Genomic DNA, 43058 nt, shown 5'->3' on the forward strand with positions numbered 1-43058 from the left:
GCTTCACAATTGAGTTCATTCGTCTGGAAAGAGCTACTGCATCCGAAATTTTTGATAAATCATTTTTCATTAAAACAATATCTGCCGTTTCAAGTGCCACATCCGTTCCTTCTCCCATAGCTACTCCAACGTTAGCAGTAGCCAGAGCAGGTGCATCGTTAATCCCATCTCCCACCATTGAAACGGTAGGGAATTTTTCTTTTAACGCTTTAATTTTATCTACTTTCGCTTCAGGCAAGCATTCTGCAATGTATTCATCGACGGCACATTCTTTTGAAATGGCCTCGGCTGTTTTTTCGCTGTCTCCTGTAATCATGACGGTATGAATACCCTGCTCTTTCAGAGATTTAACAGCTTCTACAGCTTCTGTTCGTACAACGTCTTTTAGCGCAAGCAATCCCACAATACCATGCTGGTCTTTTGCGTACACAATCGTTTTTCCTTCACTGGCAAGCGTAGATGAAATCCCATTTTCAAATTCAGCTGCTTCTTCTTTACCTACAAAATCTGCTTTTCCTATCTTCCACGTATCTCCTTGAAGAGACCCAATCACACCGTATCCGGGAACGTCTTCAAGTGAATCTGGCTGAACGAGCGTCAATTCCTGCTTGTTTTTCACAAAGTCAACAATGGATTGAGCAAGCGGATGATTAGACTGACGTTCAATTGATGCTATTTTAATAAGAAATTCCTGTTCGTTTATATCAGAACGTACAATAACATTTGTCACTTCTGGCTTTCCTTTTGTTAACGTGCCTGTTTTGTCAAAAGCAATTGCGCTTAAATGGCTTAACCTTTCCAAATGCACGCCGCCTTTGAACAAAATTCCTTTTTTTGCTCCGTTTGAAATAGCAGACAGCGAAGCAGGGGTGATAGATGCAACTAGGGCGCAAGGAGACGCTACAACTAAGAGAATCATTGCTCGATAAAATGTCTCGGTCCAGCTCCATCCAAGCACATAGTGGGGGAGAAACAGCATAACTGCCACAACCGATAGAACAATTTTTACGTATGTGCCTTCAAATCGTTCGATAAACAATTGAGAAGGAGACTTTTCACTTTGAGCCGTTTGAACAAGTTGAATGATCTTTTGAAACAGTGTCTCAGCACTTGGCTTTGTCATTTTAATGGTAATGGCGCCTTTCACATTCACCGTGCCCGCGAATACTTCATCATCGAGCTGTTTTAGTACAGGAACAGATTCACCCGTAATAGCCGCCTGATCAATCGTTGTTTGACCTGAGACGACAATACCATCGGATGGCACTCGTTCACCCGGCTTAACTAACAGCAAGTCTCCGATTTGTAAATCTGAAATGGAGACAATTTCTTCTTGATCTCCAATCAGCCGCGTTGCTTCTTGCGGCTGCAAATTCATTAAGGCGCTAATTTCTCGGTTGCTTTTATTCATGGTGTACGTTTCTAATGCACCGCTTAGTGCAAAAATGAAAATAAGCATAGCACCTTCTGTCCAGTAGCCAATTACAGCCGCTCCAATGGCCGCAATAATCATTAGCATTTCGACGTTTAATTCTTTATTTTCAATCGTTTCTTCAATGCCTTCTTTTGCCTTAGCAAATCCACCTATCACATAAGCTAATACAAAGAGCGTAATAGATACAGCTGTATCCTGCTGTTTTGAAATCAGCCAGCCGGCTAAAATAAGCACTCCGCTCAACAGTGCAGCAATGAGTTCACCATGTGTTTTTAATACGTTGACAGCAGAAGATGTTTGCGGCGTTTGTTCTTGTTTTTTAGGTAACGCATTTTCCATACAAATCCTCCTTGAACGATAATTGAGAAAAATAATCACAATCATTACCCCTAAAAAAGCACGAAAGCTGCCATCTCAGCGATAGCAGCACACTTTTTCCATTTATTATCTTTTGAATTGGGATATTTAGTATAGTATAGCACGGAACAAGCAAGTAGGTAACAACTAATGCTTAAAAAATAAAAACAGAATGCAGCTGGACGTCTGCATTCTGTAAAAAACGTACTACATATCTAAATGCTCTTCATAATATTTATAAGCGGAAGTGTAAATGTGCTCGATATCGGCATCCGTCATGTACATTAAGGTTTCACGGTCAATCCCCTTCATTGTTTCAATAAATGTAATCATGTTTTTACGTTCTTGTCTGCTCATTTATTATTCTCCTCTCCATCTGTTTTAATACAGTTTATTATATTTAATTGTATTATATAACAGAAAAAGTATTTTGTGTGGATTTTTTTTTAAAATAGGCAAAAAAATTTTGAAAGACGTAAATAATTGACTATAGAGAAAAAGGTATTTTATAATTTATATATGAACATATGCTCATATACTTGCATATAATGAACGGAGAGATGTTATGAAAAAAGATGAACATTCGTTTTTATCACCTCAAACAGTAGAAGAAGCATCAAGAATACTAAAAGCTATTTCAGATCCTACGAGAATGAAGATTCTCTATTTGCTATTTCAAGAAGAGTGTTCAGTCGGTCATATGGTTGAAGTGCTTGGTGTTTCACAATCAGCTATTTCACATCAGTTAACTCACTTGCGTCATTTACGTTTAGTAAAATATCGCCGTGAAGGGAATACGTATTTCTATACGTACGATGATGAACACGTGGTTGGAATACTGCATCAAGTGATTCAGCACGTAGAATGCGCACATAACGATTAGAAGGAGGGGCTTTGCATGAGTCATGATCATCACCACCATCATCATCATGGTCATCATCACCATTTTGATACACAGCGTGAAGGCAACAAAAAAGGTCTGTTAATTGCACTAATTATCACCGCGGGTATTATGGTTCTTGAGTTTGTCGGAGGGCTTTTTACAAATAGTTTAGCGCTATTATCCGATAGCGGACACATGCTGTCTGATACAAGCTCACTTGCTCTTAGCCTCGTAGCCATATGGTTTGCTAACCGAGCTGCGTCGGCTAAAAAAACGTACGGTTATTATCGTTTTGAAATATTAGCGGCTCTTTTTAACGGAGTGGCACTGTTTGTAATAGCAGGGTTTATCATTTATGAAGCCTATCAGCGCGTACTGGAGCCGCAGTCTGTAGCAAGCGGCAGCATGATGCTGATTGCTGCTGTTGGTTTAATCGCTAATTTAATCAGCGCATGGTCACTTATGAGACAAGGCGATGTAAAAGGAAATGTAAATTTGCGCAGCGCTTACTTACACGTATTGGGAGATGCTTTAGGGTCTATTGGAGCTATTGTAGCGGGACTTCTTATGATGCTGTTTGGATGGTATATTGCTGATCCGATTATTTCTGTAGTTGTGTCTGTATTAATTTTAAAAAGCGCTTGGGGCGTGCTTGCTCATAGCGTTCATATTTTGATGGAAGGCTCTCCTGAAGGAGTGGATCACAGTGAAATAAAAAACCTTCTTGAAAACATTGAAGGAGTCAAAGATGTGCATGATTTACACATCTGGACGATTACTTCAGGACTGGACTCATTGAGCTGTCATATGCGCGTAGAAGATGAAAAAGATTGTCAGCAGATTTTGCAAAAAGCCATTGATTTAGTACACGATCACTGTGGTATTGAGCATACGACGATACAAATTGAAAAATCAGCTCTTCAGCACCGGACGCTAAAAGTTTAAAAACAAGCGAGAACTTATAAGTTCTCGCTTGTTTTTTGCTGCATAGGCATTTTTTGTCCGAATACAAAAAGAAGGATAAAAATAAAGCCAAGCATCCCGCTAATAATATTAAAAAAGCTGACATGATGAAAGAACTGAATAAAAGTACCGCCTATGTAAGGACCGGCAAGGCTTCCGATACTAAAAGCAATGCCGCATAGTAAATTACCTGTAGGAAGCAGACGAGTAGGAATCAAATCCGTCATATAGCTGATTCCTAAACTAAACGTAGAACCTACAACCATGCCTGCTATAAATAAACACGCTACTAATGGAATAGCGGTGTCTTCCAAGAGACTTGCTGTAAAAAAAGTCACGGCTCCAATTGATAAAATCCATCCTAATACCAATTTCCGTCCGAATTTATCGCTCAGTATGCCAAGAGGAAGCTGAAACACAATAGCTCCAACTGCAAAGGAAGTCAGCAGCAGTGAAATAAACTCTACTTGCAATCCAATTCGTAAACCGTATACAGGAAAGCTGCCGTTCAGTGATGACTCTAAAAAACCATATCCAAAAGGCGGTAAAAAAGCAATCCAAGCATATTTAGCCGCTTTAGAAAATCGCTTAGCCGTTTCTTTTAATGAATTAACCTCAACTCCCTGAAGGGGAAATTCATTTTTTATCAAAAATAAAAATACCCACGTTAGAAGACATAGAGCAGAAGAAATCATAAAAGGCAGCGCTTGATTAATTTCAATTAACGGCGTCATTAAAGGACCAACAGCAAAACCAATACCAAAAAAGAGCCCATACAGTGAAATGTTTCTACCTCTTTTATCAGCAGGGGAAGACGATGTAATCCACGTTTGAGTTCCAAAGTGCAGCGCGTGATCTCCTATTCCAATAAATAAACGGAGCACAAACCAAAATACAACAGATTTCCACAGGGGAAACAAAGCTAAAGATACAATAACTAAAAGTCCTCCTGCTGCGATAATTGGCTTGTATCCGTATCTGCGAAGCGGCGCTTCCATGAAAGGAGAAATAAATAAGATGCCCAGGTACAATCCAGTTGCGTTTAATCCGTTTATAGTAGAGGAAAGACCATCTTTCTCAAAAATAATAGCAATTAAAGGCAGCAGCATGCCTTGGCTGAATCCAGAAATGGCGACAAGGCTAACTAAAATCCAGAAACGTTGTTGATGAGTAGCACCCATAGCATTTAACCTCTTTTTATCTATATTTTGTCAATCCAACTGTTTAATCGTACAAGGAAAACGCTTTATTGACAAGGATATAAACAGGCCGTGCTGTCCATTTGACATCTTTATGTAAGGGGAGTAGAATAAAACGTGTAAATATTTACATGTTTTTATTTACAATTAAGAGGTGATTGCTATGATAGAACCAGGGCTGAAGAAAATAGCAAAATTCACAATTAATGTTGGTACACCCGTCGTTATTGGTCATACAGGATTAGGAAAAAAACAGTTTATTCCCATTAAGTCAGGTACTGCAGACGGGGAAATAAAAGGCTTAATTCTTCCAAGTGGAGCGGATTCTCAAATTATTCGTTGGGATGGCCGCGTCGATTTATCTGCACGATATGTCATTCAAACAGAAGATGATGAACTTATTTATATTGAAAACAATGGAATACGTCAGGTTAGTGAAGAGTTTAGAGAACAGGCTGCTGAAGGTGAAATTATACCCCCAGAGCACGTTTACTTTCGTACGATTCCTGTCTTTGAAACTGGAAGTGCAAAGTATAAGTGGTTACAGGACCGCATGTTTATAGGCGCTGCTGTAAGAAACCCAGAAAGCGTTGTGCTAGACATATACGAAGTTTTATAAATCAAATCAAAGGAGAGGTATAGACATGGAAAAATTTATTGGAAATCATATGATTTACACATACGAAAACGGATGGGAATATGAAATCTATATTAAAAACGAAAATACAATCGATTATCGTATTCATAGCGGAATGGTGGCAGGACGATGGGTTCGTGACCAAAAAGTAGATATTGTGAAATTAACAGAAGGTGTATATAAAGTATCTTGGACTGAACCAACGGGGACAGATGTATCTTTGAACTTTATGCCTGATGAAAAACGCATGCACGGAATTATTTTCTTCCCAAAATGGGTACATGAACATCCTGAAATTACCGTGTGCTATCAAAATGATTATCTTGATTTAATGCATGAATCCCGTGAAAAATACGAAACATATCCGAAATACGTGGTTCCCGAATTTGCTGACATTACATTCATCACAAATGTCGGAGTAAACAATGAGGAAGTTATCGCTCAAGCGCCTTACGAAGGAATGACGGATGATATTCGCGCTGGAAAATTAATTTAATACGGAGTCATACAAAAGGCTAGGACAAAAGTATATTAGTTGAAGGAAGATCCGAACGAAGTTGATTCTTGATCAAGAATCAACTTCGTTCGGATTTTTTTATTGTGATGGTGCCCGGAAATAAACCGCGGTGTAACAAGTGATCTATAGTGAGAGTAGTTGGTTATATAAAAAACGGTTTATAATGAAGGAAAGGAGTGAAGAAAATGGAATTTAACATGAAAAAAGAGGCGGGGTTTACGACAGATTTTCCTTATGGAGAGCTACATATCGCCGGAGATGAAGAGCATGGCTTTCGTCCGTATCAGCTAATGACATCATCCATTGCCGTGTGCAGCGGAGGCGTGTTAAGAAAGATTCTAGAGAAAAAAAGAATCGCTTTTTCCGATTTACGCATCCAAGCTGATGTAACGCGCAATGATGAAAAAGCGGGGCGAATCGAAAAAATTCATTTGCACTATATCATCACGGGAAAAGACCTGCCATTAGACAAAATTGAAAAATCGATTGAGCTAGCCCGAAAAAATTGTTCAATGCTACAGTCGGTTATTGACAGTATAGAAGTGACAGAAACCTTCGAAATAAAATAAAAGTGGACATTGTCCACTTTTATATTTCTTTTGGTTTGCTTCCGGCTTTATCAAAATAGCGCATGCGTTCAGGAGTCAGCTGAAGAAGCAAAAAATTTGGGTCATCTGGACTTTTAATCCACTCTTTTAACTTTTCATTCCAAAATTTCTTTTTTAACTCTTCGTTTGTTTCTACATTTACTTTGGCTTCTACCTCTACATACGGATCACTCCAACCTTGCCCATCATAGCCTAACAAAATATGAACGTAAGGGTTTTTTTCTAGTTCTTCGACTTTGTGGGTATCTTTATTGGTGGCGGTGTAAAGCACAAGATCTTCATGAAAAAACATCATAAAGCGTGAATAAGGTTTTCCATCTTGAATCGTAGCTAACGTTCCGATTGTATAGTCATCCAGTACCGATAAAATTTGATTTTTTACATCATTACTCATTTTTTCACTCCTCATTCTATCTCATTATCCTTGGTAGTTTGGCTGATTTTTAAATATCTTAATCAAAAATCAATTAGAGGTTTATCATTTATAAAAATAGGTTAAAAATACTAACATTGACGGTGAGTCTATACAAATTCCATTAATTTGATATGATTGATTTTGTTGTAAAAAAATGAATAAGGTAGGTGTACATATCGATGATCAATCGGATTTTTCTGATAGCGGTTATTCTTGGGGTGCCGCTATCTGTTATTGGGCACATGATGCACTGGTCAGATGTTCTTATGTTTATTATTTACTGTTTAACAATCATTGCCCTCGCAGCTTTTATGGGAAGAGCTACAGAGAGCTTAGCTGTTGTAGCTGGTCCTCGAATAGGCGGTCTATTGAATGCTACCTTTGGTAACGCTGTAGAATTAATCATTTCGATTTTTGCTTTAAAAGAAGGCCTTACAGCCGTGGTGCTTGCATCGTTAACCGGTTCTGTATTAGGAAATCTCCTTCTTGTAGGCGGTCTTTCATTCTTTATCGGGGGACTTAAATTTAAGCGTCAAGAATTTAATGTCTATGATGCAAGACATAATTCTGGATTATTGATCTTTGCCGTTATCGTTGCGTTTGTTATTCCTGAAGTGTTTGCTAGCGAAATGGACGAAGCGAAGACCATGTCTCTAAGTGTCGGAATTTCCATTATTCTCATCATCTTATACTTAGCGGCGTTATTCTTTAAGCTGGTCACGCATCGAGGCGTGTATCAGCATAAAAGTGAAGAAGTGGAAGAACATGAGGGGCCAGAGTGGTCAATGTGGAAAGCGATTGCGGTTCTCTTTTTGTCTACGTTAGCGGTGGCTTATGTATCCGAAAGCTTGGTAAGTACAATCGAAATTGTCTCGGAAAGCTTTGGCTGGAGTGAGCTGTTTATCGGGGTCATCATTGTAGCGATTGTTGGGAACGCGGCAGAGCATGCTTCCGCTATTATTATGGCCGTTAAAAATCGCATGGGTGTAGCTGTTGAAATTGCTGTTGGATCAACTTTACAAGTAGCGATGTTTGTAGCACCAATATTAGTACTTGTTTCGCTAATGTTCGAAAGCCAAATGTCTCTTGTTTTTACTTGGCCTGAGTTGATTGCGATGGTAACAGCCGTATTTTTAACGATTGCGATTTCTAATGACGGAGATACAAACTGGTTTGAAGGCGCAACTCTTTTAGGTGCTTATATTATTATGGGAATTGGTTTTTATCTCATTTAAAAAAGAAACGTTCACTTTATGTGGACGTTTCTTTTTTGTGAGTGAATAGAAGAATTTCCCTTTTGGTATTCAGGATAAAACAGGGGATGTTTGAAAAAACTATGGTTGCATTCATTAACGATGTTGAAAGGAGTTTCTAGATGTTACGTAAATTGCTTTTATTTGTGTTTACCATCATTATTTCGTTTTCATGTTCAACGAAGATCGCCATTGCAAAAACAGCTCAGCCTACCATCAACGTGCCTTCTTCAGCTTTAAATATTTCAAAAGAAAATACGTATCCAAATGCTAGTCAAGACACGCCTTATTTGCAGCCGAGTGAGTTCACAAAAGAGCTCATTGAAACGTCAAATGTAAAAATTGAAAACCCTGATTTAATTCGTATATTAAATGAATCAAACATTTCTAAAACTCCATGGGCAATTGGATTCAGAGCAACCATTTTTTTAGGACAGTGGCCGTTAAATTATGAATCAACAGAAACAAACGTTAACTGGCAGCACCAGCGAATCAATACGAATCATTATGATAACAGAGCAGGAAAAACTCAGTACAAAATGATGTACAGTCAGGAAAATCAAAGCCATGTAAAAGGCGGATTAACGGCAAAAGTGCCTCAGCCTGATCATGTTAAACAAATGATGCTAATTGAAGCAGCTAAAAAAACAAAGCTCACTTTATCATTTCAAACGTTTGTAGGTGCCGGAACGAAAAAAGACCAGGTGTATAACGTAGCTCCTAAAAAAGTAGGTTATCTCTATGCGTACACGCCTGCTGTAAGTGAAAAGGGAAAAGTAACGTATGGGGAAGTATATGTAACGGTAAAAGGCAGCAAGCGTTCAATTGTGGTGAGAAATGTAACGTCTCAAGGAATTGGAGCATGGATTCCAGTACAAGATTATGTCTCCTTAAGTTTCGGGGCTTACGATCAGCCGAGATAACAAAAAAAGAGATTCCAGTGGTGGAATCTCTTTTTGTTATTTTGTAATGTTCGCTTGGAGTTTGCTAAAATCAGTATCTTGATAATAGCTGTTTTTTACCAAAATATTAGGTCCCAAACAAGAGACCGCTGAACAATGGCAGCTAAGTTCTTTAGAAATTGTGCTTTGCTGCCACGTATCAAAAGCGTCTGTAAGCTTTGTATCTTGAATGTTGCCAAGAGGAGGCGTATCACCAAAATCAGTTACGATAATATCTCCGTCGAAAATATTTACATTTAGGCGAGAACGTCCGTCAGGATCGTTTCGAACGGTTACATTTTTACTGCTATACAAGCGCTGTAAAAGCGTTAAGTCTTCCTCGTTATTACTGCATGCATAAAACGGCAGCGTGCCGAATAGCATCCACACATTTTCATCTCGAATATCAAGAAGGTGATGAATCGCTTGACGCATTTCAGGAAGAGATAATGTCTCTAAGGTGCTGGCAAAGTCACTTGGATACATAGGGTGTACTTCGTGACGCTGACAAAGCATTTCATCCACAATTTGACGATGAATTTTTTCCATATGAGGAAGCGTACGTTTATTTAACATCGTTTCAGCTGATACCGTTACACCTGCTTTTACAAGCGCGCGGCTGTTTTCAATCATACGGTCGAAATATTTGGCGCGCTGCTCATAAGTAGGCTTTCGCTCCATCATTGCAAAGCCAGCTTCCACAAAATCGTCCATCGTTCCCCAGTTGTGAGAAATATGTAAAACATCTAAATAAGGAATGATTTGTTCGTAACGAGCAAGATCTAATGTTAAATTTGAATTAATCTGTGTACGGACACCTCGTTCGTGTGCATACTTTAATAAAGGCACCACATAATTTTTCACAGAAGATAGAGACATCATAGGCTCTCCGCCCGTGATGCTTAACGCTCGAAGTGTTGGAATTTCATCGAGACGTTTTAAAATTAAATCAAGAGGCAGTGCGTTTGGGTCTTTTGGCTGCAGCGTATATCCAACTGCGCAGTGCTCACATCGCATATTACAAAGCGTCGTTGTTGTAAATTCAACGTTTGTGAGCGTCGGTTTGCCATATTGTTTCATATCTAAATACGCTTCCCACGGATCGAACTCCGGGGTAATTCGTTGTAAAGTGGCCATAAAAAAACTCCTTTTATTTTTCCGTAAAGTGAAATGATGATGAAAACATCTCACGGTCCGTCCTGCTAGACTAAATTATACGTCCCATTCAAAACGGACACCAGTGACTATTATGGATTTTATTGCTTTTAGTTGTCAAATATGAAAGTATTCGTTAGGATATAAGGAAATAAGAATGAAAAGCTACATCAGGAGGGTTTAAAATGGGAAACGCCGTTCGAGATAAAGATTCACAAGTACGTTATTTAAAAGATCGTTTAAATATGTTTGTACACGTATTAGACTCTATGGAGCCTGAAAACACAGATCTAGAAGATATTGACCGTTTGATTACAATGATTGATGACCTAGAAGCAAAATGTGAGCAGTTTAAAAAAGATAAAGAATGAAGAAGAAAAAAGCGCTAGAAAAACTAGCGCTTTTTTGCTTGAAGTGGAAATCCTCCTATAAAGGTCTTTCGAAACAATTTTTGAAGGAGTATAATAAATTTTGAAAGTTGTACGACAGATAGATAAATACATACATTAGCGGGATATGGGAGGAATTAAGTGATGATTGAAGCTTTAAAACAAAGCATGTACGATTTAATTGTTGAAACATCTACAAAATTGCCAAAAGACGTTCGACGTGCTATCGCAAAGGCAAAAGCGCGTGAAAATGCAGGAACGCGTGCAGCAATGTCTTTAGCGACCATTACCAATAATATTAAGATGGCGGATGATAATTTATCGCCAATTTGTCAAGATACAGGTATGCCAACATTTAAAATTAAAACCCCTGTAGGAGTGAATCAGCTTCAAATTAAAGAAGCGATTTATTGGGCAATTGAAGAAGCAACAAAGCACGGAAAGCTTCGCCCTAATTCTGTAGATTCGTTAACGGGAGAAAACAGCGGTAATAATTTAGGCGGAGGCACGCCGGTTATTAAGTTTGAACAGTGGGAAAATGACTATATTGATGCGCGTCTTATTTTAAAAGGCGGCGGCTGTGAAAATAAAAACATTCAGTATAGCCTGCCTTGTGAAGTAGAAGGGTTAGGCCGAGCTGGCCGTGATTTAGACGGTATTCGTAAATGTGTGATGCACTCAGTATACCAAGCGCAAGGCCAAGGCTGTAGCGCCGGCGTCATTGGTGTTGGAATCGGTGGCGACCGTACAACAGGCTATGAATTAGCAAAAGAGCAGCTGTTCCGAAACTTAGATGACGAAAATCCAAACGCTCAGCTGAAAGAATTAGAAGAGTATGTAATGGAAAATGCTAATAAGCTAGGAATCGGTACAATGGGCTTTGGCGGAGAAACGACATTACTTGGCTGTAAAGTCGGCGTAATCAATCGTATTCCTGCTAGCTTCTATGTGTCAGTTGCGTATAACTGCTGGGCTTACCGTCGCTTAGGTATTAAAATCAACGCTGATACAGGAAGCGTTCAAGAGTGGCTGTATCAAGAAGGCGAAGAAGTAGATTTTAATAAAAATGCAGGTGCAGAAGAGAAACAAAATGCGGATGAAACAAAAGAAGTTGTATTACAAGCACCTATTACAGAAGAGCAAATTCGTGAATTAAAAGTTGGTGACGTAGTGCGCATCAACGGTATGATCTACACAGGACGCGACGCTATTCATAAACATTTAACAGACCACGATGCGCCAATTGATTTAAATGGACAAATCATTTATCACTGTGGCCCGGTTATGTTAAAAGATGAAGATGGAAAATGGCACGTAACCGCTGCAGGACCAACAACAAGTATCCGTGAAGAACCTTACCAAGGAGATATTATGAAGAAATTTGGTATCCGCGCGGTTATCGGTAAAGGCGGTATGGGTCCTAAAACGCTTGCTGCTCTTCAAGAGCACGGGGGCGTATACTTAAATGCTATCGGAGGAGCTGCGCAGTACTATGCTGATTGTATCAAGAGCGTAGAAGGCGTTGATTTGATGCAGTTCGGTATTCCTGAAGCAATGTGGCATCTAAAAGTAGAAGGCTTTACAGCTGTAGTGACGATGGATTCACACGGAAACAGCTTGCATGCAGATGTAGACAAGTCTTCATTTGAAAAGCTTGAGCAATTTAAAGAACCGGTATTTAAATAAACATACGTCGGGAACGTATGGTAAAAAGTAACGTTCATGAACGAGAAAATTGAGTGGATACTAAGCGTAAAATGACTTCCGAAAGGAGCTTCTTATGCGCCGGTTCACCTTTTTTCTCGTTTTTTTATTCGTGATGTCAACAGGCATAGCATCTGTTGAAGCACAAATGTATCGAAACACTCCGATCAGCTGGGGATTTCAAAAAAGTAAAAATCACAAGCCTGCATCCGCAGGTACAGCTTATGAACACATTCTTGCTAAGTATGATGCGTTTTACCTCGGCGATACAACTAAAAAAAATATTTATTTAACGTTTGATAACGGTTATGAAAATGGCTATACACCGCAGGTATTAGACGTGCTCAAAAAAAGAAAGGTTCCTGCGACGTTTTTTGTAACAGGACACTATTTAAAAGAAGAGCCTAAGCTAATTAAGCGAATGGTAAAAGAAGGGCATATTGTCGGCAATCATTCATGGCATCACCCTGACTTAACTCAAGTGGATGATGCACGTTTTAAAGAAGAGCTGCAAAAAGTAAAAGATGAATACAAGAATATTACCGGTCGTGATGAAATGAAGTATCTCCGCTCACCTAGAGGTGTATTTAGCGAACGAACGCTAGCTCTTTCAAAGCAAGAAGGCTATACGAACGTATTTTGGTCACTAGCATTCGTTGACTGGAAAGTGAATGAACAAAAAGGCTGGCGCTACTCATACGACAATATGATGACTCAAATACATCCAGGTGCGATCATGCTTCTGCATACCGTTTCAAAGGATAACGCAGATGCGTTAGATCAAGCGATTGTGGATTTAAAAAAGCAGGGCTATACGTTTAAAAGCATTGATGATTTAATGAACGAACGCAAACAAATGAAGAAAAGTCCTTCTAAAACGAAATAAAGATAAAAACCGACGGGAATATTTCTTCTGTCGGTTTTTTGCTGTTGAAGTGTTATAATATGCGTTGATGTCTTTTTTAAAGCGATACGGTCCAATAAGTTTTAAGCAGCTAAAGACCGTTAATAACTATATAAAGAATTTAAACTAATCGGAGTTGGTCTCATGAATAAACCCAAAACTGAAATGAAAGTTCAAAAAGGACAAACGTTTCCGTTGACGATAAAAAGACTCGGTATTAATGGAGAAGGCGTAGGCTATTTTAAGCGCCAAGTCGTCTTTGTACCGGGAGCATTACCGAATGAAGAAGTGGTTGTAGAAGCAACAAATGTTCAGCATAAGTTTGCCGAAGGGAAAATCAAGCGAATTCGCAAAAAATCTCCTCATCGCGTAGAAGCACCCTGTCCGATTTACGACCAGTGCGGAGGCTGCCAGCTTCAGCACTTATCTTATGAAGGTCAGCTAGAATCCAAGCGGGATATTGTTCTGCAAGCGTTCGAACGTCACAGTTCATTAAAAAAAGTAGAGGAAAAAACTCGCCAAACGATTGGTATGGAAGATCCGTGGCGCTACCGTAATAAATCTCAGTTTCAAGTCGGCGTGGACAAACAAAAAGTCATTGCTGGTTTGTATGGACTGAATTCTCACCGCTTGATTGATATTGAAAACTGTCCCATTCAGCATAAAGCTACAAATCACGTGACAAAAGAAATAAAACGAATTTTACAAGACCTTCAAATTCCTATCTACAATGAGCGTAAACGCCGTGGAATTGTGCGTACCATTGTATCTCGAGTAGGGTTTGAAACGGGTGAAGTTCAAATTGTCTTGATTACGGCTAAAAAAGAAATTCCGAAAAAAGAGCTGCTGATGAAAGAAATTCAGCGCCGCCTACCGGAAGTGAAATCACTCGTACAAAACGTAAACGGTCAAAAAACATCGCTTATTTTTGGAGACGAAACGTTTACACTTGCTGGAAAGTCGGTGATTCAAGAAACGTTAGGTGATATCTCATTCGAACTTTCAGCGCGTGCATTTTTCCAACTGAATCCTCTCCAAACGGTGAAGCTATATGAAGAAGTAAAAAAAGCAGCTGCGCTAACAGGCAGTGAAAAAATCGTAGATGCTTACTGCGGAGTAGGGACAATTGGCTTATGGCTTGCTAAAGATGCCAAAGAAATTCGCGGAATGGACACGATTGAAGAATCCATTGTAGACGCGCGAAAAAATGCCAAAGATCATGGATTTGAGCATGCCACGTACGTAACAGGTCCGGCTGAAAAATGGATGCCGCAGTGGGTAAAAGAAGGCTGGAAGCCAGACGTTATCGTCGTTGACCCGCCGCGAACAGGCTGTGATGACAAGCTTCTAAAAACAATTTTACAAGTAAAGCCAAAGAAAGTGGTTTACGTATCTTGTAATCCATCCACATTAGCCAAAGATGTGCAGCAGCTGTCGAAGGCTTATAACGTTGATTACATTCAGCCTGTTGATATGTTCCCTCATACAGCGCACGTGGAGAATGTGGTGAGTTTGACGTTAAAGAAATAAATAGATGAAGAGTAAAGGGCAGATTTGGTTCTGCTCTTTTTTTATTTGAATTGGACTCTTGTTGGAAGAAAAAATATTCTAATATATCTAATTTGAATTATTGGAAAGTTAGGTTTTAGAAAGCATTGGAGCACCGAAAAGAAGTTTTATTAGTACTTATATTTCAGTAAATGAACTGAAATTTCATTTTTTATAGAGATGATAAACGCCAATCTAGTCTTGAAAACCCACACCCTCAACCACTCCAAGAATACTATAGTAATAAAACTGATAAAAAGTATATACAGAGGGGCAGAGGTCAAATGGACTCAATGTTTTTGAAAGGGCTTACGGGTAAAGTGGTAACGCCGAAAGACCCCATTTATGAGGAAGCTCGTCAGGAGTGGAATCGTGCTATTGATAAATTTCCGCTTGTGATTGTGTACTGTGAAAAAAAGCAGGATGTTGTAAATGCAATTCAATGGGCGCGCAAGCATCGTGTAGACATTCGCATTCGATCTGGCGGTCATCATTATGAAGGGTATTCTACGGGTGACTGTGTATTAGTCATTGATATCAGTCGGTTAAACGGGTTGAAATTGGATAGGAAACGGAACATCTTAAAGATGGAGGGAGGAGCAAAGAATACGGAAGTGTATGATTTTATCGGTTCGAACGGATATGTGTTTCCAGGAGGAACGTGTCCGACTGTTGGGGTGTCTGGCTTTACGCTCGGAGGAGGCTGGGGGCTTTCGAGCAGACTTTACGGATTAGGCTGTGACAGCTTGATAGAGCTAGAGTTGGTCAATTATGAAGGAAAGATTATTAAAGCAAACCAATCGTGTAACGCGGATCTTTTTTGGGCATGCCGAGGTTCTGGTGGCGGTAATTTTGGCGTTGTGGCAAGCATGACGTTTCAGCTTCCAAAACCGACGAACAGCTCTGTGACGCTTGTTCGCTTCTTTTATGTAGGTACTACAAGAGAAAAACAGGTACAAGTGATGAATATATGGCAAAGCTGGCTGCCTGAATTGGACAAACGTATGACGCTAGTTGCCAGTTTTTATAATGCAGAAGGAGAAGGATTGGGCATATTTGCGAACGGCTTCTTTTACGGATCTCCAGAAAGAGCTCGAAAGATCTTGCAGCCTTTTGCAGAGGTGGAGGGGTTCCGAGTCGAGCTAGAGTCATTATCTTTTCTTGAAGCGGTACAAAAGATAGAAGCAACCTATCCTCCGTCTGAAAAATTTAAGTCAACGGGAAGATTTGTGCAAAGAAGTTATTCAGTTGGCGAGCTTGAAAATCTTGCAGATCTCATACAGCGTCCAGCAGAAGGTTCCGTTTACGCCGCGATTTCTTTTTATGCACTAGGAGGAGAAATTCGCAGTGTTGGTAACAGAGAAACGGCCTTCTTTTACAGAAACGCTAGATATATCCTGGGCTTTCAATCTGTATGGACAGACGATGCGTTTGCACGAACAAACAGAGAGTGGCTGTATAAGCGATTTCAATATATTAAACGTATTACGAAAGGCTCCTATGTGAATTTCCCTATCAGCAACCTTAGAAACTACGAGTATGAGTATTTTGGAGACAACGCAGAGAGATTAGAAAGAGTAAATAAAAAGTACGATCCATTTAACGTATTTAGGTTTCCGCAGGGACTCAGGTAGCATGTAGAAAAGGATACTAAGTTGACGATTGAACCTGTTTCATTACCTTCTTTCGAAGAAGGTAAATAAATGAAAGTCATCTTTCTTGTTGACAAAGCATCCAACTGGTATTAGAATAAACAACTATTCGACAGTCATTATCTTAATCGAAAAATTTAATACGTAGAAAGCTATGATTGCTATGGATCACACTATAGCAGGAGCAGCTTCTGGAGAGATCGCGATAGTTTCGCGACGCCGAAGGGTTCACAATCTCAGGCAAAAGGACAGAAGAGTACCGGATATTTATTTGGTATGTTACTAATTGGTAGCATGTACCATAATATTTGTTATTCTTATGACCATGAGATTGGAGCGCATCCAATCTCTTTTTTTATTGGACTTTATTTTGTAGTCCGCACGATCGCATCAAAGGTTTTATTGTTAGGAGGAGTTAGAGTTGGAACAACGAGAATTAAAGAGGGATTTATCCAATCGTCATGTTCAGCTAATCGCGATTGGAGGAACCATTGGGACGGGATTATTTTTAGGTTCTGGTAAAGCCATACAGCTTGCAGGTCCCTCTATCATCTTTGCTTATTTAATTGTGGGTATTGCGCTTTTCTTTGTGATGAGAGCGCTAGGAGAACTACTGCTGTCTAAAGCAGGTTATCAATCGTTAACAGATATTGCTGAAGAGTATCTTGGACCATGGGCTTCATTTGTCACAGGGTGGACGTACTGGTTTTGCTGGATCATGACAGCTATGGCTGATGTGATTGCCGTTGGCGTATATGTGAAATATTGGTTCAATATTCCTCAGTGGATTCCTGCACTTATTTGTGTAATCATTTTATTAGGACTTAACTTATTAACCGTAAAATTATTTGGAGAATTAGAGTTTTGGTTTGCTTTAATAAAGGTTATTACGATTCTTGCGTTAATTGTTATTGGCGTTATTTTACTGGTAATCGGATTTAAAACAGATGCAGGATCCGTTACGGTTCAAAATCTTTGGAATCATGGAGGACTGTTTCCAAACGGTGTTTCAGGTTTCTTACTTTCATTCCAAATGGTTATTTTCGCATACGTCGGGGTTGAATTGGTAGGGGTATCGGCAGCGGAAACATCAAATCCCCAAAAAAATATTCCATCGGCCATTAATAAAATTCCGCTGCGAATCTTATTTTTCTATGTTGGAGCGCTTATCGTCCTTTTATTTATTAACCCGTGGATGGAATTGAATGCAGCAGAAAGCCCATTTGTTAAAACCTTTAGTTTAGTCGGAATTCCGCTTGCTGCTGGAATTATTAATTTTGTTGTATTAACTTCAGCCGCTTCTGCTTGTAATAGCGGAATGTTTTCAACAAGCCGTATCTTATATAACTTAAGTAAAAATGACCAAGGGCCATCTACGTTTGCAAAACTGAACAAAAACCACGTACCAAGCAACGGATTGTTTGTATCTACGCTGGTTATCTCGGCGGGAGCTTTGTTAAGCAAACTGATACCAGATCAAGCTTTTGGCATCGTAACAACCATCAGCGCTATTTGTTTCATTTGGGTGTGGAGTATCATTTTGATTTGCCATCTAAGATATAAAAAAACGCGTCCACAGCTGCATGCAGCATCAACATTCAAAGCACCGTTAACACCATTTATAAACTATGTTGTGCTAGCGTTGTTTGCAGTGATTCTTATTATTATGCTGTTTTCTGATGCGACGCGCCCAGCCTTATTGTTGACACCCGTTTGGTTTATTCTCTTATTTGGTTTTTACGGGGCTAGAAGGAAGAAGAAATAGTAAATGGGTGACCTCATCATTTCGTGATGGGGTCTTTTTATTGGAAGATAAATAATTGATTTCTACTGTATGAAGAAAATGCAGTAAGCAAAGTTTATATAAGAACCCTAAAAAAGTTTTAGCAGAAAATACAGTGAAAAAGCTCATAGTTTTCTGATAGTAATGTAGAACCAAATGCTTTTCTTCTATGTCTAAAGGTGGAATTCTATCATTTACATGGAAAAGTTTTCATTTTGCAGTACAATGGAGGTAGACTTCATTGAATTAAGGTGAACAAACATGAAATGGTTTAAATCTCATACGTTTTGGAAAATCTTCACGATTAATGTGCTTCTTATTTGTACCGTACTGACGCTAATGTTTATAGTTTCAAGAGTGATGCTGCCTAATATTTCTCAAGATCAATATCGACAGGTAACTGATAAAACCGTCAAGAGAATGAAAGAGCAAATTAACATCGTTATTAAAGATATTTGGAGCTTGGGCGACGAGGTACAGCAAGATCCTATTTTTTTATCAGATGATGAACAAGAGATAGACAAAGAACTGCAGAAAATAGTTAATATTTCACCGTATATCGATAGCGGAACCATTTTTAATACAAAAGGGTATGTGGAGCATTATTACCCAGATGATTTAAAGAGTATGAAGCACGTGAACTTAAGTAAAAGAAAATATTTTCAAGAAGCGCTGCGAACTAAAAAAATATATTTAAGCGATGTCGTTTCAGCAGACACAAAGCATTACATTGTGGTGATGGCAATTCCTATTTTGGATGAGCAGCAAAATGTAAAAAAAGTTATAAATTTAGCGCTGCGCATTGAAGAAAATAAAAGCTTTCAATCCATTTTTCAAACGTTCGATATAGGAGAGAACGGCTATACGTTTATTGTAGACCGCAATGGTAGAATTATTTCACACCCTGAGAAACAGAGAATCGGTGAAAATGCCAGGGAAAATGAAATCGTTCAGGAAACGATGAATCATAAATCAGGATATCAGCGCGTTGTGAACACCGAAGGTAAGTACTTCTTTGCGTCATTTGAATATATTCCTGTTTTGGATTGGGGAATTGTCGCTGAATTACCCGTTGAAGAAATTTACAGGCCTTATGAAACGTTTGAAAAAACGCTTTGGACCGTTTCAGGTATTACAATTTTACTGCTTTCTTTTTTTACTGCGTTATATGCAAGGCAAATTGTGAATCCTATTCGTAAACTATATGAATTGGCGGGACAAGTAGCGCGCGGGAATTTTAATCAAAAAATTCCGGAACGAGAAATTGAGCGGGGGGAAATCGGTACTTTATCTAAACAGTTTAATGAAATGATTAGCTATATACGCCATTCTAAAGCAAATTTACAGCAAAAAGAAAATCAGCTGCAGGAACAAAAAACGTTTTTAAGACAAGTCATTGACATTAATCCAAGCTATATTTATGCCATTAATCAAAAAAGGGAGTTCATTCTTGTTAATGAATCTTTTGCGATGCTGCTAGGTGAAAAATCTGATGACTTGATTGGACAACCAATTGATAAATATCAATTCAACCTTCAATCAGATCTTTTATATAAAGGGACGTTTTCAAACTGTACGCAAAAAGGGATGGTATTAGAAGAACAGTTTAAAGATTCGAAAGGAAACCGGCGCTGGGTCGAAACAGCAAAACTTCCTATTATGAATGAAAAACAGGAAGTGATTCAAATGCTGTGCGTATCGACAGATATTACGGAGCGTAAAAAAGCAGAAGAGAAGCTTAGAACTTCTGAGAAGCTTGCCGTTGTAGGAGAACTTGCAGCTGGAGTTGCTCACGAGATCAAAAATCCTTTGACTTCTTTAAAAGGTTTTGTTCACTTATTAAAAGAACAAAATCCCAAAGATGCTTTGTATATAGATATCATGGAAACTGAATTAGAACGAATGAATGGAATCGTAGAAGAATTTTTGATGTTAGGAAAACCTCAGGTTATGAATGTTGAACCCTTGAATATGCAAGCGCTTGTTCAAGAAGTGTGCTCGCTTCTTGAACCTGAAGCAGTAGAAAAAAAGGTAGCTTTCATATTTGAAAGGGATGAGCAATTACCGCAGGTATATGGAGATAAAAATCAGTTAAAACAAGTATTTATTAATATTATTAAAAACTCTATCGAAGCAATGCCTGAAGGAGGGGGTATTCATATTACGATTAAAGCAAAAGAAAACCACCTTTGGCTGCAGCTTGCTGATGAAGGGCAAGGTATTCCTCCTGAACGGTTAGCGAAGATAGGTGAGCCTTTTTATAGTACAAAAGAAAAAGGTACAGGTTTAGGGCTGATGGTCAGCTATCGGATTATTAAAGCTCATCATGCGCAGATGACATTTTCTAGTCAGTTAAATCAAGGAACAAGTGTGGATATATTGTTTCCAATCATAAAAAAGTAGGGGAAGTTCCCCTACTTTTTATTATTATACTTATAATATATCAAAAGCTTTCATGTTACTAAAACAAACGAAAGTGCTAAAGAAGATATCCACAGGTTAACAAGAAGTTAACTGCTGAATTGTATAGGATATTCACAACTTTATCCACATTATTCACATTTTTTCAGAAAATTTACATAAAAATTACCCACTGTCATTTCAAGTTATGAAAGCGGTAATATACATATCTGATAAAGTTATGCACATTATCCACATAATTGTGGGTAAACTTTGTGGATATAGTAAAGTATTAAAAAATCGTAAATCATACGCATGAAATCTTCGCGTTATTATCTTTACATAATATAAAACGTCCTTCCGATACACAGTGTACAGAAAGGACGTTGGGATGATCAAGCGTTGGATAGAGATGTTTTGCCTCACTTATTTTTTCGTGTAGCCGCCTGCACGGTCTGCTTTTTTAAACTCGCGGCCGTAATAGATTTCTTGAGCGCTACTTAACGTATTTTTTGCGTTTTCTTTTCGTTTTTTTTCAGACATAAAAAAACCTCCAATTAACGTTTTTCGATCATGCTACTTATTTTTTCCAGAATCTCTCGTTTTTAATCATAAAAAAAGCTCTCCGTGTAACGGAGAGACTCTTACGCTTCTTTAAGCTGGTGATCTTCTTGAACGTCTTGTTCGTGACGCAGGTAGTATAATGTATACAAGTCTTTTGGAATTTCGTATAAATCATATACGTCTTCATGTTGATTAATTTCATCGTATAAAGCTTTGTGTGTTTCATTCGCAAGTACTGCATAAGGCAGTTTTTCGGCAGCCTTAATAGACCTGATGTTGATTTTGCGGATTCGCATAAAAATTCGCTCTATATTTAACTCAAAGAACAGTTCATTAAAGAACGCTTCTTTTGCAATTTGATTATATCCTTTTCCGTGAAACGGTTTGCCAAGCCAAGTGCCTAAAAAACCAGCTTGATCCTGTACATCAAATAAATTAATGGTGCCGATAGGGTTACCCCATTCATCTAAAATCGTGCGAGAAATAATTTCTCCATGATCTTCTGCTTCCATCGTTTGTTTAGTCACAAATAAAAATTCTTCATAGGAATGGGCTTTATGACGAACAAAAGGGAAGACATCAGGATGTACCATGAGTTCGTATAGAGATTGACAGTCATTTAGGTCACGTTTTTTTAACATAACTTTTCCCTCCTGATCGAGGGTATATACAGACTCCAATCAAGTCCCCACCCTCGAAATTTTTTAATAATTAAAAAAATTTCGGGGTGGGAATCGAACCCACTAGAACCAGTTACCTGGTGGCGCACCATTTGCCTTCCCATTACAAGTCAACAAACATAAAAAGTCAACGTGTGATGTTTATGCTTTTGTGAAATTCACATGCTTCTAAACGTATCATACTAAAAAAAATAAAAAAAGAAAATAGGTAAAATGTTAATTTTTTTTAAATAATATTTTACCATCTATCATGGTGAAAATAGGCTTTGCTAAGTAGTGAAAGGGATGATGGCTCCATAGCACTAAATCAGCGTCTTTTCCTGCTTCGATACTGCCGATTCGATGATCAATACGGAGATTCCGAGCAGCAGTAATCGTGATGCCTTCTAATGCTTTTTGCTCTTCGAGTCCTTCACGTACGGCAATGGATGCGCAAATATTTAAATACTGAATAGGCGTATAAGGATGGTCCGTTGTAATGGAAACTTCTACTCCTTCATTGCAAAGAGCTTGATAGGTTTTCCACGTTTTATTCTTAAGTTCAACCTTTGAGCGGCGTGTTAAAGTTGGACCTACGCTCACTTTTAAATTTCTTCCACCCAGCTCTTTAGCAATTAAATGGCCTTCTGTACAGTGCTCAATACGGACGTCTAAATGAAATTCATCTGCTAAGCGAAGAGCTGATAGAATATCATCGGCTCTATGAGCATGAATCCGAACTGGAATTTCTCTATTCAGTGCTTGAGTGAGAGGTTTGATGCGCAAATCATCTTTGTTGTCACTGCTTGCTGCGTGATAAAAGGCTTCTCGCAGCATCCCCATAATACCCATTCGCGTAATCGATTCTTTATTGCCGTGGCTGTGAATTCGTTTTGGATTTTCTCCTAGCGCAATCTTAAGTCCAGCTGTCTCTTGAATTAACATTTGAGAAATGCTTGTTCCAGCTGTTTTAATAACGGAAGTTGTGCCTCCAATCACATTTGCACTTCCTGGCATAATGTGTACAGACGTAATACCCGCTTCAATGGCATCTTTAAACCCAGGATCTAAAGGATGTACACTGTCAAAAGCTCGGATATGTGGAGTCATAGGTTCAATGGTTTCGTTAGCATCATTCCCGGCCCAGCCGGTTCCTTCATCATATAATCCTAGATGTGTATGAACATCAATAAATCCAGGGAATAAATAACGCTGTTTGCAGTCAATGACTTCTACTCGAAGAGGTGGCTGCAAGTTTGGCCCAATTAAAACAATTTTTCCATTTTGAATGAGCACATCACTATTATAAATAGGTTTTGACGTAATAGGATAGAGCGTTGCATTTTTTAAGAGAATGGTTTTCATAAAGTTACTCCTATCTATCGGCAGCTTAGTCACCTGTTTTAGGGAAATAACAGAAAATAACTAGAGTAAATCTCGCAATGCATCTTCTAATACAGTATATGTAAAAATGTAATTCTGTTGAATCAATTTTTCAGGTAAAACGCGCTGTCCCTTTAAAATAATCATACTCATTTCTCCCATCAGCAGTTGAAGGCCAAAGCTAGGTACGGGCATCCAATGAGGACGATTCAACACTTTTCCAATCGTCTTTCCAAACTCTTTCATTTGAACGGGATTTGGGGCAGTGACGTTAACAGCTCCCTCTATTTGTTCGGTATGAATACAGTAATCAATGATCTTCACGACGTCTTGAAGATGCACCCAAGACATCCACTGTTCTCCGGAACCGACTGTTCCTCCTGCAAATAATTTATAAGGAAGGGCCGTAGAAGGAAGTGCTCCGCCATCTTTCCCTAATATAACGCCGAATCTTGTTAAGACAGTACGAATATTGAGTTTCATGGCTTTTAGCGCTTCATTTTCCCACTTTTTTACCGTTTCAGCCAAAAAGTCTGTCCCGATCGATGGAGAAGCTTCTGTGAACGTTTCTTTCGTTGATGTCCCGTAATAACCAACGGCGCTTGCATTTACATAAAGTGACGGTTTTTCGGGTAAAGAAGCCATAATGCGAAGAATTTCTTGAGTAGAAGAAAGGCGACTTTCCACGATGGCTTTTTTGCGTTCGTCCGTCCAGCGGCCACTGTTAAGTGAAACGCCAGCTAAATTGATAAAAACGTCTGCTCCTTCTACATGCTCTTCAGGTTGGCTGTTTTCTTGCATCCACTCTACATATTTAAGTTTCGGATCTCTTGCAGCTTTATCTGCATTGCGTGTTAAAATATATACATAATGTTTTTGTGTTAAAAAATGTTTTGTTAAAGCTTTACCTACGAATCCAGTTCCTCCAGCAATAACAATTTTCATACGAACTTCCTCCTTTATTGAGATAAATAAAAATGTGTATGATACGTTTGGCGGTTCTTCAGCCATCAATTTAATAAGAAATATGAGGTGAAGGTTAATGCCTGTTGTCACAAAGATCACAACGCAAAAGAATAGCGGTGAACGTTATAATGTGTATTTAGATTATGGTAAAGGTGAAGAGTTTGGCTTTGGTGTTGACGAAAATGTCCTCATCAAATATGACTTAAAAAAAGGTCGTGAGCTTGATGAATTTGAATTAACGGAAATTCAGTACGCAGATGATGAGAAAAAAGCTTATAATTTAGCGATCATTTACTTATCTTATCGAATGCGCTCTGAAAAAGAGGTACACGATTATTTAAAGAAAAAAGAAATTAACTCTACTATTATTCAACAAGTTATTCAGAAACTAGTCAGCCACCGTTATTTAAATGATGAAGAGTTTGCCAAAGCATTTGTGTTAACTCAGATGAACACAACACCAAAAGGACCAAATGTGATTCAAAGAGAATTAAAAGAAAAGGGGATTTCTGATTCCATTATTACCCTTAGTTTATGTGAATACCCTGAAGAACAGCAAATTCAAACTGCTGTAAAATTAATTGAAAAGTTAAAAGGGAAATATAAAAAATTATCTCAAGTAATGATGAAACAAAAAATGGAACAAGCATTGGCAGTGAAGGGCTATTCGTTTTCTGTTATTCAAGAAGCATTTCAGCGAACGGATACAGAAAAAGAAAGCGATGAGGTTTGGGAAGCTCTGCAATATCAAGGAATGAAAGCTCATCGTCGTTTTTCAAAGTATGAAGGCTGGGAATATCAGCAAAAAATGAAGCAGGCTCTTTATAGAAAAGGATTCTCCATTGAACAAATTCAATCATTTCTAGATTCTATTGAAGAGGAATAGAGCGGGGAAAAAAGTATGTTAGTTGAAGGAAGATCCGAACGATGAATCGAGATTCTTGATAGAGAATCCAACTCGTTCGGATTTTTTTATTGTGATGCTTCAATCTTTTTAAAACAAAATATCTTCTGAATCATTCTGCTGTTTATAAATAATCTCAGCGATTTCTGAAGCTGAGCGCAAGCGGCTTTTATCTTTAATGTGGTTGTTGTGATCCCAAAAAGGAGTATTCATGCCTCCCATATAAGCTGCCGTCACATGAAGGTTGGTATCTTGGTACTCCACTTTTAAACTTTCTGTAAATCCCCTTACGCCAAATTTACTTGCCACATAGACGCTTTCATTGGCTTTCCCTCGAAGTCCTGCAGTTGAAATGATATTCATAACTTTAGGTTCAGGTCTCGTCAAGAGATGAGGCATAAGCGCTTGTGTTAAAAAAATAGTTCCTTTTACATTTGTATCGATGACTTCATCGATTGCTTGTTTTGTATAATCTGTCAAAGGACCAAAATGTCCAATGCCTGCGTTGTTGATAAGGATATCTACTGAATGCTGCATCAGCAGTTTTTCTACAGATTTTCCTACTTCTTCATACTGTGTAATATCTACAGACATCGTATATACGTTTTCTCCTAGCTCATGCTGGGCCTCAGTTAATTTCTGTTGATTGCGTCCAGCTAGAATGACGTTGCAGTCTTTTGCGTAAAGTTTTGCGAGTTCTTTTCCAAGACCCGTCGCACCGCCTGTGATTAGCACTGTTTTCATTCCCAAAACTCCCTTTTCATAGTCTCCCTTTAGTTATACCTTTTGTTATAATAAAATGAAAGCAAACAAGGGGGAAAGCAGCATGTCTGAAAAACGTTACAGTGATATGACGACGTATGAACTTCAACAAGAAATTGGGTCTCTTCAAGAAAAAGCACGAAAAGCTGAACAGCTTGGCATGGTCAATGAGTATGCAGTATTAGAAAGAAAAGTAACAATGGCTAGATCGTACTTATTGGATCCTGAAACGTTTCAAGCAGGGGAAGTATATGAAATTCAAGGAGATCCGGGTTCATATTTTAAAATTGATTATATGAACGGAGTTTTTGCATGGGGGTTTAGACTTGGCTCACCGCAAAACGAAGAGGCATTGCCTATTTCCATGTTGAAAAAATAAAGGGACGAACAAGCAGCACGAAGTGTGCTGCTTGTTTGATATCTATATTCGCTTTACTTTTAAACAAATAAGCAAAGCAAGCGGTTATTCTTCGCGCTCATTAGAAGCATGCATACGTTCTTGCGGATGCGTATTGATCGTTCCATTTGCACGTTTTGAAGCGTATTCTGCTTTTGCTCGAGGTTCGCCTTCAAACTTAGTATGATGTTGGTTTGTAAAATCTTTTGCTTTATTGCGCATCGATACCTCTCCTTTTACAACAGAAAGCGTTGCGGTTATGATATAGTACATGAGGGAGTGAATAACTCCGCATTTATAGTGTAAGTTAAAAGTGCAAACATACTCATAAAGAATTTTGGTAATCGAGGTGTTCTTATGAACGATATATTCGAAAGATTAACGAATCAGCTATTAAACAAAAATAGTTCGCTTTCATACGCTCAAGCCCGTACATGGGTCGAACTTTTCTGGGAAGATTTTGAGTCATCTTACGCAAAAGCAGGATATGATTATAAAGGGAAAGAAGCGACGGAAAAGGTTGTTACGATGTACATCAACAGCTACGGTGACAAACTTCATGAAATCGCGGTTAAAAACCCTAAATATCAGCATTTATTAAATAACGATGACTATTTAAAACATTAAATAAAAACGAACCGTCTTCTCAAGACGGTTCGTTTTTGGGTTTCATATTTGTTCTTGTTATGATTAGTGCGGGAGGTAATCAAGCTTTTTACGCAATTTTTTCTCACTGAAAATCCAACCAGTGTACGAACAAATAATATTTAAATCGTAATCAAGCTGGACCACGGCTACAAATGGATAGTAGTCTTTGCTGCGGTAGCGTAAATCAATAAAACGCACTTCAATGTGGTCGTTATATTCGTCCAGTTCCCATCTATAAATAGGTGAAAAGGAAAGAAAAGCAGATAAATTTTCATCTTTTTTCGCTACTTCAATTACGGCCGATTCAGGAATTGGAACTTTATCAAACGTATCATAAATAAAAATTTCTTCTCCGATTGCTCTTCCTACATGAAAGTACTTTTCGGTCGTCACGGCTAAGTGCCAGTGAGTGAAACGCAGCGTAGGAGAGATATTGAGCTTGATAACATCAGGAAACTGTTTTCGAAGCTTCTTGGCGATTTGGTGGCGCATATAAAAGCGCAGTCCATAGTAAAACGCCAATAACACATATAGCGTAATGAATGTTGGTCCTGGCTCTGCTCCAATAAACCAGATTAAAATTGCGAGCACGTGGGCTGAGAAAATCACGTAATCAAACGTGTTGATTACGCCAAGCGCAATCCATTTATTTGTGAAAGGCCGTAAAGCCTGCGTGCCATAAGCGTTAAAGATATCAACAAAAACGTGAATAATGACGCCTGCAAAGGTCCACATCCATAGGTGCAGCAAGTTAGCTCCTGGCAGCAGAAGCGAAAGAATGAGCACGATAAGCAAAGGCCATAAAATAACAGCCGGGATAGAATGTGTAATTCCACGGTGATTGCGGATATACTGTGCATTGTTTCGCAGCTTTAAAACAGTGTCTAAATCAGGTGCTAATGACCCGGCCATTACGCCAATCATCACAGCATCCATTGTGGCTGTATTCGCAGATACAGTGGGGTCTAATGTTGCAAGGCCGCCCAGAGCGATTCCCATTGCAATGTGTGTACCAGTATCCAGAGCGAACTCCTCCTTTGTAAGATGATGACGATCTTAGATTATTCTAATTCAGCATGAAAGCTTGATTTAAAGCAAAAAATCTCATTTTATTATTAACGCAGCAAATCGGCTGTTTTTATTCATTATTTGAACAATTCATTTTACTATTCATATTTGTAGTTGTTATAAGGTTATCATAAAGTTACTAAGATTCAAAAAGCAACACATTGTATATGTATAGTTAATACCTCGGAGGCTATGACGTGAAACAAAGTAAAGATATTGTACAAAATTTTGATATTCAAGCATTTCAAAATGACTTAATCTCTTGGTTTGAGCAGGAACAGCGCATTTTACCTTGGCGTCAAGATCAGGACCCTTATAAGGTGTGGGTATCTGAAATTATGCTTCAACAAACGAGAGTAGATACGGTCATTCCTTATTTTAATAATTTTATTAGCAAATTTCCCACTATCAAAGACTTAGCTTATGCGAATGAAGATGATGTGTTAAAAGCGTGGGAAGGATTAGGCTATTATTCCCGTGCCCGTAATTTGCAAACTGCGGTTCGAGAAGTTCACGAACAATACGGGGGAGAAGTTCCAAATACGCCAGCAGAAATCTCCAAACTAAAAGGAGTGGGTCCTTATACAACAGGGGCCATTTTAAGTATTGCATACGGAGTGCCGCAGCCTGCTGTAGATGGAAATGTCATGCGTGTGCTATCGCGCATTTTATCCGTTTGGGATGATATTGCAAAACCGAAAACAAGAAAGTTGTTTGAAGAAATCGTGCATGAAATTATTTCAACAGATAACCCTTCCTATTTCAATCAAGGTATGATGGAACTTGGTGCCATTGTCTGTACACCAACTTCTCCTTCCTGTTTGTTATGTCCAGTTCGCGAACACTGCCGCGCTTTTGAAGAAGGAGTGCAGAATGAGCTTCCCGTTAAATCAAAGAAAAAAGCGCCGCGTGCTCTTCAGCTTGCTGCAGCGGTGATTAAAGACGGTGAAGGAAATTATCTAATTCATAAGCGTCCAAGCAAAGGACTTTTAGCTAATCTATGGGAATTTCCAAATATAGAAGTAGATCTTAGTATAGCGCCAGATCATCAGCAGCTTCAGGCGTTTATTCAAAATGAGTACGGAGCTGATATTAAAATCCATGCGCCTTTTACCACAATTCAGCACGTGTTTTCTCATATCGTCTGGAACATCACAGTATATGAAGCAGAGCTTGCAAGTGATATCAGTGCATTAAAAAATTTGAAAGTAGTTTCTGAAAAAGACTTAGAACAATATGCATTTCCGGTTTCCCATCAAAAAATCTTAAAAGAATATTTGCTTGTTAAATAAAAGAAGCGTGGATAAACTCCGCGCTTCTTTTTATTTAATCATATGATACGTGCGTGCCGTGTGTATAATCTGCTTCGTGGCGCTGTAACCCGCCTCGTGCTTCAATTTCTTTAATAATTTGCTGATGAATACTTTGTCCTTCAGCATTTAAATACGGCGTCATTTGCTGTAAAGAGTGATGGAAAAACGCAAGCTCGCTGTCTTTCCACTCGCTTTTAGAAATCATTGAAAGAGCCGTCATGTCTCTACCTACATACATTCTATTCACCTCGTTCATTTTATCAAGTTTTATCTATTTTCCCTATATTACTTGTTTCTTATGCGATAAAATCAGTACAATGTAAAGATAATATGATACATAAGGGAGATGACATCATGTCACAAAAGGTAGCACTAGTTACGGGAAGCAGCAGAGGTATTGGTAAAGAGATTGCTTTACGTCTTGCTAAAGAAGGATACGATATTGTATTAAACTATGCACGAAGCAAAAGTGCAGCGCAGGAAGTAGCGGAAGAAATCAAAGCATTAGGCAGAGAAGCATTAGTTGTTAAAGCAAACGTAGGAAAAGTAGAAAAAATTAAAGAAATGTTTGAGCAAATTGATGACGCATTCGGTCGCTTAGACGTATTTGTAAGTAATGCAGCTTCAGGAGTTTTACGTCCTATTATGGAATTAGAAGAAACTCACTGGAATTGGACAATGGACATCAATAGCAAAGGATATTTATTCTGTGCACAAGAAGCGGCTAAACGTATGGAAAAAGTAGGCGGAGGAAAGATTGTTACCATCAGTTCGCTCGGTTCTATTCGCTATTTGGAAAATTATACAACAGTAGGCGTGTCAAAAGCTGCTGTAGAAGCATTGACCCGCTATTTAGCAGTGGAGCTTGCTCCAAAAAATATTGTGGTAAATGCTGTATCTGGAGGTGCTGTGGATACAGAAGCATTAAAGCACTTCCCAAATCGTGATGAACTGTTAGATGATGCGCGCAAACATACTCCAGCTGGTCGTATGGTGGAGCCAAAAGACATGGTAGATGCAGTGATGTTCTTAGTCTCCGATCAAGCAAATATGATTTGCGGTCAAACGCTTATTATTGACGGAGGGCGTTCACTTTTAATGTAAGGTAAATGTATTTTGTGCTTGCGCTTTAAAATACTGAAAAAAGTTTGCATACCCTATTTACCTCCCGGGCATATTAATTTTCGTGGAGGTGATTACAATGGCAAAACAAACTAACAAAACAGCATCTGGTACAAGCACACAACACGTGAAAAACCAAAATGCTCAAGCATCTAAAAACAACTTCGGTACTGAATTTGGTAGCGAAACAAATGTACAAGAAGTGAAGCAACAAAATGCACAAGCAGCGGCAAACAAAAGCCAAAATGCTCAAGCATCTAAAAACAACTTCGGTACTGAATTTGCTAGCGAAACAAGTGCTCAAGAAGTGAGACAACAAAACGCACAAGCTGAAGCAAAGAAAAACCAAAACGCTGGTAAATACCAAGGTTAATATCAAAAGCGAACTTAACGTCTTTCAAACGGCGATGTTAAGTTCGCTTTTTCTTATATAAAAAGCAACAAAGTATGACAAAACTTCTTGAAACTTTACACAACTCGTCAAAGGAATCTGTCTCACCTAAACAGAATGTTAACAGAAGTGCCGCGTGTATGGTTAAAGCAAATAGGGAGGAGCTATCGTATGAAAAAATTTGATCAGCTAGTGACTCAACAATTGGAGACCATGGATCAACTTCTGTTTTTGCAGTCTGAGATTGAGCGCTGTCAGGAAATCGAAGGTGAACTAGTAAAACTTCATGAAGAAGCAAAACTTCATTCTGTGCAAGATGAAATTAGTGAAATGAAGCTAAAATTAAAAGAGATTCAATTGACGTTTGAAGCACAAACCGAAGACATTATTCGTACATATAAAAGTGAAGGGGCTTGCTCTACACTTGCTTAATGAACATTGATGTGTCACTTCCTCTCTTTTTTAAGGCTGCTAAGCAAAGGAAAAGTAGGGGGAGTGACTTTTTTGAACTCAAGAAGGTTAGCACATTTGTGTTAAAATGAGAGAGAAACCGTTATAATAAACATAAGACAAATGGAGACGTTATATGAATTTTTTTAAGTGCTAAAATGAAAGTAGGTATTGGAGATGGGAATTCCGGTGGAAGGAGAAACAATTCAAATACACAGCTACAAGCATAATGGACATATTCATCGCGTGTGGGATCGGACAACCGTATTAAAAGCAACCAATAACTTAGTGATTGGAGGAAATGATCGTACAGTCGTTACAGAATCAGATGGACGAACATGGGTCACAAGAGAGCCGGCAATTTGTTATTTTCATGCTCAGCAGTGGTTTAACGTCATTGGGATGATCCGTGAAGATGGAATTTATTATTACTGCAATATCAGTTCGCCGTTCATTTATGATGACAATGAAGCGCTCAAATATATTGATTATGATTTAGATATTAAAGTCTATCCAGATATGACATACACCCTTCTTGATGAAGATGAATATGAGAAGCATCGAAAAGAAATGAATTATCCAGAAGTGATTGACCGTATTTTACATAATCACGTCGAGGAGTTAAAAGGTTGGATTCGACAGCGAAAAGGCCCGTTTGCTCCAGATTTCATTGACATTTGGTATGAACGTTTTTTAACATATCGGCATTCTTGATGAATGAGCTAGAGAACATTATGTTAGGCCGTCTAAAGCTGACTGTTTGATATAATGTTCTTTTTGGCGTTATGGTCGCCATCTTTTAGAAGAGATAAAAGCACTAAAAAATCGACGCGTGTACATATACTAAGGAAGCTTGCCCTCATAGATAGAAAGGGGAGATTTTATGGGAAGTATAAGACGCTACATGAAGTTTGTACAGCCATACAAATGGCAAATTGTCGGCACTGTCTTAATTGGTATTATTAAATTTGCTATTCCTTTATTAATTCCGCTGCTTTTGAAATATGTTTTGGACGATATCGTAAATGGACATGGCATGTCTTCCTCTGAAAAAGTTCATAAAATGGTGACGATTATGGGGATTTCGTTTGTTATATTTTTAGTGTTAAGACCTCCCATTGAATATTACAGGCAGTATTATGCTCAGTGGGTATCGAGCAAAGTATTATATGATATTCGGGATCAGCTGTTTAGCCATATTCAAAAGCTTAGCTTGCGTTACTATGCAAACACGCGAGCGGGTGAAGTGATTTCACGAGTCATTAATGATGTAGAGCAAACAAAAAACTTTGTTATCACAGGCTTAATGAACGTATGGCTTGATATGATGACGATTGTAATAGCCATTGTGATTATGTTTACGATGAATGTACCTTTAACACTGGTATCGATTATTTTGCTGCCCGTTTATGCGTTCTCTGTAAAATATTTTTACAGTCGTCTGCGCCATTTAACGCGAGTCCGTTCGCAGGCTTTAGCGGAAGTACAGGGTCACTTGCATGAAAGGGTTCAAGGAATCTCTGTTATTCGCAGCTTTGCTATTGAGCCTCATGAGCAGAAACAATTTGATAAGCAAAATTCAAATTTTCTACAAAAAGCAATCAATCATACGAATTGGAATGCCAAAACATTTGCAGTAGTGAACACCATTACCGATTTGGCACCTTTAATCGTGATTACATTTGCTGGATATCAAGTCATCACAGAAAGTCTTAGCGTAGGAACGATGGTAGCATTTGTGGCCTATATTGACCGCTTGTATAATCCGCTTCGCCGCTTGGTCAATTCATCGACTACGCTCACGCAGTCTGTTGCATCTATGGACCGGGTGTTTGAGTTCATTGATGAAGAATACGATATTACAGACAAGAAAGATGCAAAAGAATGTACTGAGCTTCATGGAAAGGTGCAGTTTGAGCACGTTTCATTTGCTTATGAAGAAGAAGAAAAACCTGTGATTCATGATATTAATTTAGATGTAGAAAAAGGAAAATCCGTTGCGTTTGTTGGAATGAGCGGAGGAGGGAAATCCACGCTTATCAGCTTAATTCCGCGCTTTTATGATGTGACAGAGGGGAAAATTCTCATTGATGACATTGATATCAAAACCTATAAAGTACGCAGCCTGCGAGATAAGATTGGAATCGTCCTGCAGGATACGGTGTTGTTTAGTGACACGGTTAAAAACAATATACTGCTTGGAAAGCCAGGAGCGACAGATGAAGAAGTAATTGCTGCGGCAAAAGCCGCAAATGCCCACGATTTTATTATGAATTTGCCCGAAGGATATGATACAAAAGTGGGAGAGCGGGGAATGAAGCTATCAGGGGGACAAAAGCAGCGTATTTCCATTTCGCGCGTATTTTTAAAAAATCCAGCTATTCTTATTTTTGATGAAGCCACTTCAGCTCTAGATTTGGAAAGTGAGCACTATATTCAAGAAGCATTAGCTGAACTAGCAAAAGACCGTACGACTTTCATTGTAGCCCATCGTTTATCTACAATTACTCATGTTGATGAAATTGTACTTTTAGAAAATGGAAGAGTAGTCGAACGAGGTTCTCATGAGGAGTTAATTAAGAAAAAAGGTCATTACTATCAGCTCTTTAACGTTCAGCAGCTTGATACAATTTAAAAACACCACCTATTGTCTAACAATAGGTGGTGTTTTTAATCTTCTTGTCGCTGATGATTAATATCAAATGAGTTAGCATCTTTGTGATAGTTTTGGAACGTATCAATCAGCTTATCAAGATGCTCTAACTCTTCACTATACTCAATGATGACAGAAATTAAAGGGAAGATATGATAAATAACCTTATTCTCTTCATCATTATCGTATATTTTGTACTGCATAAATTTATCGATTAAAGCTCGTTTTCCAACGCAGGCTTCGTTTGGTACAGTAGTGGTTGGCTGTACGCGTAATTTCCCAATGAATTTTAATAATACTTGCTCATGATACATTAACAGGCACTCAACTTCAGATTTGATTAAATCTTGAAATTGCTGTGGCATGACTTGAAGATCATTTTCCACTCGGTGAAGTAGTTTCAAGGTTGTAAGAGCTCGTGTTGTTACGGTAATCATTTGACGAAATAAAACGAGCTTGCGTGACTTAACAAAACGTTTTTTGGTTGAATAAGTGCGTTCTTCTTTGTAAAAATCAAAGATTTGATTCATTTTAGCCACATTGTCTTTCATTTTTTCAATGTCTTCTTTTAACAATGTGTGCTCAGATGCGTGATAAAGATTCATGCGAATCCATTTAATAATTTCTTCCGTTGTGCTTACAATTTTATAATACAATCTTGTTTCATACTTTGGCGGAATAAAAATAAGATTGACAATAAATGCTGAGAATACCCCAAGTAACACTGTACCAAAGCGTATAAGTGCATATTCAACGAAATTATCTCCTGGATTTTCCATGATTGCAATTACTGTCACAAGCGCAAGCCCAATTGTATTATTAATACGTAATTTTAAGTTGACTGCAATGACAACAACAGCGGTAAAACCAATAATGATGGGATGGGTACCAAAAATAAGTCCAAAACAAACTGCAGAAGCAGCTCCAATCACATTCGCCTGTATTTGCTCCAATATCGTTAAATAAGATCTGTAAATAGACGGTTGAATTGCAAAAACTGCCGCAATTGCCGCAAATATTGGAGATGGTAAACTTAGAAATTCACCTAATAACAATGAAAGTGTAATGGCAATTCCCGTTTTTAAGATGCGGGCACCAAGTTTCATGTGCGTTCGTAGTTCCTTTCTGTAAAAAAGTTTTTTCGTTATGAAGAATGTTCCCCAAAACAAATGATAAATTGCAAAAATCAATCCTTCTTTATTACATAACCTGTTGGAAATAATATAAACAATAACATACTATACAAGGTTTAAGAATGGATATCAAGAGAAAACAAGCAGAAAAATAAGGGTATTTCTCGGGATTTTTCGACAGGATGACAAAAAGGAGATGACGCGTAAGAAATGGTTATGAAAGGTGGGAATGTTCTATAAGGAAACCCAAAGGCAAGATAAAAAAGCACTCATTTTCAAACGAGTGCTTTAGAGTAAAAATTAGCGTTCTTCACTTAACTGTTTAAATGCTTTTTCTACAGCTTCTAAAGTGTCGGTAATATCTTTTTCTGTATGAGCTGTAGTAAGGAACCATGCTTCATATTTCGAAGGAGCTAAGTTGACGCCTTGGTGGAGCATTAGTTTAAAGAAGCGTGCGAATAATTCGCCGTCTGTATTTTCTGCTTGTTCATAGTTTTTAACCGTTTCTGTTGTAAAGTAGAGAGTAAGAGCGCCTTTTAATCGATTGATCGTAATAGGCATGTTATATGTACGAGCATGTTTTAAAATACCTTCTTCGAGCATCGCCCCTAGCTTATCTAGCTGTTCATAAACACCTTCTTGCTTTAGTACTTCCAGGCAAGCAATCCCAGAAAGAATAGACGCTGGGTTTCCTGCCATTGTACCTGCTTGATAAGCCGGTCCAAGCGGCGCCACTTTTTCCATGATTTCTTTTTTACCGCCGTAGGCTCCGATTGGAAGACCTCCGCCGATGATTTTTCCAAATGCAGTCAGATCAGGTTTTACACCAAGTAAATCTTGAGCTCCGCCGTACATAAAGCGAAATGCTGTAATAACTTCATCATAAATAACAAGTGCTCCAGCTTCGTGAGTTAATTCGTTAACTTGTTCTAAAAAGCCAGGTTCTGGCTCAACAATTCCGAAGTTTCCAACGATTGGTTCTACTAAAACAGCTGCAATTTGATCGCCCCATTTTTCTAATGCTTCCTTGTAAGGCTCAATATCGTTAAAAGGAACTGTGATGACTTCATTAGCGATACTTTTTGGTACACCTGCAGAGTCAGGAGTTCCGAGCGTAGAAGGGCCAGATCCAGCTGCTACCAATACAAGGTCGGAATGGCCGTGATAGCAACCTGCAAATTTAATGATTTTATCGCGTCCAGTATAAGCGCGTGCTACACGGATTGTTGTCATAACTGCTTCTGTTCCAGAGTTGACGAAGCGCACTTTATCTAATGCGGGCATCGCTTCTTTGAGCATTTTAGCAAATGTGACTTCATGAGCAGTCGGCGTACCGTAAAGAACACCAGTTTCAGCTGCTTTTGTAATAGCTTTCGTGATATGAGGATGAGCGTGTCCTGTAATAATAGGGCCGTAAGCTGCTAAATAGTCAATATATTTATTTCCATCGACGTCCCAGAAATAAGCTCCGCTTGCCTTTTCCATTGCAACAGGTGCTCCGCCTCCTACGGCTTTATATGAACGTGAAGGGCTGTTAACGCCGCCTACAATATGTTCGAGCGCTTCAGCGTGTAATTGTTCTGATTTTGTAAATTGCATGTTATGCCTCCTAATGAAAAGTTCAACTTCTTTATTCTATCAAACTTATTTGTTTCTTGAAAAACATTCGAGAACGTGTATGATAGAAATTTGTGAGCTAACTGCTAGAAAATAGTTCCTCGTTTCTTGGAGGAGTTGCTAGCAAGGGCGCCGGAAACAATAAAAGAAACCACTAATACGTCGACGTAACGGAGGGAATACGATGAAAAATGCTATTGAGGTGAATCAACTTCGGAAAGAATTTAAAGCTTATTCTAGCCGCTCTGGCCTTAAAGGGGCATTCCGGGATTTATTTACCCGTAATTATAGAGTCATGAAAGCTGTGAACGATATTTCGTTTACCGTAAAACAAGGGGAAATGGTAGGTTATATAGGAGAAAACGGAGCGGGGAAATCGACAACAATCAAAATGCTGACAGGAATCTTAACTCCTACTTCAGGCGAGATTACCGTAAATGGAATGAACCCTCATAAAGAAAGGGAGAAGTTTGCCCAAACGATTGGAGTTGTTTTTGGTCAACGCTCTCAGCTGTGGTGGGATATTGCCGTACAAGAATCTTTCCGCTTGTTAAAAAAAGTATACAAAGTGTCAGATGAAGATTATAACGCTCATATGGAGCACGTTATTCAAACTTTAGATATTGGACCGCTTCTAGATAAGCCGGTGCGAAAGCTTTCTCTAGGTCAAAGAATGCGCTGTGAGCTGGCTGCTGCTCTTATTCATAATCCGCCGCTTCTATTTCTAGATGAACCGACGATCGGTTTAGATGTACTAGTTAAATTAAAAATCCGCCAATTTTTAAAAGAAATTAATGAAAAGTATAATACGACAATTTTGCTTACGACACATGATTTAGCAGATATTGAAGCTTTATGTGAACGCGTTGTAATGCTGGATGAAGGCAGTATTATTTATGACGGATCACTGCAAAAGCTGCGTTCGAATTGGGGAGACCTTAAACAAGTTACGTTTGAATTTGGAACAGCTCCAAATCAAGAACAGTTGAAGCTATTGACGCAAGGGATGCCTGTTAACTGGATTGAAGGTGATCAAAAATATTTGTGGACAGCGCAGCTTCAAAATAAAGGAGACTTACTGTCACAGCTGATTGCTAAAGTGGTGGCAAAGCACGAAATCAGTGATATTAACATTGAAGAAATTTCAACGGAAGAAATCATCCGCAACATTTATGAAGAAGGTGTTGTGAATGGATAAATATATAGAGATGATACGCATTCGCTTTTTAATGATGCTGGCGTATCGGACGAATTATTACAGCGGAATATTGATTTATGCGATTAATATTGGTGCTTACTACTTTTTATGGTCCGCTATTTATGGAGGAAAAGAGAATATTCAAGGGTTATCTATTACCCAAATGACAACGTATGTAGCCGTTTCATGGATGGCAAGAGCCTTTTATTTTAATAACATTGACCGTGAAATGGCAATGGAAATTAAAGATGGCAAGGTGGCAGTAGAGTTAATTAAGCCTTATAGCTACCTTGGTATGAAAACAATGCAAGGACTGGGAGAAGGGATTTTTCGGCTGCTGTTTTTCTCAGTGCCCGGTATGATTATTGTCGCGTTTTTATTTCCAGTACAGTTCTCAGCCAATGCCGCAACATGGCTTTATTTTGGACTGTCTTTAATTTTTAGTTTCATTATTAATACACAAATTAATTTATTAACGGGTATTACTACTTTCTTTCTCTTTAACAATGACGGACTCATTCGAGCGAAGCGCGTTGTTATTGATTTGTTTTCAGGACTTCTTCTGCCCATCAGTTTCTATCCTTTATGGGCGCAACATATTATGAGCTATTTCCCTTTTCAGGCCATTAGTTATATTCCGAGCATGATTTTCACAAATGGATTTAAAGGGCAGGAAGTAATAAATGCTCTTATTACACAAGCAGTTTGGTCAGGGCTTCTATTTATTCCTATTGCGTGTTTGTGGAACATAGCGAAGAAAAAAATGGTTATTCAAGGAGGGTAGTCTATGAAAATGTTTTATTTTTCGATTTTCTTTCAGTATATTAGTCAATATATGAAAACAAGGCTTCAGTATCGCACCGATATGGTAGTTGAAATCATTTCAGACTTATTGTTTCAAACAGTTAATTTGATTTTTATTTTAGTTGTATTTGGACATACTCAGTCGCTGCACGGATGGTCACGAGAGGAAATTATCTTTATTTATGGTTTCTTTTTGGTCCCTTTTGCTATTTTTTCGTCTTTCTTTAACATTTGGGATTTCAACGAGCGCTACATTGTCAAAGGTGAAATGGACCGAATTTTAACGCGGCCGATTCACAGTTTGTTTCAAGTTATTTTAGAGCGGATGGAACTGGAATCATTGTTTGGTGGTATCACAGGGATTGCCGTAATGGCTTACGCTGCGTCTTCTTTACACCTTCATTTCCAGTGGTATGATGTTTTTATTTTTCTATTGTTTATTTTAGGAGGAGCGCTTGTATACGCAGGAATTTTCATCGCCTTAGCAAGCATAGGCTTCTGGTCGGATGCCAGAACCTCTATTATGCCTACTATTTATAATATTGGAAACTACGGAAGGTATCCTGTAGATATTTATAACAATGTCATCCGATATGTTTTAACGTGGATTCTTCCTTTTGCATTTGTAGGCGTATATCCAGCTGCTTATTTCTTAGGAAGGTCAGAATGGTACGGATATGCATTTTTAACTCCGGTGATGGGAATCGTCTTTTTTGTAATCTCTATTTTCTTATGGAATACAGGTGTCAAAAAATACAGAGGAGCAGGCAATTAAATGCCTGCTCTTTTTCGTGGCTTCTGAGTAGTAATGAATGGACAAGGATGCGCGTATAGTGGTAGTAGAGTATAAATTAAAGGAGTAGAATGATGGTTATTTTTCTAATCCTCGTTATCATTGTTTTTGTAATCGGTAGTATGAAGTTTCTTTTTGAAAAAGAACTTGGAGAATTTCATTTTTTCTCAATTGGTCATTTCTTTGTCTTGTTTTATTCATATATCACAGTTTTATTGGGGTTTAGCCTTATTTATACAGTGTGTGAGATGGGAAGTATTCCAGTGTTAAGCGGAGGGTTTGAACATGAAGGTCATTACTTTTATACGCTGTTTAACAGCATGTATTTCAGCGCAGCGACGTTATTTTCAGTAGGATACGGAGATATGTATCCGGTTGGAATTGGGAAATTATTTGCAACTTTTGAAGCGTTTATCGGCTACATTATGCCTGCAATCTTTGTGATGCGAACTGTTACCCGCACTTAAACTTGTCATCTTATCTAATATTGGGTACGCTATTCAAAGAAAATGAAAAGCGTAAAGGAGCAGATAAATATGACAGCTGTAGTTGGAGAAAAAGCACCCGATTTTGTATTAATGTCTACAAATGGAGAGCAAGTATCACTCGCTTCGATGAAAGGAAAAAACGTTGTGCTGTATTTTTATCCGAAAGATATGACGCCAGGCTGTACAACGGAAGCTTGTGATTTCAGAGATCAGCATGAAAATTTTGAAGAGCTAGATGCGGTGATTCTAGGAGTGAGCCCCGATCCAATCGACAAACACCATAAGTTTATTGATAAGCACGGTCTTCCATTCTTGCTTTTAGCTGACGAAGGTCACAGCGTAGCTGAAGAGTATGGGGTATGGAAACTGAAAAAAAACTTTGGAAAAGAATATATGGGCATTGAACGCTCCACTTTTATCATTGATAAAGAAGGAACGCTCGTAAAAGAGTATCGCAAGGTTCGAGTAAAAGGGCATGTGGAAGAAGCTTTATCATTTATTAAAGAAAAAATGGCATAAAAACAGGCAGATAACTAGAGCAGTTTTAGTCTTTGAACATACAATATCAGTGTAGGGCATACCTCCTCAGATGTTAATATATTTAAAAGTGTGGATTGATTTCCACACTTCTTTTTTTGCATAACATATATGAATAATTTCTACTTATTACATAAAATAGGAATAGGCATCAAGTTGACAAAACGTGGGTAAAACATGTAGACTAATTATAAGAATTATAAAGTAATAATACTTATAGAAGAGGGGTGCATGACGTGTCAAATTATTTACAAGAAGCCCTTGAAACGTTAAAAGGTACTGGCGTTCGTATTACACCACAACGTCATGCTATTTTAGAGTATTTAATCAATTCTATGACACACCCAACAGCAGATGATATTTATAAAGCGCTGGAAGGTAAGTTTCCAAATATGAGTGTAGCAACCGTTTACAATAATTTAAGAGTATTTCGCGAAGTAGGTATTGTAAAGGAACTAACATACGGTGATGCATCAAGCCGGTTTGATTATGTTACAACAGAGCATTACCATGTGATTTGCGAAAGCTGCGGAAAAATTGTGGATTTTCATTATCCTGGTTTAGACGAAGTAGAAAAGCTGGCTGCTCATATTACTGACTTTGATATTAGTCACCACCGAATGGAAATTTACGGAACGTGTCCTGATTGTACGGCTAAAAAAGCGCATTAATAAGCTGATAGTAGTGATACTATCAGCTTTCTTTTTGTTTTTTTCTATTATACTTTTCATCGAATTGTTTTCCTTCAAGAGACCGGTCAAGCGTAAGCGGCTCGTTGCAATACATACACATATCTACGCGCCCTAGCATTTTGGTTTGCTTTTGACATGTAGGGCAGGTTACTTGAACTGCTTTTGTAGAAAGCATGCCAATCCAGAAATAAACGCCGGTACTAGCTACGATGCACAGTAAACCTAAAAGCATAAAAATAGTCATTAGCCAGACTGAAGACCGAAAGAAAATTCCCCCATACATAACAATGAAACCAACAAAGATCAGGCTGAGTGCAAACGTGCGAATCTTGTTAATTTTATTTGAATACTTTATCCCCATCAGTATCCCCCCTATTACCAATATATCATAGAGTGAGACAGTGAATAGTAATAAAAATTGAATCTTCGGAAAATTATCCGTAGTTTTTGAGCTTTCTGAATGATTTCCATAATTCTGAGTGGGATATCCGTTATACATCGTATATAATAAAAAAAGAAATCTTAGTCCATAGCCTTTAAAATTTTGAAAAATATTTGTCTATTACAGTTAGGAGAGCTCAAAATGGAAGATGTTTTACGGCCAATATATCAAGAAAGAGCTAGCAATAAAGACACACTCGGTATTTTACTGATTGAAAAAAAGAAATCAGAATCTCCAGTGACGGATAATTTGGATGCTATCTTATTTATTGTGACCAAAACCACAGAAACTTCTCTTTTTATTAAACAATACGAATATGAAAATGAGCGTGCTGCACTTTATATGGCTTCTGAACAGCAAATGAGTGAATGGATTATGAATGGGACGAACCGCCGTATTATTGATTGGATCTTAAATGGTAAAGTGCTATTTGATCGAAACGAATATATGGAAAACTTAAAGAAACGCTTAATTGATTTCCCTAGAGAAGATCGGACAAAGAGAATAGGTGTCGAGTTTGCTAAGTTGATTCGCCGATTTAAAGAAGGAAAAGACTTTTATGCGTCTAATCATTATTTAGATGCATTCAATCATGTCATTCATGCTCTTCATCATTTAGCACGACTGTCTGTGTTGGAAAATGGATTTCACCCAGAAGTGACAGTGTGGAACCAAGTGAAAAAAATAGAACCTGAAATTCATCGTCTTTACGAAGAGCTAATTATTAGCCAAGAAGAGGTTAGCAAGCGTTTGGAGCTGCTTTTCTTAGCAAGTGAATTTCTAGTCAATAAAAAAACTGAATTGGGTGCGAAGCATCTTGTTCATATTATGAAAAGTGAAAAGCAGGAATGGACGTTTAATGAACTTGTTCATCATCCCGAAATACGCCCTTATGCTATTGACTTAGGAATACTCCTTGAGTTTTTAATTGAAAAAGATATCATTATGGTAAAAAAAGTAGAAACCAAAGGAAAGAGTTTGTACCATAGACACTATGTGGCGAAATGATAGAGAGAGAAAGGGTATCTGATACGGTATGGTTATGACGTATAGATGCCCTGACACATGATTTTATAGTCTGGATAAAAGGTTTTTCTAAAAAAACACGATTTATTTTAAAAAATCTATTGACGCTTTAAAATATCCGTGGTAAATTTATATACGTCGCTGATGAGCGATACTAAATTTATCAAAAACTTGAAAAAACTTCTTAAAAAAGTTGTTGACAAGAAAGAGATAAACTGGTAAGATTAAAAAGTCGCTTAAGAGCGGCGGTTGAACTTTGAAAACTGAACAAAGCGACAAACGTCAACGTTAATTTTTATTTTTTA

The 43058-nt window shown here is 38.2% G+C and carries 46 protein-coding genes and 1 riboswitch (1 of these 47 only partly in view); of the genes, 30 read left to right on the forward strand and 16 right to left on the reverse strand.

Annotated elements, in window-relative coordinates; genetic code table 11:
* Window positions 1-1774, reverse strand: the 5' portion of a protein-coding gene (locus ACRPLQ_RS23425) for a heavy metal translocating P-type ATPase (protein ID WP_034267025.1). The gene continues 146 nt to the left of window position 1, outside the view; only the first 1774 of its 1920 coding nucleotides appear in the window; its start codon is at window positions 1772-1774; its stop codon lies beyond the left edge, outside the window.
* A 225-nt stretch (window positions 1775-1999) separates the two neighbouring features.
* On the reverse strand, window positions 2000-2149 hold the full coding sequence (locus ACRPLQ_RS23430; protein ID WP_013055132.1) for a BH0509 family protein: 150 nt from the start codon (window positions 2147-2149) through the stop codon (window positions 2000-2002).
* Window positions 2150-2357: 208 nt separating this feature from the next.
* Between ACRPLQ_RS23430 and ACRPLQ_RS23435 the strand changes: the two genes are divergently transcribed.
* Window positions 2358-2675 (forward strand): ArsR/SmtB family transcription factor, encoded by a 318-nt coding sequence (locus ACRPLQ_RS23435; RefSeq protein ID WP_034267028.1) that lies wholly within the window; start codon window positions 2358-2360, stop codon window positions 2673-2675.
* 15 nt (window positions 2676-2690) lie between these two features.
* Entirely contained in the window at window positions 2691-3620 is a 930-nt protein-coding gene (locus tag ACRPLQ_RS23440; RefSeq protein ID WP_165635416.1) for a cation diffusion facilitator family transporter, read from the forward strand.
* Window positions 3621-3634: 14 nt separating this feature from the next.
* Here the strand turns inward: ACRPLQ_RS23440 and ACRPLQ_RS23445 are convergent, their stop codons facing one another.
* Window positions 3635-4819 (reverse strand): MFS transporter, encoded by a 1185-nt coding sequence (locus tag ACRPLQ_RS23445; protein ID WP_098999466.1) that lies wholly within the window; start codon window positions 4817-4819, stop codon window positions 3635-3637.
* Between the two features lie 181 nt (window positions 4820-5000).
* Between ACRPLQ_RS23445 and ACRPLQ_RS23450 the strand changes: the two genes are divergently transcribed.
* The 3 genes from ACRPLQ_RS23450 (at window position 5001) to ACRPLQ_RS23460 (ending at window position 6560) form a co-directional block, all read left to right on the forward strand.
* Window positions 5001-5456: a DUF3237 domain-containing protein gene (locus ACRPLQ_RS23450; RefSeq protein WP_432236292.1), complete on the forward strand. Its 456-nt coding sequence runs from the start codon at window positions 5001-5003 to the stop codon at window positions 5454-5456.
* A gap of 25 nt (window positions 5457-5481) precedes the next feature.
* Complete coding sequence (locus ACRPLQ_RS23455; protein ID WP_048021570.1) at window positions 5482-5970, forward strand: phenolic acid decarboxylase; 489 nt, start codon at window positions 5482-5484, stop codon at window positions 5968-5970.
* A 206-nt stretch (window positions 5971-6176) separates the two neighbouring features.
* Window positions 6177-6560 carry an OsmC family protein gene (locus ACRPLQ_RS23460; protein ID WP_034263756.1) on the forward strand — a complete coding sequence of 128 codons (384 nt, stop codon included), beginning with the start codon at window positions 6177-6179 and terminating at the stop codon, window positions 6558-6560.
* Between the two features lie 19 nt (window positions 6561-6579).
* Here the strand turns inward: ACRPLQ_RS23460 and ACRPLQ_RS23465 are convergent, their stop codons facing one another.
* Window positions 6580-6993, reverse strand: coding sequence for a pyridoxamine 5'-phosphate oxidase family protein (locus tag ACRPLQ_RS23465; RefSeq protein ID WP_034263743.1), 414 nt, complete (start codon window positions 6991-6993; stop codon window positions 6580-6582).
* A 200-nt stretch (window positions 6994-7193) separates the two neighbouring features.
* On the opposite strand from ACRPLQ_RS23465, the gene cax reads away from it, so the two are divergent.
* Both cax and ACRPLQ_RS23475 read left to right on the forward strand, forming a co-directional pair.
* Entirely contained in the window at window positions 7194-8249 is a 1056-nt protein-coding gene (gene cax, locus ACRPLQ_RS23470; RefSeq protein WP_328142040.1) for a calcium/proton exchanger, read from the forward strand.
* Between the two features lie 140 nt (window positions 8250-8389).
* The gene (locus ACRPLQ_RS23475) at window positions 8390-9190 is read left to right on the forward strand and encodes a YfkD famly protein (protein ID WP_028412446.1); all 801 of its coding nucleotides are present in this window, start codon (window positions 8390-8392) and stop codon (window positions 9188-9190) included.
* A gap of 36 nt (window positions 9191-9226) precedes the next feature.
* On the opposite strand, the gene yfkAB is transcribed toward ACRPLQ_RS23475, so the two are convergent.
* On the reverse strand, window positions 9227-10345 hold the full coding sequence (gene yfkAB / locus ACRPLQ_RS23480) for a radical SAM/CxCxxxxC motif protein YfkAB (protein WP_034263747.1): 1119 nt from the start codon (window positions 10343-10345) through the stop codon (window positions 9227-9229).
* Between the two features lie 203 nt (window positions 10346-10548).
* Between yfkAB and ACRPLQ_RS23485 the strand changes: the two genes are divergently transcribed.
* The 7 genes from ACRPLQ_RS23485 (at window position 10549) to ACRPLQ_RS23515 (ending at window position 20746) form a co-directional block, all read left to right on the forward strand.
* Window positions 10549-10734: an SE1561 family protein gene (locus tag ACRPLQ_RS23485; protein ID WP_013081532.1), complete on the forward strand. Its 186-nt coding sequence runs from the start codon at window positions 10549-10551 to the stop codon at window positions 10732-10734.
* Window positions 10735-10896: 162 nt separating this feature from the next.
* Entirely contained in the window at window positions 10897-12438 is a 1542-nt protein-coding gene (locus tag ACRPLQ_RS23490; RefSeq protein ID WP_325078056.1) for a fumarate hydratase, read from the forward strand.
* A gap of 94 nt (window positions 12439-12532) precedes the next feature.
* Window positions 12533-13342 (forward strand): delta-lactam-biosynthetic de-N-acetylase, encoded by an 810-nt coding sequence (gene pdaA, locus ACRPLQ_RS23495; protein WP_325078057.1) that lies wholly within the window; start codon window positions 12533-12535, stop codon window positions 13340-13342.
* A gap of 162 nt (window positions 13343-13504) precedes the next feature.
* Entirely contained in the window at window positions 13505-14890 is a 1386-nt protein-coding gene (gene rlmD, locus ACRPLQ_RS23500; protein ID WP_154990665.1) for a 23S rRNA (uracil(1939)-C(5))-methyltransferase RlmD, read from the forward strand.
* A 302-nt stretch (window positions 14891-15192) separates the two neighbouring features.
* Window positions 15193-16542 (forward strand): FAD-binding oxidoreductase, encoded by a 1350-nt coding sequence (locus ACRPLQ_RS23505; RefSeq protein WP_432236293.1) that lies wholly within the window; start codon window positions 15193-15195, stop codon window positions 16540-16542.
* A 199-nt stretch (window positions 16543-16741) separates the two neighbouring features.
* A riboswitch (glycine riboswitch) is annotated at window positions 16742-16822 on the forward strand.
* A 159-nt stretch (window positions 16823-16981) separates the two neighbouring features.
* On the forward strand, window positions 16982-18325 hold the full coding sequence (locus tag ACRPLQ_RS23510) for an amino acid permease (protein ID WP_028412440.1): 1344 nt from the start codon (window positions 16982-16984) through the stop codon (window positions 18323-18325).
* Between the two features lie 279 nt (window positions 18326-18604).
* Complete coding sequence (locus tag ACRPLQ_RS23515; RefSeq protein ID WP_028412439.1) at window positions 18605-20746, forward strand: PAS domain-containing sensor histidine kinase; 2142 nt, start codon at window positions 18605-18607, stop codon at window positions 20744-20746.
* Window positions 20747-21169: 423 nt separating this feature from the next.
* Here the strand turns inward: ACRPLQ_RS23515 and ACRPLQ_RS23520 are convergent, their stop codons facing one another.
* The 4 genes from ACRPLQ_RS23520 to ACRPLQ_RS23535 all read right to left on the reverse strand — a co-directional run bounded on the left by ACRPLQ_RS23520 (window position 21170) and on the right by ACRPLQ_RS23535 (window position 24294).
* Entirely contained in the window at window positions 21170-21286 is a 117-nt protein-coding gene (locus ACRPLQ_RS23520; RefSeq protein WP_013055148.1) for a YfhE family protein, read from the reverse strand.
* A gap of 101 nt (window positions 21287-21387) precedes the next feature.
* A complete protein-coding gene (locus ACRPLQ_RS23525) occupies window positions 21388-21948 on the reverse strand; it encodes a GNAT family N-acetyltransferase (RefSeq protein ID WP_013055149.1) in 561 nt (186 codons plus the stop codon).
* A gap of 255 nt (window positions 21949-22203) precedes the next feature.
* The gene (locus tag ACRPLQ_RS23530) at window positions 22204-23331 is read right to left on the reverse strand and encodes an amidohydrolase (protein ID WP_367077599.1); all 1128 of its coding nucleotides are present in this window, start codon (window positions 23329-23331) and stop codon (window positions 22204-22206) included.
* Window positions 23332-23391: 60 nt separating this feature from the next.
* Window positions 23392-24294, reverse strand: coding sequence for a TIGR01777 family oxidoreductase (locus ACRPLQ_RS23535; protein ID WP_165635409.1), 903 nt, complete (start codon window positions 24292-24294; stop codon window positions 23392-23394).
* A 97-nt stretch (window positions 24295-24391) separates the two neighbouring features.
* On the opposite strand from ACRPLQ_RS23535, the gene recX reads away from it, so the two are divergent.
* Window positions 24392-25201 carry a recombination regulator RecX gene (recX, locus tag ACRPLQ_RS23540; RefSeq protein WP_098999469.1) on the forward strand — a complete coding sequence of 270 codons (810 nt, stop codon included), beginning with the start codon at window positions 24392-24394 and terminating at the stop codon, window positions 25199-25201.
* 108 nt (window positions 25202-25309) lie between these two features.
* On the opposite strand, the gene ACRPLQ_RS23545 is transcribed toward recX, so the two are convergent.
* Window positions 25310-25963 carry an SDR family NAD(P)-dependent oxidoreductase gene (locus ACRPLQ_RS23545; protein WP_028412435.1) on the reverse strand — a complete coding sequence of 218 codons (654 nt, stop codon included), beginning with the start codon at window positions 25961-25963 and terminating at the stop codon, window positions 25310-25312.
* Between the two features lie 82 nt (window positions 25964-26045).
* On the opposite strand from ACRPLQ_RS23545, the gene ACRPLQ_RS23550 reads away from it, so the two are divergent.
* Window positions 26046-26360, forward strand: coding sequence for a YfhH family protein (locus ACRPLQ_RS23550; protein ID WP_028412434.1), 315 nt, complete (start codon window positions 26046-26048; stop codon window positions 26358-26360).
* A gap of 84 nt (window positions 26361-26444) precedes the next feature.
* Here the strand turns inward: ACRPLQ_RS23550 and ACRPLQ_RS23555 are convergent, their stop codons facing one another.
* Entirely contained in the window at window positions 26445-26600 is a 156-nt protein-coding gene (locus ACRPLQ_RS23555) for a small, acid-soluble spore protein K (protein WP_028412433.1), read from the reverse strand.
* Window positions 26601-26735: 135 nt separating this feature from the next.
* Between ACRPLQ_RS23555 and ACRPLQ_RS23560 the strand changes: the two genes are divergently transcribed.
* Window positions 26736-27005 carry a YfhJ family protein gene (locus ACRPLQ_RS23560; protein WP_013055156.1) on the forward strand — a complete coding sequence of 90 codons (270 nt, stop codon included), beginning with the start codon at window positions 26736-26738 and terminating at the stop codon, window positions 27003-27005.
* 63 nt (window positions 27006-27068) lie between these two features.
* Here ACRPLQ_RS23560 and ACRPLQ_RS23565 read toward each other — a convergent pair whose 3' ends face one another.
* A complete protein-coding gene (locus tag ACRPLQ_RS23565; protein WP_074682687.1) occupies window positions 27069-28049 on the reverse strand; it encodes a metal-dependent hydrolase in 981 nt (326 codons plus the stop codon).
* 242 nt (window positions 28050-28291) lie between these two features.
* Between ACRPLQ_RS23565 and mutY the strand changes: the two genes are divergently transcribed.
* Window positions 28292-29386: an A/G-specific adenine glycosylase gene (gene mutY, locus ACRPLQ_RS23570; RefSeq protein ID WP_028412430.1), complete on the forward strand. Its 1095-nt coding sequence runs from the start codon at window positions 28292-28294 to the stop codon at window positions 29384-29386.
* Between the two features lie 34 nt (window positions 29387-29420).
* Here mutY and ACRPLQ_RS23575 read toward each other — a convergent pair whose 3' ends face one another.
* On the reverse strand, window positions 29421-29645 hold the full coding sequence (locus tag ACRPLQ_RS23575; protein WP_014461827.1) for a hypothetical protein: 225 nt from the start codon (window positions 29643-29645) through the stop codon (window positions 29421-29423).
* A gap of 116 nt (window positions 29646-29761) precedes the next feature.
* Here ACRPLQ_RS23575 and fabL point away from each other — a divergent pair, with 116 nt between their 5' ends.
* From fabL to ACRPLQ_RS23600, 5 genes are all read left to right on the forward strand, one after another.
* The gene (fabL, locus tag ACRPLQ_RS23580) at window positions 29762-30511 is read left to right on the forward strand and encodes an enoyl-[acyl-carrier-protein] reductase FabL (protein ID WP_028412429.1); all 750 of its coding nucleotides are present in this window, start codon (window positions 29762-29764) and stop codon (window positions 30509-30511) included.
* A gap of 97 nt (window positions 30512-30608) precedes the next feature.
* Window positions 30609-30902 (forward strand): gamma-type small acid-soluble spore protein, encoded by a 294-nt coding sequence (locus tag ACRPLQ_RS23585; RefSeq protein ID WP_028412428.1) that lies wholly within the window; start codon window positions 30609-30611, stop codon window positions 30900-30902.
* Window positions 30903-31091: 189 nt separating this feature from the next.
* Window positions 31092-31352 (forward strand): YgaB family protein, encoded by a 261-nt coding sequence (locus tag ACRPLQ_RS23590; protein ID WP_014461824.1) that lies wholly within the window; start codon window positions 31092-31094, stop codon window positions 31350-31352.
* A 195-nt stretch (window positions 31353-31547) separates the two neighbouring features.
* Window positions 31548-32084, forward strand: a complete 537-nt coding sequence (gene ntdP, locus ACRPLQ_RS23595; RefSeq protein WP_013055163.1) for a nucleoside tri-diphosphate phosphatase — start codon at window positions 31548-31550, stop codon at window positions 32082-32084.
* A gap of 169 nt (window positions 32085-32253) precedes the next feature.
* Window positions 32254-34005 (forward strand): ABC transporter ATP-binding protein, encoded by a 1752-nt coding sequence (locus ACRPLQ_RS23600; RefSeq protein ID WP_013081549.1) that lies wholly within the window; start codon window positions 32254-32256, stop codon window positions 34003-34005.
* Window positions 34006-34040: 35 nt separating this feature from the next.
* Here ACRPLQ_RS23600 and ACRPLQ_RS23605 read toward each other — a convergent pair whose 3' ends face one another.
* Window positions 34041-35129 carry an FUSC family protein gene (locus ACRPLQ_RS23605; protein ID WP_013081550.1) on the reverse strand — a complete coding sequence of 363 codons (1089 nt, stop codon included), beginning with the start codon at window positions 35127-35129 and terminating at the stop codon, window positions 34041-34043.
* Between the two features lie 327 nt (window positions 35130-35456).
* Entirely contained in the window at window positions 35457-36755 is a 1299-nt protein-coding gene (locus ACRPLQ_RS23610; protein WP_028412426.1) for a glutamate-1-semialdehyde 2,1-aminomutase, read from the reverse strand.
* Between the two features lie 202 nt (window positions 36756-36957).
* Between ACRPLQ_RS23610 and ACRPLQ_RS23615 the strand changes: the two genes are divergently transcribed.
* From ACRPLQ_RS23615 to perR, 6 genes are all read left to right on the forward strand, one after another.
* Complete coding sequence (locus ACRPLQ_RS23615; RefSeq protein ID WP_165635408.1) at window positions 36958-37971, forward strand: ATP-binding cassette domain-containing protein; 1014 nt, start codon at window positions 36958-36960, stop codon at window positions 37969-37971.
* Window positions 37964-38755, forward strand: a complete 792-nt coding sequence (locus ACRPLQ_RS23620) for an ABC transporter permease (RefSeq protein ID WP_013055168.1) — start codon at window positions 37964-37966, stop codon at window positions 38753-38755. The genes ACRPLQ_RS23615 and ACRPLQ_RS23620 overlap by 8 nt, the downstream gene beginning before the upstream one ends.
* 9 nt (window positions 38756-38764) lie before the next feature.
* Window positions 38765-39550, forward strand: a complete 786-nt coding sequence (locus tag ACRPLQ_RS23625) for an ABC transporter permease (protein ID WP_013055169.1) — start codon at window positions 38765-38767, stop codon at window positions 39548-39550.
* A gap of 92 nt (window positions 39551-39642) precedes the next feature.
* The gene (locus ACRPLQ_RS23630) at window positions 39643-40035 is read left to right on the forward strand and encodes an ion channel (RefSeq protein WP_013081554.1); all 393 of its coding nucleotides are present in this window, start codon (window positions 39643-39645) and stop codon (window positions 40033-40035) included.
* Window positions 40036-40104: 69 nt separating this feature from the next.
* A complete protein-coding gene (gene bcp, locus ACRPLQ_RS23635) occupies window positions 40105-40575 on the forward strand; it encodes a thioredoxin-dependent thiol peroxidase (protein ID WP_165635407.1) in 471 nt (156 codons plus the stop codon).
* A gap of 254 nt (window positions 40576-40829) precedes the next feature.
* Window positions 40830-41264, forward strand: coding sequence for a peroxide-responsive transcriptional repressor PerR (gene perR, locus ACRPLQ_RS23640; RefSeq protein ID WP_165635406.1), 435 nt, complete (start codon window positions 40830-40832; stop codon window positions 41262-41264).
* A gap of 22 nt (window positions 41265-41286) precedes the next feature.
* Here the strand turns inward: perR and ACRPLQ_RS23645 are convergent, their stop codons facing one another.
* The gene (locus ACRPLQ_RS23645; RefSeq protein WP_014461817.1) at window positions 41287-41646 is read right to left on the reverse strand and encodes a YgzB family protein; all 360 of its coding nucleotides are present in this window, start codon (window positions 41644-41646) and stop codon (window positions 41287-41289) included.
* A 222-nt stretch (window positions 41647-41868) separates the two neighbouring features.
* On the opposite strand from ACRPLQ_RS23645, the gene ACRPLQ_RS23650 reads away from it, so the two are divergent.
* A complete protein-coding gene (locus ACRPLQ_RS23650; protein WP_013055174.1) occupies window positions 41869-42735 on the forward strand; it encodes a nucleotidyltransferase-like protein in 867 nt (288 codons plus the stop codon).
* Window positions 42736-43058 lie beyond the last annotated feature (323 nt).

Origin of the sequence: Priestia sp. TRN 1309 (assembly GCF_050846875.1) — a bacterium.
Classification (GTDB): domain Bacteria; phylum Bacillota; class Bacilli; order Bacillales; family Bacillaceae_H; genus Priestia; species Priestia zanthoxyli.

What these genes read in the sequence shown, in the direction of transcription:
- ACRPLQ_RS23625 (WP_013055169.1), top strand. Translation starts at nt 38,765, where the DNA reads ATGTTTTATTTTTCGATTTTCTTTCAGTATATTAGTCAATATATGAAA.
- recX (WP_098999469.1), top strand. Translation starts at nt 24,392, where the DNA reads ATGCCTGTTGTCACAAAGATCACAACGCAAAAGAATAGCGGTGAACGT.
- rlmD (WP_154990665.1), top strand. Translation starts at nt 13,505, where the DNA reads ATGAATAAACCCAAAACTGAAATGAAAGTTCAAAAAGGACAAACGTTT.
- ACRPLQ_RS23630 (WP_013081554.1), top strand. Translation starts at nt 39,643, where the DNA reads ATGGTTATTTTTCTAATCCTCGTTATCATTGTTTTTGTAATCGGTAGT.
- ACRPLQ_RS23440 (WP_165635416.1), top strand. Translation starts at nt 2,691, where the DNA reads ATGAGTCATGATCATCACCACCATCATCATCATGGTCATCATCACCAT.
- ACRPLQ_RS23450 (WP_432236292.1), top strand. Translation starts at nt 5,001, where the DNA reads ATGATAGAACCAGGGCTGAAGAAAATAGCAAAATTCACAATTAATGTT.
- ACRPLQ_RS23605 (WP_013081550.1), bottom strand. Translation starts at nt 35,129, where the DNA reads ATGAAACTTGGTGCCCGCATCTTAAAAACGGGAATTGCCATTACACTT.
- ACRPLQ_RS23650 (WP_013055174.1), top strand. Translation starts at nt 41,869, where the DNA reads ATGGAAGATGTTTTACGGCCAATATATCAAGAAAGAGCTAGCAATAAA.
- ACRPLQ_RS23550 (WP_028412434.1), top strand. Translation starts at nt 26,046, where the DNA reads ATGTCTGAAAAACGTTACAGTGATATGACGACGTATGAACTTCAACAA.
- ACRPLQ_RS23430 (WP_013055132.1), bottom strand. Translation starts at nt 2,149, where the DNA reads ATGAGCAGACAAGAACGTAAAAACATGATTACATTTATTGAAACAATG.
- ACRPLQ_RS23525 (WP_013055149.1), bottom strand. Translation starts at nt 21,948, where the DNA reads ATGTTAAAAAAACGTGACCTAAATGACTGTCAATCTCTATACGAACTC.
- ACRPLQ_RS23505 (WP_432236293.1), top strand. Translation starts at nt 15,193, where the DNA reads ATGGACTCAATGTTTTTGAAAGGGCTTACGGGTAAAGTGGTAACGCCG.
- ACRPLQ_RS23620 (WP_013055168.1), top strand. Translation starts at nt 37,964, where the DNA reads ATGGATAAATATATAGAGATGATACGCATTCGCTTTTTAATGATGCTG.
- ACRPLQ_RS23455 (WP_048021570.1), top strand. Translation starts at nt 5,482, where the DNA reads ATGGAAAAATTTATTGGAAATCATATGATTTACACATACGAAAACGGA.
- ACRPLQ_RS23515 (WP_028412439.1), top strand. Translation starts at nt 18,605, where the DNA reads ATGAAATGGTTTAAATCTCATACGTTTTGGAAAATCTTCACGATTAAT.
- ACRPLQ_RS23535 (WP_165635409.1), bottom strand. Translation starts at nt 24,294, where the DNA reads ATGAAAATTGTTATTGCTGGAGGAACTGGATTCGTAGGTAAAGCTTTA.
- yfkAB (WP_034263747.1), bottom strand. Translation starts at nt 10,345, where the DNA reads ATGGCCACTTTACAACGAATTACCCCGGAGTTCGATCCGTGGGAAGCG.
- ACRPLQ_RS23615 (WP_165635408.1), top strand. Translation starts at nt 36,958, where the DNA reads ATGAAAAATGCTATTGAGGTGAATCAACTTCGGAAAGAATTTAAAGCT.
- ACRPLQ_RS23460 (WP_034263756.1), top strand. Translation starts at nt 6,177, where the DNA reads ATGGAATTTAACATGAAAAAAGAGGCGGGGTTTACGACAGATTTTCCT.
- ACRPLQ_RS23490 (WP_325078056.1), top strand. Translation starts at nt 10,897, where the DNA reads ATGATTGAAGCTTTAAAACAAAGCATGTACGATTTAATTGTTGAAACA.
- pdaA (WP_325078057.1), top strand. Translation starts at nt 12,533, where the DNA reads ATGCGCCGGTTCACCTTTTTTCTCGTTTTTTTATTCGTGATGTCAACA.
- fabL (WP_028412429.1), top strand. Translation starts at nt 29,762, where the DNA reads ATGTCACAAAAGGTAGCACTAGTTACGGGAAGCAGCAGAGGTATTGGT.
- ACRPLQ_RS23555 (WP_028412433.1), bottom strand. Translation starts at nt 26,600, where the DNA reads ATGCGCAATAAAGCAAAAGATTTTACAAACCAACATCATACTAAGTTT.
- ACRPLQ_RS23575 (WP_014461827.1), bottom strand. Translation starts at nt 29,645, where the DNA reads ATGTATGTAGGTAGAGACATGACGGCTCTTTCAATGATTTCTAAAAGC.
- ACRPLQ_RS23485 (WP_013081532.1), top strand. Translation starts at nt 10,549, where the DNA reads ATGGGAAACGCCGTTCGAGATAAAGATTCACAAGTACGTTATTTAAAA.
- ACRPLQ_RS23465 (WP_034263743.1), bottom strand. Translation starts at nt 6,993, where the DNA reads ATGAGTAATGATGTAAAAAATCAAATTTTATCGGTACTGGATGACTAT.
- ACRPLQ_RS23545 (WP_028412435.1), bottom strand. Translation starts at nt 25,963, where the DNA reads ATGAAAACAGTGCTAATCACAGGCGGTGCGACGGGTCTTGGAAAAGAA.
- ACRPLQ_RS23530 (WP_367077599.1), bottom strand. Translation starts at nt 23,331, where the DNA reads ATGAAAACCATTCTCTTAAAAAATGCAACGCTCTATCCTATTACGTCA.
- ntdP (WP_013055163.1), top strand. Translation starts at nt 31,548, where the DNA reads ATGGGAATTCCGGTGGAAGGAGAAACAATTCAAATACACAGCTACAAG.
- ACRPLQ_RS23435 (WP_034267028.1), top strand. Translation starts at nt 2,358, where the DNA reads ATGAAAAAAGATGAACATTCGTTTTTATCACCTCAAACAGTAGAAGAA.
- ACRPLQ_RS23475 (WP_028412446.1), top strand. Translation starts at nt 8,390, where the DNA reads ATGTTACGTAAATTGCTTTTATTTGTGTTTACCATCATTATTTCGTTT.
- ACRPLQ_RS23560 (WP_013055156.1), top strand. Translation starts at nt 26,736, where the DNA reads ATGAACGATATATTCGAAAGATTAACGAATCAGCTATTAAACAAAAAT.
- ACRPLQ_RS23645 (WP_014461817.1), bottom strand. Translation starts at nt 41,646, where the DNA reads ATGGGGATAAAGTATTCAAATAAAATTAACAAGATTCGCACGTTTGCA.
- ACRPLQ_RS23445 (WP_098999466.1), bottom strand. Translation starts at nt 4,819, where the DNA reads ATGGGTGCTACTCATCAACAACGTTTCTGGATTTTAGTTAGCCTTGTC.
- ACRPLQ_RS23600 (WP_013081549.1), top strand. Translation starts at nt 32,254, where the DNA reads ATGGGAAGTATAAGACGCTACATGAAGTTTGTACAGCCATACAAATGG.
- ACRPLQ_RS23585 (WP_028412428.1), top strand. Translation starts at nt 30,609, where the DNA reads ATGGCAAAACAAACTAACAAAACAGCATCTGGTACAAGCACACAACAC.
- bcp (WP_165635407.1), top strand. Translation starts at nt 40,105, where the DNA reads ATGACAGCTGTAGTTGGAGAAAAAGCACCCGATTTTGTATTAATGTCT.
- cax (WP_328142040.1), top strand. Translation starts at nt 7,194, where the DNA reads ATGATCAATCGGATTTTTCTGATAGCGGTTATTCTTGGGGTGCCGCTA.
- ACRPLQ_RS23520 (WP_013055148.1), bottom strand. Translation starts at nt 21,286, where the DNA reads ATGTCTGAAAAAAAACGAAAAGAAAACGCAAAAAATACGTTAAGTAGC.
- ACRPLQ_RS23590 (WP_014461824.1), top strand. Translation starts at nt 31,092, where the DNA reads ATGAAAAAATTTGATCAGCTAGTGACTCAACAATTGGAGACCATGGAT.
- ACRPLQ_RS23610 (WP_028412426.1), bottom strand. Translation starts at nt 36,755, where the DNA reads ATGCAATTTACAAAATCAGAACAATTACACGCTGAAGCGCTCGAACAT.